The organism is Rhodococcus sp. MS13 (assembly GCF_013277835.1).
Lineage (GTDB): Bacteria > Actinomycetota > Actinomycetes > Mycobacteriales > Mycobacteriaceae > Rhodococcus_F > Rhodococcus_F erythropolis.
The window spans coordinates 112,895-170,411 of sequence record NZ_VBTL01000010.1 but is presented as its reverse complement, the minus strand read 5'-3'; the positions used below and the strand labels follow the sequence as shown (position 1 = coordinate 170,411).

Sequence of the window (57,517 nt, the reverse complement as noted above, 5' to 3'; positions counted from 1 at the left end):
CGGTACAACTCCTGCTCGAACTGCATGTGGAAGCAACGGGATCCGCACTCGGAACCCGACTGCTCGAGAACTGGGAAGTCGAACAGCACTCGTTCGTCTACGCCATGCCCAAGGCATTGATGCTTTACCAGGACAGCGATGCAATCCTGGCTGCGAAGTCGCACAAAGAGCTTCTCGAAGAATTGGCGTCCGCCATCGCAGCACGTCAGGTCCGCACGTTCAAACTCGCAGTGCGCGATGGGCGCCCCGCACTGAACGGAGCAGTCCCCGCCTATGGCGAGACCGATACCGCGACAATGTATGCGCTGCTCAGTGCGTACACCGTGCTTCACTTCGCACAACAACTCGCCGCCGCCCGCACGCCGGGTGCGTCCGGACCCGACGATCCAGCAGTGCAGAAGGCGGCCCGAAACCTGGTGCTGACCGAGGACTTCGCCCTCGTCCAGCACTTGGTCAAGTACTCGAAAGAGATTCTGGCCGGCTACGACGACGAACAGTTGGCTGCGTTGATTGCAGCCAAGCGCGTCGACGACTACAAACAGGCGCTGAGCCTGCGCAACGTGTTAGCCATGGACAGCCCGGCGACGTACGGCTGGATTCTGTTTCAAGACAACAAGAATCGGGACAAGCTCGGATCACTGCCGAACTTCGACGAACTGTTCGCTTCGCGCACGATCCCCGACCTGGTGTCCTGACCTCCTCCCCCGAACGTAGGTGAGCTTCAAAATGGAAATCCCGTACATCCCCGAATACGCACCGTTCAACGGCGACCAACGCGCGTGGCTTTCCGGATTCCTGGCCGGTCTACACTCACGAACTGTCATGCCCGGTCAAACCGGTGCTGCAACAGCGACAGTGGAGAGAACTGCCGGCGCAGCAGTGCACATCCTCTACGGAAGCCAGACCGGCAACGCGGAGTCCGTGGCCGAAGACGCGGCCGCAGCTGCTCGTGCCCACGGTCTCGAACCACTTGTCGCGGGTCTGGACACCGTGGATATCAATGCACTTTCCGCCATGCGCCGGGTGCTCGTCATCACCTCCACCTACGGCGAGGGCGAGATGCCTGACAACGCGCAGCTGTTCTGGGATGCAGTCGAATCCGAGAGTGCGCCCAGGCTGGAGGGTCTCTACTTCGGAGTACTCGCACTCGGTGACACCAGCTACGACGGGTACTGCCAGTCGGGAAAGAACATCGACGCCCGATTCGAAGCACTCGGCGGGTCCCGGGTTGTCGACCGCACCGATTGCGACGTCGACTACGAGGATCCGGCGGCCGAGTGGATCGTTCGGGCGGTCGCTGCGGTAGCCGGTGTCGACGGTGATGCGGGGGCCGCTGCCTCGCCGGTTGCGTCCACTCCGACGAAGACCAAGTCCCAGTGGACTCGCAAGAACCCTTATCCTGCAACCGTCCTCGCCAACCGACTGTTGTCCGGCGAGGACTCCGCCAAGGAAGTCCGCCACTTCACCTTTGCGCTCGGCGAGGACGGTCTGGACTACGAGGCCGGAGATGGATTGGGCATCCGCCCGATCAACGACCCCGCTCTCGTCGAGGCGATCATCCTTCAGCTCGGTGCGAGCAGTGACTACGTCGTCACCGCGAAGGACGGCTCGTCCGCACCGTTGGACCAGGTGTTGACCAGCGACTACGAGATCTCGATTCCCTCGCGCGATTTGATCGAAGACATCGCCCGACGCAGCGGCGACGCCGAACTGCAGCACATTCTCGACACGGAAGATCGGGAAGCGCTCGATGCGTGGCTGTGGGGCAAGGACGTTCTCGATCTCCTGCAGTTGGACAACAGCATTCGATTGAATCCCGAAGATCTGCTTGCACTTCTGCGCCCGCTGCAACATCGGGTCTATTCGATCTCCTCCAGCCCGCTGGCCCACGACGGCACCGTGCATCTGACGGTAGCGAGTGTGCGCTACCGCTCGGGCGAGCGGGACCGCGGCGGCGTCTGCTCGACGTACCTGGCGGACCGCGTCGGCGAGGGAGATCGGGTCGGAGTTTTTGTCTCCAAGAACAATTCGTTCCGCCTACCTGCCGATGACACTGCTCCCGTCGTGATGATCGGACCCGGCACCGGTATCGCACCCTTCCGCGCTTTCCTGCACGAGCGTCGCGCACGCAACGCGTCGGGGCAGAATTGGCTTTTCTTCGGCGATCAGCATCAGTCGAGTGACTTCATCTACGAGGACGAGTTGAACGGTCTGACCCGTGACGGTGTCCTGACGCGTCTCGATCTCGCATTCTCGCGTGATCAGTCCGAGAAGATCTACGTCCAGACTCGTATGCGTGAACAGGGCCGAGACTTGTTCGACTGGCTCGAAAACGGTGCGCACGTGTACGTCTGCGGCGACGCGACCCGGATGGCAAAGGACGTCGACGACGCGTTGCACGAGGCGGTCGCCGAGCACGGTGGGTTGGATGCGGACGCCGCCGAGGATTACGTCAACAACCTCAAACGATCGAAGCGGTATCTACGGGATGTCTACTGAGATGTGCCCGCACCGTGGCGAATGCCGTTGCGCGGCTTTGGGGCGCATGTCGGACCTGGATGCACTGCTTGCGCGTCCGGGTTTCCGCGGCGGACTGATCGACACCGCACCTGAGGTAGTCGGCAAAATGTTGCCGCTCTTGGACGACGCCGTAGCAATCACCGTTGCAGGTCCGGTGGCTGTCAACGACTCGGGCAAGTACGCCGTTCCAACAGTTCCCGGCGATCCGTTGGTCTGCACGCCCGGACTCGTCTCTCTACGTTTGAACCCTTCTACCCTCGGTTCGGTGGTGACCACTGACGCAGAACTGCACCTGCCCCCGACGCTTCGGATGTTCGATACCCACGGATCGAGTTCACACACGACGTATTTGACCCCGACCTCGGATCGTCTCGCCTTCGAAGCGATGCGAACTGCGCCCAACACTGCGAGGGAATCAAGCACTCCCGTCCAGACATCGAATACTCCCGCCTTTTGGGCCGAGGCCGATCAGCTGAGCTCGACTTCATCCTCGCGGACAGCGGCACCGAACGTCGTAGCGGCTTGGTCGCTCTGGGTGCCCTCGGCTACCGGAGAATCGATCCTCACCTCATGGCTGCCGGGATGGAGCACCTGTCCTACCATCAACTGCCCGTCACGACAGTCGTCGCCGGCAACGGCTGCCTGCAGATCCACCGCGGTGATCTCGACGCCGCAGCCATGTTCGGCGGGACATTGACTCTAGCCTCGGACACCTGCCGAACGATGATCGATCTGAACGGCGTCTCGGAGTGTTGGCTGACCCGCACCCACGGAGTGCACGGTTTGACGACGTCTGTCGAGGTGTACGACTTCCGCCGCAAGTGCGTAGCCGTGTTCACTCAGACTGGCCCAACCGAATCCGCGGTCATGAGCGTATGGGAAGACGTCATGAGTTCCATTTCGGCCGCATCCTGAAGACCGAAGTACGACCCATTCGGGTGTAAGAAATCGGCGCATCGCGATAACTGGACGTGACGACCGAAGCCTAGCCTTGGGTTTCGGTCATTTGTCGTGTCTGCACTCGGACGCTGATTCAAGGAGTTATCCATGCCCCGCCCTCTCGTCGAACCGTCGCTGGTCCCGGCTTTGCGCCCGGCGCTGCCTGCATTGGCCGCCGGGGTGCTCGCGGCGGCAGCGTCGGGGGTCGCGATGCTCGGTGCGCTCTGGAGCGTCGTGCAACTCATCGGTGAACCGTCGATGACTTGGGCCGGGTGGGCATGTGGGCTGTGGCTCACCGGGGTAACGCTCGCGGCCACGTCTTCGTGGCTCTCGCATCACGCCGAGTCGCTCTTCGAGGCCAGGCTTCGACGCCAGCTCGCAGCTCATCTCGTTCGACTGCCCGCAAGCACGCTGTCCCGCTACAGCGGAGACGCACTGAGGAGGCTCGTTTCGGATGACATCTCGGCGCTGCACCATATGACTGCGCACCTACCGGCCGAGTTCGCGACACTGATCGTGGTCCCGGCGGTCACGATCGCGGTACTGGTTGCCTCAGCCGGCCCCGTAGCGCTTCTCGCTCTCGCTCCCGGCATCGTGGCAGCACTGTTCTACTTGTTCGTAATCCCCAGAATGGCCGCTCGGCACAGCGCCGAAAGTGCGGATGTCATGGGCGACATCGTGACCGCCGTGGACGACTATGCCCGCGGTATCCACGTCTGCCGGATCTACGGCGCGCAGACCGGCGCTGCCGCCGACTATGCAGAATCGACAGCACGGTTCACCCGGGGAATGCAGGAGCGCGTTCGACTCGTGGCTACCCCCGCGGCCGTCGCGGTTGCCCTCATGCAGGCGACGGCGACGTTCGCGATCGCCTATGCCGTCGGATATCGCTGGGATGCAACGACATTGGCCGCCACTATTCTCTTCAGCCTCGCAATCGTGACACCGGCCCTGCGGCTCGGGCACGGCCTCGACTACGTCGCGGCTGGACGCGCTGCTGCAGTCCGGCTCGCCGCTGCCCTGGACGAACCCACCCTCCCTGCCGGTGAAGCACTCACCCTTCCGGCGTCGAGTCCCTCCGACCGCCTGGAGATCGTCGACCTGACTGTCATGATCGCGGACCGCAGAGTCGTCGACGGCGTCACGCATGCATTCCGCCCAGCCGCGATCACTGCGATCACGGGACCGAGTGGAGCGGGCAAGTCGACGCTCCTGAAAGCACTGGCCGGCTTCGAGATCCCGGAACTCGGTACCGTCCGCTACGCGGGCCAGAGCGTCGTCACGATCGACGAGAACCTGCGGCCACAGTCCATTCTGCTCTCCCCCCAGGGCGCAGACGTGTTGCCGGCCACGGTGCGCGAGAACATCGCACTGGCCGCCCCCGATGCAACGGACGCGGAATACACCGCCGCACTACGCCGGGCACAGATCGACATCAGCCTCGACACCGACGCCACTTCACTCTCCGGAGGGGAACGTCAGCGAGTCGGGCTCGCTCGGGTATTCCTCTCGCCCGCAGCAGTACTGCTGCTCGACGAGCCGACCAGTGCGCTCGACGATCGGACAGCGGCCGAACTGCTGAAGGAACTGCGCCACTTCGCGCACGCTGAAGGGAAGACGATCGTGATCGTCACCCACGACCCTGCTCTTGCAGACGACGCCGACGATCGACTCGACCTCGACAGTCCCAACTCGCACAACGCCGCCACGCGTAATGCCGCCCTGACTGGAGCCGAATAATGAACAGCGCCAATGCAGCCCGTCGCCGCTTGATCACCATCGGATTCGGTTGGGTGTCCGTTGCTGTCCTCGAGGCGATCGCGTACACCACCCTCGCCCTCTCGATCGCTGATCACCGGTCGCCGGTTCTCGTGCTGGCCACGGCCGCAATCGCTCTCTTCGTGACCGTCCTGGTCTCGCGGGGTGGTTACTTCACCGGGGCTCGACTCGTCGGCGATCTCTACGATGCGCTCGGCGACGCCTTCGCCCGCACCAAGCTGTCGTGGTTCACCGACGACAACCGGGCGCTGCTCGCCACCGTCGCCGGGCGCGGAATCCCGTCACTGATGAGCGTTCCCGCGCACCAACTTCAGACCTTCCTCGTTACGCCGCTGATACCGCTGCCCCTACTTCCTGGAGTCGCGGTCGTCGCGGGGCCCGGCGTCATGCTGCTCGTCGGCGGACTGCTCGCCGTGTCGCTCGCGGCTCAGACGCTCGCCCAACGCGCTCTCAGCCGAGCGGACGCGCGCCGGCACGAGGCCGAACTCGCAGCAACGCAGTCGACTCTCGAGCTCACCGATCATCTCGAATTACTGCGCACGGCAGCCGGTCCCACACGTTCCGTCGAACGTATCGAGCGAAGTTGGCGGGATCAGGAAACCGCGCTTGCACGGACCAATCTCGCCGCGGCACCAGCGACATTCATCTCGGCGATCGCCACCATTGTGCCGCTGGCAGGCGCAGTGATCTTCCTCGCCGCCACCGGATTCGACGATCCCGCAGCCGCTCTCGCGCTCGTCATCCTCACCGCCCGCGCCGCTGCCCCGCTCGACGAACTCGCTCTGGCCGGAATCGGAGTCAATGAACTGCGTGCAACGGTTCGCGACTATCGCGCCGCGACTTCGGCTCCCGCACTACCCGAGCCCGCGTCCCAGGACGCCGCGCGCCCTGTTGGAACTGACATCAAGGTCGTCGCAGTGGACCACGCTCCGGTTCTGCGCGGCATCAACGCGGAGATCCCCGCCGGGGAGCGTGTTCTCGTCGCAGGGCGCTCGGGTACGGGGAAGAGCACCCTTCTCGGACTGCTCATGCGCTTCGACGACCCGGACGAAGGCAGCGTCACTCTCGGCGGAGTTTCATTGCGCGACTTGCCATACGACGACCTGGCTGCTCATATCGGCTACGTGCCACAAGATCCACTCGTGTTCTCGGGCACGCTCGGTGAGAACATCGGACTGGGAAGACCGGGTGCTACCGAAACCGAGATCGAGGAAGCCGCCAGGCGCGCTGTCCTTGGCGCCGTTCTCGACCGCTCGACGCTCGGCATTCATCAGGACATCGGTCACCAAGGATCCGCTCTCTCCGGTGGCGAACGTCAGCGGGTGGCGATCGCTCGTGCCTTCCTCAAAGACGCTCCCGTCCTGGTACTCGACGAGGCTACTTCGGCTCTCGACGAGGGCACCGAGCGCCGCATCGCCGGCGCCGTGCGGGAATTGGCGGCTACCGTCTTCGTCGTCACCCACCGCGACCCCGCCATCTGGGAGCCCACCCGCACGATAACGCTCTGACATCGCAAGCCCTAGTGCTCGCGTTGCAGTCCTTCTACTTCGGCAGGTGTACGACGGACAACCCTTGCAGGCGATCCAGCAGCAACGACGTGATCGGGAATGTCATGCAAAACCACACTTCCGGCACCGATCACGGCGTTATGACCGATCGAAACTCCTGCACCGACGGTGACGGAGGCACCGAGCCACGTGTTCTCGCCGATGACGATCGGAGCGGCTCGCTCCCATCCCTCGCGGCGCCGTCGATGATCATCGACAGGGTGCAACGCTGTCATCAGCTGGGCTCCAGGCCCGATCCTCACGTCCGCACCGATCGTGATCAGCGCATCATCCATGAAGAACCCGTTCGCGTTGACGAATGCGTTGGCTCCAAGCCGAACGTTGTGTCCGTAGCTGCATTGGAACCGCGGCACCACCAAAGCTCCGTCACCTACCTCACCAAAAAGGCTAGCGAGAGCCCGTGAGCGGACAGCGTCGTCGTCCGCCGCAGCCCCATTGAACGAGTCGAGTCGACGCCAACACTCAAGCCGCCGTTCCCGCAGCTCGTCATCATCGAGATACCACTCGCCACGAGCAAGACGATCCGCCTGTTCTCCCACCCGCGGATCGTCGCACACCGCGCCACCGCACTCCGACTGGGCACACCGCACCCCATCGAGCGCTATAACAGGGAGGCTCCAATGCAGCCCGGACGGCGAACGAGATCGCACACCTTTACCGCCGGACCGATCACCCCAGGTTGCGCGGCTTTTTTCGTTCCATCGGTGACCCCAACCCGGGACACCTGCTGTACGAACAACCCGTCGCCACACAATCATGTGGCGACGGGTGAGTGCTTTCCGTTCTCCAGTTGTCCGTCTACAGCTTCGCGCTGATGAGCGGCACGATATGTTCAGCCGCCCACGTCGTTCCGATCGGGCCACCGCTCGTGATTGCCCACAGAACATCCCCGCCGTCGGCGGTGCGAGGAGGCAGGCCAACCCAATGACCGGAGGACACAGCGCCGAGTGCTTGGAAGAGCTTCCCGCCGGTCAGCTTGTCGAAATCCTCTTCGCTGCCAGCGGCGCTGCGGCCGATCAGCAGGAAGTCCGCATCGATGTTCTCGAGAAGTTCCTCTCCGACCGTGCTCTGGGTGACGAACTCCTTCGCACGCGGATTCTCGGCGAAACCAAGCTCACCCAGGAATGTTGCCGGCGCCGAACCTGGCGCTGAAAGATACTGCAGCCCATTGCCCGTGCCGTAGAAGATCGCCCAAGTCGCAGTCAGACCCGCGAGTTGCGGGTTCTCCTCACGCACTCTGGCGAAGTACTGATCATGCTCTGCCACAACCTTTTCAGCCGCATTCGAGAGATCGAGGGTCTCGCCCAGAACACGGATCGACTCCTTCCACGGCACGAGCATCCGCGACTTCGTGTCGGGGCTCGTCACCACCGGTGCGATGGAGGACAAACGCTCGTAGTAATCGCCCATGGACAAACCACCCAGGCCGTCAGCCCAGCCGACGGCGACGATGAGGTCCGGTTCGCTCGCGGCGATCGCTTCGACGGGAAGTGTTCCACCCATCGCGAACTCGAAGGTGTCGAGATTCTCTGCGTCGTAGGGCAACAAGTACGACTGGGAAGCCGATTCCTTCACCATCGACGAGGAGAGGACGGGTTTGACGCCCAGCGCGAGGAGCATTTCCGTGTCGACGGCATTGGGCACGATCGCGGCGATCCGCTCCGGTCGCTTCTCGAGAATACTTGTACCGTATGGCGATTCCAGGGTCAGCGGGTAGGTGGTCGTTCCTTCCGCAGCGGGCAGGGCGTTCCCCTCCGAACCGGGAGAGGATGCCATTTTCGAGTCTTCGGCCGAGGCCGAGCACCCGGTTACGAGGAGCGCTGCGGCGAGCGCGGCCCCGATCAGTCCGGTGATCCGTGATCGTCTGGTGCGCAGGACTGTCATTTCTGCCTTTCGGTGTTATCGAGCACTTTCGGTGTTGCTGAGGTGAAGGGTGTTGGGTGAGCGATGGAGCCAGGTCAGGAATCTGCACGCACGGCCCCGCCGCGTTTCCAGTAGCCGGTGAAATCGATGTCAGTCTTCGCAATTCCTCGATCACGAATCAAATGACGCCGAAGCGAGCGAACCGTCGCCTGTTCGCCTGCAAGCCAAGCGAATACGCGTCCGTCAGGCCATTCGGCAGCACTGACCGCGTCGAGCAACAAAGTAGTGGCGCCGGGCTCGGCCCCCTCGCGCGGCAACCACGTGACACTCACCCCGGACAACTCGCGCACCGATTGGATGTGAGCCGAGTCCGCAATTTCGACGAACACATGCCCCCTGGCATCGGCGGGCAATTCCTCGAGCAGACGTGCGATCGCCGGCAACGCGGTCTCGTCACCGACGGCCAGCAGATACTCGTGATCTTCCGGGAGTCCCTTCGATACAGAGGGGCCCGCGATGTGCATTCGGTCGCCCGGGCTGGCGTCCCGCGCCCAGGTGGTAGCCACTCCGTCGCCGTGAACGACGAAATCGACGTCGAGTTCCCTTGTTTGCGGATCGTAGCGGCGCACGGTGTATGCGCGGGCAAGCGGACGGCGCCCCGCAGCGAAAGTCACACTGCCGTCGACCATTACCGGCAGGACCGGGTCGGTTTCGCCGGGGTAGGTGAACAGCAACCGGATGTCGTCGTCGAAGCCCGTACTCGCGAAGGCGGGTTCGGCAATTCCGTCGGCGTTGGTGAAGGTGTCGAGTTGGGCTCCGGTGAGCGTCACTCTCCGCATGCCCGGCGTCACCTCTGTCACCCGATGTACCTCGAGTTCACGCAAGGTAACGGGGTACGCCGTTGTCGGACGGGTGTTTCGGGGCACGGAAAGTCTCCTCGGAAGCGCACAGACGGGGGTCCGGCCCACGTTCGCACGACGGGAGGGCCAATAAATAAAGCTAGCCTGCCCTAATCAGTTAGGGTTATCCGTGCGTGCCGACTTCTTACACTCATCGGTCGGCTGGAAGAGAATGCATCGACGTCGGGAGGGCATCGTGGGACCACGGCTGGTGTTCCCCGCAGGCGAAGTCCCCGAGATCCCCGCTGCTCGGCTCGCCTCGACCGCGAATGAACGCGAGCCACTGCTGTTCTGGGTACATACCGGGCGCGCAGAATTGCAGATCAGCGGCCGTACCCGCAGTGTGACTGCGGGGGCGGCAATCTGGGTACCGGCGGGAATCGCGTACAGCATCCGGGTCGATCCGGGCGCGGTCGCATTTCCCATCCCACTGCCCGCGGCCGACCTGCCGCCCGCGTTGAACCGGGTCATCGACTTCGAGATCCCAGCAGACTGGCAGGACTGGCTCGTCCACCAATTCGCGCACAACTTGGGATTTCTTCGGGGTGAGACGGCAGCGGGAGCCGGACTGATCGAGCTTGTCGCGGGTGTTCACTCCGACGGGGACGACAACTCCCCGTCATACTCGCCACCGCGCTTGCCACGCTCGGCCGAAACCCTCGAGATCGCACGCACGCTGCTGCGGACGCCATCCGACGACACCGAACTTTCCCGGTTCGCCCAGCAACTCAAGATCGGTGTCCGCACCCTGCAGCGCCGATTCACCGAGGAAACGGGATTGTCATTCGTGCGCTGGCGTACTTCGGCCCGGATCGCGGCAGCGACCTCATATCTGGCCGCCGGCCGCGAAATCGGCTGGACGGGTAGCCAGGTCGGCTTCGCGACACCCGCGGGCTTCACCCGCGCCTTCCGAGAACACACCGGCATGACACCCACCGACTACGCACGCGCCAACCGGCGCCCGACGCCGCCCCGTGAAGACGAGACCCTGGCACAGGGCGTTGCATTGCTGTCCGAAGAAGGCGCCCGGTCAGGATCGGCACCAGCACCCCCGACGATCCCCGCAAGTGGAACGTGGGCACGGGTCAACGACTTTCACGTCGTTGTCTGGATCTACCGAGGCTCCGCCCGGGTCACTTTCGGCGACCGAACCTGGAATCTGAGACGGGGTGACGCGATGTGGCTTCCCGCTGGAGTGCGCAACAGCGTCGAGATCGCCGAAGGCTCTTTGTTACTTCCCCTCGGATCCCAGCCGGGTGCCTCTCCCGTCACCGCACCGCCCCCACGTGTGCTGCACTTCGCGCGCGAAGCGCAGGCGTATCTGCTGCACACGGTGGTCGCGAATTACACCCACCTGCGCCCCGAGATCCACGACCCCGCCCGGATCGCGAGGCTGATTCGAAGTGCCGCGGCAGCACCCCTACCCAGCGGCGATCAGGCCGATCCAGTCGAAACGATCCTTGCCGCACTCCGGGAGAACCCCGCCGATTCGCGCACGCTGCCGGATTGGAGCGCTCGGCTCGGCGTCGACGAGGACATGCTCCTCAAAGACTTCGTAGCGGCCACCGGCCAGAGCTTCCCGCGCTGGCGCGGTCAGTTGCGGATGACCCTCGCCCGCGCTTATCTCGAGGAGGGCCTCGCGGCCGGAGAGACTGCCCGTCGACTCGGATACGCGCACGCGTCCGGATTCACCAAGGTCTTCATCGCGGCTCACGGCATGTCGCCCCGGGACTACCAGCGCCGCGGATGGCGAGGAACGGTCGAAGGACTCATCGACTCGTGACCTTCCGTCGGATAATTCCTTCAGTTCCCACTACACGAACAGTGCGGCAGCCATTCCGGCAAAAACCAGCGAGATGGCAAACAAGTAGAGACGCAGAATACTGCGGTACCTCTTGCGAGCATGCTCCACTTCATACGAGCTACTCAGCGTTCGGAAGAGAACTATGAGCATCAGAGCGACGGCTGTGAACAGTGTGACCACGATGACCCAGTCCGTCGTGGTTTCCACTGGCGCTTTGCCGTCGTCGCGAATTGCCCACTGAGCCAAAAAGTTCAATAAGAACCCCAAGATGATGCCAAGCGAAGTCACCATCGGCTGGCGGGTATCCCGAATGTCATCGTTCATGATCACTACTTTCTTGACTAAATTTTCAGTCAGGAGCTAGTCTCTGTGCAAGCAAGTGAGCGCCAGACGCACCTGGTGTGATCGAACAGTAGCTGGATGTTGCCCCACTCGCGCGCGATGAACAGATTTCTCGAAGACCACACGAGCCCGCGAGAAGCAGAAGGAGTCACCGCAATGCACAGACGTCGGTTCATACAGGCAGGCGCAGCCGCGCTCAGTGGCCTCTTCCTGGCAGGTTGCGGCGATTCCGACTCAGCCTCGGGCGGGAGCAATGGCAGCGACGATCTTCGCGAGTGGGTGATGCCGGAAGAGGGCGATCCGCACAAGCGCACCTGGATGGCGTTCGGCGCCAGTGAAGCGATCTGGGGAGCCGCCCTCCTGCCCGAGGTCCAGCGCAACCTCGCGACGATCGCGCAGACTATCGCGCAGTTCGAGCCCGTCTCGATGCTTGTCCGTTCCGAGGAACTGGACTTGGCACGAACCCTCGTCGGCCCATCGGTCGAACTGATCGCCGCCCCTCTCGACGACCTCTGGATGCGCGACACCGGCCCCGTATTCGTGAAAGGCAACGGGACCAAAGCGGGTATCGATTTCAACTTCAACGGTTGGGGCGAGAAGCAGGATTTTGATCAGGACGGCCAAGTCGCAGCGTTTGTCGCCGCCCGCGCGGGAGTCGAATCATTGCCTACCGACCTGATCCTCGAAGGCGGCGGCATCGAGGTCGACGGCGAAGGAACAGCCATCATCACCGAAAGCTGCGTCCTCAACAACAACCGCAACCCGGGATGGTCGAAGTCGGACGTCGAAGCCGAACTCGGTCCCCTGCTCGGCCTCGACAAGATCATCTGGCTACCGGGAATCGCAGGCAAGGACATCACGGACGGCCACACGGACTTCTACGCCCGCTTCGCGCGACCAGGCGTCGTGGTCGCAGGCCTCGACACGGATCCGGAGTCCTTCGACCACGACGTGACCGCACGCCACCTCGAGATTCTCGAGAACGCGACCGACGCCCAGGGGCGGAAGCTGGAAGTGGTTGTTCTCGAGGCACCTGTTTCGATCAGGCCGCAGTTCGAATCAGATGATTTCGCAGCCGGATACATCAACTTTTACGTGTGCAACGGAGCAGTCATCGCCCCTGAATTCGGTGATCCCGAGGCCGACCAGGCTGCCAGAAGTGAATTGGAGCGCCTCTTCCCCGACCGTCGCGTCGTGCAGATCAACATCGACGCCATTGCCGCCGGTGGTGGCGGCATTCACTGCACCACCCAGCAGGAACCTGCGGACTAGAAGCCCGTCCCGACCACCCTCGTAGAATTCGGACTCGTGTCGAACCGTCAAACGGAAATCTTGGAAGCGGCAGTCCGCGTCATCGCCCAGCACGGCGTGCGCGGGCTGAGAGTGGAAACGCTCGCCGCCGAGGCGGGGGTGTCGACCGCGCTGATCTACTACCACTTCCAGAACCGCGCCGGTGTGCTGCGCCGGGCCCTCGATCACATCAACGATCGCGCCGCGCTGTACACCGAGGATGCCTTCACGGAAACAGACCCGCGCGCGCAGCTCGACCAGATGCTCCTGCTGGAGTTTCAGAACTCGCCGAAGATTCGCGAAAACAGCATTGCATGGGGCGAACTTCGGGCAAGCGCCGTCTTCGCAGACGAGCTACGCGAATCACTACGTACCACAACGCAGAAATGGGCAGACGACGTCGAATCCTTGATCCGGCAAGCTCAGGACGTCGGCCTCGCTGATCCGAAGGCAAGCCCGGCCGACGCCGCCGAACGACTCACTGCACTGGTCGAAGGCCTGAGTGAACGCTGGCTGAGCGGCTCGATTTCCATCGAACGAGCAAGAGAACTCCTCATCGGTGCGATCAGCGTGGAGATCGATCCGAGCTAGCCCCTACCGCTCGTCGCCGCCCTTGGATTCCGGCGACAGGGCCGGGAACCAGATGTCGGTCAGAACCTCGGCCGCCTGCATCCGAGTCACGTCGATCGTCCCCTGCACGGCCCAGCGTGTGAAGAATCGCTCCAGCTGGCTCACGAGCAATTCGACGCGCAACCTCGCCTCGTCATGCTGTTCCACCGGCCACCGACCCAGATACTTGGGCATGGCATTCGGCAGTTCGGTCATACCGTCTCGCGCTGTCTCGCGGAACTCCGGTTCGAGTGCCACGGCCTCGTCCCACGCCGGCAGCAGGCGCTTGTTCTCGTCGAACCAGTCGAAGGCACGCTCCAGCCATGCGGTGAACTCCACGCGAGAGTTCGTGTCGAGGACCCGATCGAGATCGATGTAGAAAGCGAACGCACTCGCCGCCATCCCGGCCGCGCCGATCGTCTTGAGCATCTCCACCTTGCTGGCGAAATGCACGTAGAACGTGGCTCTACTGCATCCGACGACCGAGGAGATGTCGTCGACCGTGACAGCCGCGTATCCCCGTTCCTCGAACAGAGTGCGTGCGGCGTCCACGAGTTTGGCCCGCGTCGCGCGTTTCTGCTCGTCGCGAAGGGTTCCCCGCCTGTTCTTCGGGCCATCGGTAGTCGTGCTCACGTCGCCCACCTTGCTCGCATTTCGACTTCCTGGCAAATCACCGACTCACCGTCATCAAAAAACATTGCGTCATTCATTGACACATCGTCAGCGAATGGCGCACTATGACTCAAGTCACTTCTCGGGCTTCGATTCTTCTTCGCGCACGCCCGAGACAGAACAGAAAGCGATGGCGAATGAGCCCCTCCCCCTTGCCGAGCGTCTGCATCATCGGCGCCGGGCCTACCGGAATCACGACGGCCAAGCGAATGAAGGAATTCGGAATACCCTTCGACTGCTACGAAGCGTCCGACGAGGTCGGCGGAAACTGGTACTACAAGAACCCCAACGGAATGTCGGCCTGCTACCAGAGCCTGCATATCGACACGTCGAAGTGGCGCTTGGCATTCGAGGACTTCCCGGTCTCTGCCGACCTTCCCGATTTCCCCCACCATTCCGAACTCTTCCAGTACTTCAAGGACTACGTCGAGCATTTCGGCCTGCGTGAGTCGATCATCTTCAACACCAGTGTTGTTGCCGCAGAGCGTGATGCAAACGGACTGTGGACCGTCACGCGCTCGGACGGCGAAGTCCGTACCTACGACGTCCTGATGGTCTGCAATGGTCACCACTGGGATCCCAACATCCCGGATTACCCAGGCGAGTTCGACGGCGTCCTCATGCACAGCCACAGCTACAACGACCCGTTCGATCCGATCGACATGCGCGGCAAGAAAGTAGTCGTGGTCGGAATGGGGAACTCCGGCTTGGACATTGCTTCCGAACTGGGGCAGAGATACCTCGCCGACAAACTCATCGTCTCGGCGCGCCGCGGCGTGTGGGTGTTGCCGAAATACCTGGGCGGCGTGCCGGGAGACAAACTGATCACCCCGCCCTGGATGCCTCGGGGGCTGCGCCTGTTCCTGAGTCGTCGATTCCTCGGCAAGAACCTGGGAACCATGGAGGGCTACGGACTACCCAAGCCAGATCACCGCCCCTTCGAGGCACATCCGTCAGCCAGTGGCGAGTTCTTGGGACGCGCCGGGTCCGGCGACATCACCTTCAAGCCGGCGATCACCAAACTCGACGGAAAGCAGGTTCATTTCGCCGACGGCACCGCCGAGGACGTCGACGTGGTCGTCTGCGCCACCGGCTACAACATCAGCTTCCCCTTCTTCGACGACCCGAACCTGCTGCCGGACAAAGACAACCGATTCCCACTCTTCAAACGCATGATGAAGCCCGGAATCGACAACCTCTTCTTCATGGGACTCGCTCAGCCCATGCCGACGCTCGTAAACTTCGCCGAGCAGCAGAGCAAGCTCGTCGCGGCCTACCTCACCGGTAAATACCAGCTGCCGTCCGCGAACGAGATGCAGGAGATCACCAAGGCCGACGAGGCGTACTTCCTCGCCCCCTATTACAAGTCACCGCGCCACACCATTCAGCTCGAGTTCGACCCGTACGTCCGCAACATGAACAAGGAAATTGCCAAGGGCACCAAGCGTGCCGCGGCCTCGGGGAACAAACTACCTGTTGCGGCGCGTGCAGCAGCACACGAACTCGAGAAGGCGGATCGCGCATGAGCACGGTGAACGGTCACTGCAACAACGAGTTCGAAGCCGTCCGCACCGCCTTCGAGGCGCAACTCGAATCCGGTGAGGAGTTGGGTGGCTCCATCGCCATCACCGTCGACGGAGAAGCCGTAGTAGACATCTGGGGCGGATACGCCGACGAATCCCGTACCACTCCTTGGGGCCCGGACACCATCGTCAACACCTTCTCCATCACCAAGACCATGGCGGCTCTGTGTGCGCTCCTGCTGGTCGAACGCGGCCAATTGGACGTGTACCAGAAGGTTGCTCACTACTGGCCCGAATTTGCGGTAAACGGCAAGGAAGACATCGAAGTTCGCCACCTTCTGTCGCATACGTCTGGCGTCTCCGGTTGGGAGCGCCCGATCGAGCTGAAGGACATCTACGACCTCGAGACGTCCACCGCTCGCCTCGCTACCCAGAAGCCTTGGTGGGCCCCAGGTACGGCGTCGGGCTATCACGCGATCAACTACGGCCATCTCGTCGGTGAAGTCATTCGTCGCATCGACGGTCGGACCCTCGGCAGGTTCTTTGCCGAAGAGCTAGCCGGTCCACTGGGAGCCGACTTCCACATCGGCACGTCCGCAGAGCATTTCGGTCGAATAGCCACCATGGTTCCGCCGCCCGCGTTGGAGTTCGACCTGTCCACGCTCGACCAGGACAGCATCTTCATCAAGACCCTGACCTGCCCACTGCTCGACTACCCCGAGGTCAACACCGCGCCCTGGCGGGAGGCCGAGATCGGCGCAGTCAACGGCCACGGCAACGCACGTTCTATCGCTCGGATCCAATCCGTGATCTCGAACGGTGGTGTGCTCGACGGCCAGAAGCTGCTCTCGCAGAGCACCATCGACCTGATCTTCGAGATCCAAGCCGACGGTATCGACCTCGGGATCATGACTCCGCTCAAGTTCGGCATCGGATACGGACTGCCGCACCCGGATACCGCACCCCTGGTTCCCGACGGACGCGCCTGCTGGTGGGCCGGTGTCGGCGGCTCGATGCTGGTCAACGATCTGGACCGCCGGATGACTTTCGCCTACGTCATGAACAAGATGGCACCCGGTCTGATCGGGTCCGACCGCAGCAACGCCTATCTGAGCGCTGCGTACAACTCCGAGATCAGCGAGGTCAGTTCATGAAGGCAGCTCAGCTCATGGGGCCTGGTCTCCTCGAGATCAACGACGTGCCGATCCCCGAGATCAGTCCATCGGAACTGCTGATTCGGGTGGGCGCAGCGGGAATCTGCCACTCCGATCTGCACCTCCTGCACTTTCCGTACAAGATGCGCGAAGAACCGCTGACCATCGGCCACGAGATCGCCGGCACCATCGAAGCCGTCGGGGCCGGCGTGGACGGTCGGTCCGTCGGGGAACGCGGTGTCGTCTACCTCTGTTGGTCGTGTGGACAGTGCCGAGAATGCATGAGCGGCAACGAGAACATGTGCCTCGCCGCTGGACGCACCGCGATGCCGCCCTGCCCCGGGCTCGGTCCCGAAGGCGGGATGGCCGAGTACGTCAAGATCCCGGCTCGCTCCTTCGTACCCATCGGAGACCTCGACTTCCTGCAGGCCGCACCACTCGCCGATGCAGCACTGACGAGCTACCACGCCATTCGCGGCGCACGCGAACATCTCCAGCCCGGTGCCACCGCCGTCGTGATCGGCGTCGGCGGACTCGGTCACGTTGCAGTACAGATACTTCGGGCAATCAGTGCCGTGCGCATCATCGCCGTCGACGTCGGACAGGATCAACTCGATCTCGCCAAACGTTGCGGCGCCGACATCACGCTCGAATCGGGACCGGACACCGCGCAGCACATCCTCGACCTCACGTCGGCCAGAGGCGCAGAAGTCATCTTCGACTTCGTCGGTATCGACGCAACTGCACAGATGTCCGTTCAAGCGGTTGCGCCGAGCGGCGCGTATCGCATGGTGGGTCTCGGAGGCGGAAACCCGGGAATCACAGCCGAAGCTGCCGGCGGACCGGGCTGGCCGTGGGGCGCATCGATCCGGAAGTCCTATGGCGGCACCAGAAACGACCTCGTCGATTCCATCGCCCTGGCACAGGCCGGTCTGGTAACGGTAGAAGTAGCCCGCTTCGACCTCGCTGATGCCCGCGACGCACTCGACCGTCTCGAACACGGCAAGGTCACCGGACGCGCAGTGCTCGTACCCTAATCTTCGAAAGGCACTTCACGTGACTACTTCCGCTGATACACAAGCATTCATCGCGTCCGTCATGGCTGGGCTGACCGGCCCCGGTGGTCCTTTCGAGATGCAAGTCGAGGATGTACTCGGCAGCTCGATGCCCGTCATGAAGAACCGTGACAAGGCACTCGGCGACGTGCTCGCCGCATCCTTCGATTACGGATCACGCGACTACCTGGTGACCAAGGACCGACGCTTCAGCTACCTCGAGCACGGCGAGGCCGTAGCAGCATTGGCCACTGCGCTGCGCGAGCGTTACGGCGTTCGCAAGGGCGATCGGGTGGGCATCCTCGCCGCCAATACGCCGGAATGGGTGATGACCTTCTGGGCGGCTCAGTCGCTTGGCGCCATCGCCGTCGGGTTCAACTCGTGGTGGGTGGCCCGTGAAGTGCAATACGGCATCGATCACACCACTCCCACCGTGGTGATCGCCGACGCCAAACGCGCACAAGTTCTTTCCGAAGTGAACACCGATGTTCCCGTGCTCACGATGGAAGAAGATCTACCGGCCTTGATGGAGAAGTATTCGGGTTCGGCACTGCCCCGCACGTCCGTCGACGAGGACGATCCGGCCGTCATTCTTTACACGAGCGGAACCAGCGGCCGCCCCAAGGGCGCTGTTCATACTCATCGAAACGTGTTGGCCGTCATCGACTACCACCGCTACAGCGATCGCCTCGCTGCGGCGTTCACCGGCCGACCCAGTGACGGCCGACCCAGTGACTTGCGGTATCTGCTGACCGCGCCGCTGTTTCACATTGCAAGCCTGCATAACCTGGCGATCCCACGACTCGCAACGGGCGGAGCGGTGGTCATCCACCAGGGCGCCTTCGACGTCGACGAAGTCCTTTCCCTTGTCGAACGCGAGAAGGTCACCAACTGGGCGGTGGTCCCCACCATGGCAACCCGTCTCCTCGAACATGGCAGTCTCGAGAAGTACGACCTGACCTCACTGAGCGCCTTTGCACTCGCGTCTGCGCCGTCATCTCCGGCCTTGCAGGACCGCCTGCGCGCACGACTGCCTTTTGCACAGCACACCTTGGTCGACAGCTACGGGCTCACCGAATCCTCCACCGGCATTTCGGTTGCCACGCCACCAGAACTCGCCGCGTTCCCCGGAACTCTCGGACGACCTATCATCGGTGTGAGTGTGGAGGTCCGTGATCCATTCGGTGTTGCGGTTCCCGACGGCGAGGAGGGCGAAATCTGCGCTCGCAGTCCATATGTGATGTCGGGATACTGGAACGACGAGACTGCGACTGCTGCCGCCATCGGTCCCGACCGATGGCTCCGAACCGGCGACTTCGGAGTTCTCGAAGACGGCCGACTCCGCCTGACGGGCCGCCGGTCCGATCTGATCCTGCGCGGCGGCGAGAACGTCTACCCTCTCGAAATCGAGCAGTGCATCGACGAGCATCCCGCGGTACTCGAATGCGCTGTGATCGGCATTGATTCGGCAGACCTCGGTCAAGAAGTGGCGGCCGTTGTCGTTCTTCGCAGCGAGCGAGCGGCGACCGAAGAAGAACTACGCGACTATGTCGCCGAACGACTGGCCTACTTCAAGGTGCCGGTGAAGTGGAAACTGAGCACAACTCCTCTGCCTCGCAATGCAACCGGGAAGACGATACGCGCAAAGGTGGCTATCTCATGACCTACGACGCCGTGATCAACAACGGTCTGTGGTTCGACGGCACCGGGGCGAAACCAGCTGTCCGCAATCTGGGTATCAGCGGTGGGCTGGTCACTGCCATCTCCCTCGATCCACTCGACGAAACCGACTGTCCCCGTGTCATCGACGCGCGGCGCAAGTGGGTGATCCCGGGCATCGTGGACATCCACACTCACTACGACGTCGAGATCCTCGAAGGCCCGGCGCTGAGCGAATCTCTCAGACACGGGGTCACGTCGATCTTTGTCGGATCGTGTTCCCTGTCCACCATTCACGCCAGCCCGTCGGACGCCGGCGACCTTTTCGGCCGCGTCGAAGCTATCCCACGCAAGCACGTCGTCGAAGCACTCACGCGGGCCAAGACCTGGAACTCCGCGAGAGAGTATGTTGCTGCACTCGAGGCGCTTCCGCTAGGTCCCAACATTGCAGCCTTCATCGGACACTCCGACATGCGAGCCGCCGAGATGGGACTGGATCGTGCTACCAGGAAGGACGTGCACCCCACCGACACCGAACTCGCGTCGATGGAAGCACAGTTGACCGAAGCTCTCGACGCAGGATTCGTCGGGATGTCCAGTCAGCAATTGTTGTTCGACAAACTCGACGGTGAGACCTGCCGCTCACGCACGCTGCCGTCGACGTATGCAACCACGAAAGAACGACGCCGACTCAATGCGATCCTGCGCCGCCGAGGACGGGTATTTCAGGCCGGACCTGACCTCTCGAACCCGATGAGTACCGGAGCTATGGCGTTCTCCAGCGCGGGTATCTGGCGTAAGCGACTCAAGACGAGCATGCTTTCGGCGGCCGACATCAAGTCCAACAAGTTGGCCGTGGTGATCCTCGGCCCACTGGCACACTTGGTCAATCGACTCGGCGGCGACCTGCGCTGGCAGCACCTGCCAGTTCCCTTCGAGGTATATGCCGACGGCATCGACCTGGTTGTCTTCGAGGAGTTCGGATCCGGCGCTGCAGCACTGCATCTGACCGACGAGATGGAACGCAACGTCCTGATGCAGAGTGAGAAGTACCGTCGACAGTTCCGCAAGGACTACGATCAAAAATTCGGCGTCAAAGTCTGGCACCGCGACTTCTTCGACGCCGAAATCGTTTCCTGCCCCGATGAATCCCTTGTCGGCAAGAGCTTCGGGCAGGTCGGCGTCGAACGAGGCGGCCTCCACCCTGTCGATGCATTCCTGGATCTGGTCCTCGAACACGGCACGAAAGTGCGTTGGCGCACAACCATCTCGAACCACCGGCCGGAGATTCTGGACAAGTTCGCCCAGGACAACGGCGTCCAACTCGGGTTCTCCGACGCCGGAGCGCATTTGCGCAACATGGCGTTCTACAACTTCGGCTTACGACTACTACGACGTGTCTACGATGCCCAAAAGGTCGGCCGTCCCTTCATGACCGTCGAGGCAGCGGTGCATCGCCTCACCGGCGAACTCGCCGAGTGGTACGACGTCGATGCCGGGCACCTTCGATTAGGTGACCGCGCCGACCTGGTTGTGATCGATCCCGCCCATCTCGACGATTCACTCGAGGCGTACGCCGAAAGTCCGGTCGCGGAGTACGACAACCTCTCCCGCATGGTCAATCGCAACGATCAGACCGTCACCGCAGTGTTCGTCGGCGGCGAGTACGTCTTCGGCGACGGAGAAGCAGCACCCGTTCTCGGCAACCGCCGAACCGGAATGTTCTTGAAAGCAGGTGCCCATTAACACGTCCAGATTTGCCGGCAAAACCGCGGTTGTCACCGGCGCAGCATCAGGTATCGGTGCAGCCATCGCACTACGACTTATCGGCGAAGGCGCACAGGTAGCCGGAATAGACATCGATGCAGAGGGTTTGAAGGAGATAGCCTCCCAGCACAGCGCGTCTTTCCTCGCCGTTCCCGCTGACGTCACCAAGGAATCCGATGTTGCCGAGGCTATTGCCGCTGCGGCAGCGGAATTCGGCGGTATCGATCTGGCTTTCAACGTTGCCGGGGCGTCGCGGGTTGGGCAGATCGTCGACCTCGACGAGGCCGACTGGGACTTCACCATCGACCTGGTGCAGAAGGGCGTCTTCCTCTGCACCAAACATGAAGCGCGGCATATCCGAGAGCATGGTCGCGGTGGTGCGATAGTCAACGTGTCCTCATTGAACGCGCACGTGCCGAGCCCCTACGGGAGCGCGTACGCGACAGGCAAAGCCGGGGTCGAGATGTTCAGCAAGAATGCCGCGATCGAACTCGCTGCGTCGGGGATCCGGGTCAATGCCGTTCTACCCGGCCTGGTCGACACGCCACTGGTCGCGCCGGTCATGAACTACGAACCCGCCCGCGACATGTTTCTCAGCCGAATCCCCATGACCCGAGCGGCAACTCCCGACGAGATCGCGGGCCCCTGCCTCTATCTCGCCAGCGACGACGCCTCGTACATCACCGGAACCAGCCTGGTCGTCGACGGCGGCTGGGAGGTCTCGAACTACCCGGATCTGACGACGCTGGGCAACTAGGTTCAGTTGCCGGGCAACACACATTGAGTGTCGAGGCCGAGGACGTGGTTGAGCCGGCCGAAGGCCAACCACGATCCGAGGCACATGCTCAACTCGACGATTTCTCGCTGGGAGTAGTGAGCTGTCATACGTTCCCAGAACTCGTCGTCGAGCCCGTGGTGGTCGAGGGCGTATCTCTCGGCGTATTCGGCAGCGAGGCGCGTCCTGTCGTCGAAGGCATCTGTGGTGCGCCAGTCGGTGACAGCCTGATCGAACGTCGACTCCACAGTCTCGCCGTCACGCTCGGTGCGCCAGTCCTGACAGAAGATGCACCCGTTGATCTGAGCGATCCGAAGCCTGGCCGCCTCGAACTCGCGGAGTCCGAGAGTGCCGTCCGTGTAGACCTTTTGGGAGAACCCGGCGGCCGCGGGCCCGATGCCGGGAACCATCTCTCCCCACACGTAGCCGATCGGGTTCTTGCCTTCGGGTATGTCGATATTCATGTGAGTACCTCCGAGTTTCGGGCACCGAGCTTGCCGACGCCGGGTGTGAGCGGAACGTCCAGCGCGTCGTAGAGGCCGGGTTCAGCCTGACGTAGCCACGGAATTGCGTTGACGAGACGTCCTACGGCCGTGGCATTTCCACCGGCCGCGCGGTTTCCACCTTCATCGGTGGCTTCGACGTTGATCTCGATTCGTGGTCGTCCTTCGACGATCACCTTGTGCGCGCCGTCGCCTCCGTCTGGCGGGAGCGGCCAGTCGCGGGCACAGGACGGATGAATACGCGTGACGTGTTCGATCACGATCAGGGGTTCCCCGCCGACGATTCCCTGAACCTCGAATCGCAGTGCGCCTTGGGTGCCGGCCGCGAACTCCCCCATATGTTCGGTCGACACGGTTTCCTCGAGCCGGCGGCGCAGCAAGGTCTCGCGGATCTCGTCGAGTTCCACCCCGAGCGCTCGGGCGATGAGCCGAATCTGCCCGCCCCAGACCATGGTGGGAACACTGGGCGCGACCATCGGAGGTTCGTAGTCCATCGGCTGACCCATCCCGATCAGGTAGCGGACAGAATCCGGCTGTTCGTAGGTCGTGTAGTCGAAGATTTCCTGACACCGGATCTGGTCGATTGTCCCCGCGAGCCCGCTGACGAGAATCGGCAGGATGTCGTTGCCCCAGCCTGGGTCGATACCGGAGACGAACAGAGCGCCGCCGCCCGCCTTGGCGGCAGCTTCGACGGGATCACGAAGTTCGGGAGGCGCAGATTTCGGGTCGTACAGCGCATATACCGACGGCGTGACCACTACAGCTCCGGCGGCCAGCGCCCGCGTGATGTCGGCAACCGCGTCATCGGGCCGAATGTCGCCGGACGCCGCGTAGACCACCGCGCCGGGAGACGCTGCGAGCACGGCATCGGCGTCGTCGGTAGCCGCGACGCCCAGGTGCACTCCCAGATCGGCGAGGTCACCGGCGTCTCGCCCGACCTTTGCGGGGTTGGCAACGATGACGCCGACAAGTTCGAGGGCAGGATTGGCTGTCACAGCGCGAATCGATGCACGCCCGACGTTGCCGGTACCCCACACGACAGTCGGAATCTTGGACTCGGCTTCATTCGAAACTGCACCCATCAATCGGACATTACCCAGCTCAGCGCGTCAGGTCAGCAGAACTGCAAGAATTCGTTTCACTTCATCCGGTCAAAAATGCCATTGCCTGCGCAGCCAGTGCGCCGTCACCCCGCCTCCGGTACGTCTCGGCGGGTCGGCCGTTACCTGGTCTGCTCATCTCGCCGGTACTTTCGAGCGCGTCGAACACCTGTCGGCGGAAGCTGTCCTTCTGGAACGGACGATCGAAGATCACCTCGTACAGTCCCCGAAGTTCGGCGACGGTGAACGTCCCGCCCGACAATCCGTCCGGATCCACGTACGACGCATACCTCGCGCGTAGGTCCGTGACCGCGAGTCGCACCATGTCGGCGTGATCGAACGCGAGTCCGCTCACTGCCTCGTCGTCGTACACATCGACGAGAAGCGCCGAATCGGGCAGTGCCGATTCCGGTAGGCAAGCCGTGTGTGCGACCGACAAAACCCATCCACGGTCGTCGCGGTCCGGTCGGTCGAAGATCGCCAACTGGTGAAAGCTCGTCTGGGCCAACTCGGCCTTGACCGACAGGGCACGATCGGCTGCGGCCGTGAGCAATTCGCGTTCGTGCAGAAAAGTTCCCGGTAGCGCCAGCGCACCGAGACGGTGCCGAACCACCAGAACTTTCAGAGATCCACCGCTGTACGTCAGCACCGCGACGTCCACTGCCACGGACGGACGCGGATAGTCCGTCAATCCCTTGCTACTCGTGTCTGTCCATTTATTCACCCTTGCATGTTATCTCAAACATGATCTATGGTTAGCGCAAAGTTGATCAAATGATCGTCGCGAACCGAAGAGGTGGCTATGAAACTCACCGCACAGCAGTCCGATCGAGCGGCCGGCGTTCTGCTCGGCACCGCAGCAGGAGACGCACTCGGCGCCGGCTACGAATTCACCTACCCGAAGGCCGAGGTCACGATCGACATGATCGGTGGCGGCCCGTTCGACTGGGCGCCGGGAGAATGGACCGACGACACCTCGATGGCAGTTGCGATCGCCGAGGTGGCCGCCACCGGAATCGACATCGGAAGCTCTGACGGCCTCGATGCCATTGCAGCACAGTTCATCCGGTGGTACGACTCGAAGCCCGCGGACATCGGCAACCAGACGCGAGCAGTGTTGTCCGTCCGCTCCGAAAGCGCAGCGGCGATGGCGGATCGTGCGCGGGCGATCAGCGGCCGCAAGGCCGGCAACGGCTCGCTCATGCGGACTGCTCCCGTCGCCCTCTCCTACTTGGACGATGCAGAAGGTGCCATGGCGGCCGCGCACCGGATCAGTTCACTCACGCACGACGACCCGCGTGCCGGACAGGCGTGTGAGTTGTGGACCCATGCCATCCGCCATGCCGTTGTCGCCGGCAACTTCGACGGCGTTCGAGGCTTCCTCTCCGTTGCCGATCAGGAGGTAGCCGAATACTGGGGCCCGCTGCTCGATCAGGCCGAAACCGGGAACCCGCAGGACTTCTCCAAGAACGGTTGGGTGGTGCATGCACTTCAGACTGCTTGGTGGGCCATCACTTCCACGGACAATACCGACGCTCGCCACCTCCAGTACGCATTGGAAGCAGCCGTACGAGCCGGCGGGGACACCGACACGACTGCGGCCATCGCGGGTGGCCTTCTCGGCGCCCGTTGGGGAGCGTCGGCTGTTCCCGCCCGCTGGCGCCGAATCATGCACGGCTGGCCGGGATACCGTTCCTCCGATCTGGTTCGCCTGGCGATCAAGACTGCTCGCGGCGGTACCGACGACAAGAACGGATGGCCGTCGACCGCAGAACTCGATTACTCGAAATTCCGCGGAACCCACCACCTGACCACACATCCGCACGACGACGGCGTCATGCTCGGCGGCGTCGATGCGGTGTCCACTGCAGACTACGACGCCGTGGTCAGCCTGTGCCGCATGGGAACACGGCGGGTCAGCTCCGATCACGTCGAGTTCTGGTTGGTCGATGACGGTCACGATTCCAACGCCAACCTCGAGTTCGTTCTCGACGACGCAGCGCGTACCGTCCAGGCGTTGCGGGCCGAGGGAAAGCGCGTACTCCTTCATTGCGTTCAGGCGCACAGTCGCACACCGTCGGTTGCGGCGCGATACTCGATGTTGATCGGACGTGATCCCTACGACGTACGCTCGGCTATGCCGTGGGCTCGCCCGAAGCGTGAACTCTGGAACACGGCAGTCGGAAACACAGCCGTCGGAAACACAGGAGGATCCATGCCCGCTATTACCGTCGTCGAAGGTGACATCACGACGCTGACCGTCGACGCCATCGTCAATGCGGCCAACTCCAGGCTCCTCGGCGGTGGCGGTGTCGACGGCGCGATCCACCGAGCCGGAGGACCGGAGATCCTGAAGGCCTGCGAGGTATTGCGCAACACCAGCCTTCCCGACGGCCTCCCGGTGGGTGCGGCCGTGGCCACCACCGCGGGAAAGCTCCACGCCAAGGCCGTGATTCACACCGTCGGCCCGAGGTATTCGCGCTCCGAGGACCGATCCGGATTGCTTCGGTCGGCGTACACCCGCAGTCTCGCCGTTGCCGACTCGATCGGCGCACGTACCGTCGCCTTTCCGTTGATCTCGGCAGGGGTTTACGGCTGGCCGAAGGAAGATGCGGTCCGACAGGCCGTTTCAGCGATTCGCGCGGCGAAGACCGAGGTCGAGACGGTCACACTGGTCGCATTCAACAAGGAGACGGCAGAACTGATGCGCCGCGCGATCGCCTGACCGTTTACCGGGCGCACTTCACGCCACGTTAAAGCAGTGCAGAGCGGTCAGAGAAGTGGAGAAATTTCGCCGGTTGGACGTTTGTCCAACAATTTGTCCGAATCGCATATTTCGCGGCTCGCTCTGTGTTCTACTCCTCTCCAGGGTTTGAGCTGGTGGTGAGCAAACGACGAAGACGTATTCGCTTCTCTGTCAGCTCGAGGCCGGTTCCCGGACCCGGCTTCAAGCCGAGAGCTCGATCTTTTCGAGCGCTACTCAAGGAGAATGTGAATGGTGTCGACGTTGATGCGCCGAGGAGTAGGGGTGGCCGCATCCTTGACCGGATGCGTTGCCCTGGTCGTCGGCGGAGCGGGAATTTCATCCGCCGCTGATGTGAACCTTCCGTTCACGGCATCGTGTCACGGGTGGCAGTTCCCCGGTCCGATCACACACAACGAGACGCGTGATTCCGGCGTCACGATCAGTGCCCCGACCGTGGTTCCGCCGAACTCGACCTTCACCTACCGACTCGCCCCCAAGCCGATGACGGTCCCCAATGACGGCTACGACCTCAGGTCCGTCGTGAACTGGACGCGTCTCAAGTTCGATTTCGACATCCCTGCAGGCACCTCCTACGTGGGGGCGCAGATCGTGGCCGGCACCAGCTCGAATCTGGGTGGGGTCGCCCCGACGATCACGCGGGTGAACGATGCCGGTTCACCCGATCCGAATGGGACGCATCTTCGTATCTCCGGCAACAACATCACGGCGGGCAACGGACCCAACACCGACGACAACGGCGGCGGCGGAATCGAGGTCGGTGGAGGAAAGACGTTCCAGCTCCCGGCAGTCGACGTCACCGTCACGTCAGGGGCTGTGGGAACCCAGATCAAGCCCATGCTCCGCGTTTCCGACACCAACTCCGGTTCCTACGACAGTGCCGCCAACTACCTGACCTTCCTGCAACAGGAGACACTGCTCGGTGGCGTCAAATACTGGCTGACCACCAATTGCTCACCACGCGACAATCGTTCGGCCGGATTGAACGCAGGCGGCCAGCCGCTCGCCGTGATCAATGTCGACTCCAGCCTCGCTCAGACACAGACGCGAATCGACGCACCCGGTAAAGCTGTCGTCGGTGACTCCGTGGAGCTGACGGCAACGGTCACTCCTTGGCCGTCGGGAGGAACAGTGCAGTTCCGTGACGGAGGGGTCGACCTCGGCGCTCCGGTGGCCGTCGTCAACGGTGTCGCAAAGGCCAACCGCACGATGACAACAGCTGGCGACCACAACATCACGGCGTACTACACGGGATCTGCCGGCTTCATGGAGTCGATATCGGGCGCCGTGACGATCAACGTGGTCGAACCGTCCGAGCCCGAGCCTGGCACCGGCAGCCTTGGTACCCCCGGATTCGGGTCGTGAAAACTGTGAGCAGAAACCAGGATTCGTCGATGAACTCGAAACTGTTACGCGGCTCTGCGATTGCAACCGTCTCGGTACTGGCCGGCGGCTTGTTCTCCATCGTCGGCGGCGGAATCGCCTCTGCTGCCCCCGAGACCAAGAGCGTGGCCTTCACAACTGCATGCCATGTGCGCGAGATGGACGGTGCGGCAAGCCCGATCACGTTCAACGAGACACTCGGCTCGGGGGTGACCATCACCGCGCCGACCACCGCGGCACCAGGTGAGACCATCACCTACCGGGTGCAGCCGAACGAGATGAAGGCAAACGGCGGCGGCCATGCCAGCCGTGGAGTCGTGCATTGGGCCCGGATCAAGTACGACTTCGACATCCCGTCGGGCGTCGAATTCGTGAGTTCCCAGCTTGTGGCGGACAGTGCGTACGGCCTCGGATCCGACAGTGCCACTCCAACAGTCACACAGATCGACGACGGCGGTAATCCATCGGCATCCGGTACGCACCTGCGTATCTCCGGATCGAATCGGACCATCGGAAACGGTCCGTCCTCCGCGGTTCGATCGAGTGACGGCATCATCGTCGGTGCCAACACCAAGTTCCGACTCCCCGCAGTCGACGTCACAGTCAAAGCCGGTGCGGCTGGTAGCGAGATCAAGCCTTCGCTGCGAGTTTCCGATCCCGGCTCCGCCAACTACGACGACGACCGAAATGCGCTCACATTCGTCCAGCGCGAGAAGGATGTCTTCACAGTCAACTACTGGGAGCGCTACAACTGCTCCCCGCGGGACAACAGGAACTCCGGCCTCAACGCCGGTGGGCAGGCCCTGACCACCATCTACGTCAGCCAACCGACAACCACCACAATCCAGATGCCCGACTCGATCCAAGCCAGCACACCGACAGAGCTTGTCGCAAAGGTGGATCCGGCTCCGGTCAACGGAAACGTGCAGTTCAGGGTGGACGGCGCTGACGTCGGTACACCTGTCACGCCCGGTGCCGACGGCACTGCCCGGCTACCGCATACCTTCTTCACCGCCGGAACCGCGCGGGTCTCCGCAACGTTCCAGGGAGTCAACGGATTCCAGAGTTCCAACTCGACAGAGACGATGGTCACGGTGACTGCCGCACCTGTCGTCAAGCAGACCGACACTGCCGTGAACGTTCCTACCGATGCAAAGACGGGCGTATCGGTGTCGCTGAGGGCGCAGGTCACGCCGACCCCCACTGGTGGCACTCTCCAGTTCAAGGATGGCGCTGCAAATATCGGTGCCCCGATCCCGGTGGGCGCTGACGGAAAAGCCACTCTGGAACACGCATTCACCTCGGCTGGATCTCACGCAGTGTCGGCCTACTACTCCGGCGCAACAGGATTCATGCCGTCGATGGCATCGGCCCAAACGGTCACCGTGTCTGATCCCGCGCCGTCCGATGTCACCACCTCGACCTCACTGGCAGCTCCCGCGACGGCCAAGCAGAATGTCGCGGCAGAACTTTCCGCAACGGTCAGTCCTAATCCGGGCGGGGGTTCGGTTCAGTTCTTCGACGGTGACCAACCCATCGGACAACCCGTTGTCGTCGGAGTCGATGGTGTGGCGCGACTGACGCACACTTTCGCATCGACGGGCGATCATCCGATCAAGGCGGCATACGCCGGGCGAAGCGGATTCACGCAGTCTGCGTCGGACGAATCCGTCGTAAAGGTTTCTGCTGCGCCTGATGATGGCGGAAACGGCGGCTCGGGCAGCCTCGGTTCGCTGGGCGGTCTCTTCGGTTCCTGATCGCATTTCTCTCGACACTGTTGCCGCTGCACCGATTCGGAGCAGCGGCAACAGCATGTCGCGGCCGTAGTCATAGCACTGATTGATTGATCGATGGAGCACAAGTGTCCAGGAATTCCTTTTCTCGACGGTCGTTTCTCGCCGCCGGGGTCGGCGCGACTGCAGTCGCCGCCGCTTCCCTTCTGCCGCCGTCGCTTCAACGTGCACTGGCGACACCCGCAAACTCCGGCGGGCTCGATTCGATCGAGCATGTTGTCCTCGTCATGCAGGAGAACAGATCTTTCGACCACTACTACGGCGCTCTGAGGGGTGTTCGCGGCTTCGGGGATCCGAATGCGTTGCGTCTACGCAGCGGCCAAAGCGTCTTCGAACAACCCGGACCTACCGGTCCTGTGCTCCCCTTTCCCATCCGCGATTCCGCTGCAGCACAACGCATGGACACCCAGAACGTCACCGGGCTGGATCACAGCTGGGCGGGCGGACATGCCGCACTCGCCGACGGCTGGCACGACGGTTGGATTGCGGCAAAAACCGGTACGACGATGGCGTACTACGACCGGCAAGACATTCCCTTTCATTACGAACTGGCGGACTCGTTCACAATCTGCGACGCCTACCACTGCTCCGTTCCGACGTCGACGAGCCCCAACCGGAACTATTGGGTCTCTGGATACACCGGATACGAGCCACTTTCGCCGAATCCGACCGAGTCGGTCCTGCCTTCGGATCCGCCCGGTCCCGAGGGAAGAGCTGTAACCAATGCGGCCTACAACCCCTGGCACGCCGGCTACGGATGGACGACGGTTCCCGAGCGGTTGCAGTCCGCCGGCATTTCCTGGAAGACCTACCAAGAGTGGGACAACTTCGGAGACAACAACCTCGAATACTTCACTGCCTTCAAGAAAGTGGCGGCAGGGCTGCTTGGTCGGCCAAGCCTGCTCCCTTACGAACTGCAGACCTTGGCCGGCTTCTATCTCGCCCTGCCGTCGATGCCGGCGCCGGTCCAGGACGCAGCGGTACTGGCCCTCGAGAATGCTGCAGACCAACTGTCGCCTGCTGATCGCCAACTCTACGATCGCGCACTGTACCGATCCCGGCCCGGCACACTGGCCGCCGAGTTCAGGAAGGACGTCGAGTCGGGCCGACTGCCGCAAGTCAGTTATCTCGTTCCGTCCGAAGTGGATTCGGAGCACCCATCGGGATCGTCACCTGCGGCGAGCGCAACACTGCTCTATCAAGTGCTCGACGCCGTCGCCTCCGATCCCGATCTGTGGGCGAAGACGGCCGTGATCGTCAACTTCGACGAGAACGACGGGTACTTCGACCATGTACCGCCACCTCGACCGCCGCGCTCGGTCGAAACCGAATGGGTCGGCAATCAGCCGCTCGGCCTCGGCCCGAGGGTGCCGATGACGATCATCTCGCCGTGGACTGTTGGCGGTTTCGTTTGTTCACAAGTGTTCGACCACACGTCCGTCACGCAATTCCTGGAGAAGCGGTTCGGAATCACGCAGCCGGAAATCGACCCGTGGCGACGCACGGTGAGTGGCGACCTGACGTCGGCGTTCGACTTCGCCAACCCGCGTAGCCGACCGACTTTGGCGCGCCCGCAGCCCACTCCACCTCTGGAACCGCGGTGGACACCGACCCCACCCACCGAGCAGAGAATGCCCCTGCAGGAAAGCGGCACTCGACCAGCACGGGCCCTTCCCTATCAGCCCGACGCCTACACGACGGTGAACCCGGAAACCGGCTCGTTGACGGTCCATCTGGTCAATGCCGGTGCCGCATCGACTCACCTGGCCTTGTACCCGTACGCAGGTGAGTTCGACGAGCCACGGCATTACGACCTCCTGGGCGAGGTCGATGACACCGTTGCGCTCAGTGATCGCGTCTACAGCCTGACCCTGTTGGGTCCCAATGGTTTCAGGCGCGAGTTCAGTGGAGCTACAGACAGTGCGGCAGCTTCGCTCGACGTCTCGACAACCATCGACGCAGGGTCGCGCGCGCTTGTACTGACCGCGAACAATTCCGGAAGTCGTGCACTCTCCGTCGACGTCGACGGAGACCGACGGAAGCTCGCTGCCGGCGCACGCGGCCGGTGGGCGGTGGCGTCGGTGGACGGCTGGTATCAGGCCACTGTGACGGTCGACGAAGATCCTGAATTTAAGCGGGTGCTCGTCGGACACATCGAAAACGGGCGTACCAGCGTAAGCCAACCGACGTGAATCGACACCGAGTGATCAAGACCAGGTCTGAATCCCCAGTCGGACAAGTCAATCCATCCACACATCCAGGAGGAGTTTCCGTGCGCCGTATCCCGCTCTCAGCACTGATAGTCGCGGGCTCACTGATACTGGGCGGCGGAATCGCCGCTGCCGAAGGTAGCCTGCCCACGTCGGGGAGCGCCGGTGGCACTTCGATGTCGCCGTCGTACCTGACCGATGACGCCGGCCGCTCCTTGATCCTGCGAGGGTTCAACACGGCGTCGAGCGCAAAAAGCGCACCCGACGGCATGCCGAAGTTCACCGAAGCCGACCTCGAGCGCGAACATGCAGACATGGGAACAAATTTCGTGCGGTTCCTGATCTCCTGGCGTTCGGTCGAACCGGAACCAGGACAGTACGACCAGGAGTATCTCGACCGCGTCGAGGACCGGGTCAGCTGGTATGCCGAGCGCGGCTACAAGGTCATGCTCGACATGCATCAAGACGTCTATTCCGGCGCGATCACACCAGAGGGCAACAGCGGCAACGGCGCCGGCAACATCGGCAACGGCGCACCGGCCTGGGCGACATACATGGACGGCCTTCCGGTCAGCCCTCAAGACCGCTGGGAGTTGTACTACATCCAACCCGGCGTGATGCGCGCATTCGACAACTTCTGGAACACCACCGGCCAACACCCCGAACTGGTCGAGCACTACGCGAACGCATGGCAGGCGGTGGCCGAACGTTTCGCAGGCAATGACACCGTCGTGGCCTACGACCTGATGAACGAGCCGTGGGGCGGTTCCCTCCAAGGCCCCGCATTCGAAGGCGGGCCCCTCGCTGCCCTGTATCAGCGAACCACCAACGCCATCAGGGAAGTCGATCAGGACAGCTGGGTGTGCGTGGCCCCGCAGGCCGTCGGCGTCAACCAAGGTGTCCCCAGCGGACTGACGAAGATCAACGACCCACGAGCCGGCGAACAGCGAATCGCCTACTGCCCACACCTGTACCCACTGCCCCTCGACCTCGGTGACGGATACTCCGGCCTCTCACGCACACTCACCGACGCGACCATCGACACCTGGCGCGACAGCGTCGAACACATAGCCGGAAACGTACTCGGCGGCGTCCCGGTCATTCTCGGCGAATTCGGGCTCGACACAACACTGCCCGGCGCAACCGACTACATCGACCGCGTCTACACGACCGCCCGAGAACTCGGCGCGGGCGTCTCGTACTGGTCCAGTGATCCCGGGCCTTGGGGCCCGTACCTGCCGGACGGAACACAGACACTCCTCGTCGACACCCTGAACAAGCCGTATCCGCGCGCCGTCGCTGGCACACCCACCGAATGGTCCTCGACCGTCGACCGCCTTCAGCTGACGTTCACCCCGAACCCCGCGGTGACGGCACCGACCGAGATCTACTTACCCGAGAGCGGCTTTCCCGGCGGCGTCGACGTCGCAGGCGCCGACATCGTGAACTGGAACCCCCAAAGCCGGCTTCTCACAGTGGAAACCGCGGACGACGCGGGCCCCGTCACAGTCACGGTGACGCCGGCAAGCTGATCGCGAGCGTCGAAGTTCCTGGATATTTGTCCAGTTCTTTCGTAACGTACAAGCGACGGGTGATCAGCCGACGGAAGGCGAGTATGTCCACGGAGAAGATGTCTGTCCAAGATCGTGTTGCGCGGGCGGTGCTCGATGTCGTTGGCGCCTTACCGACCGGCGCGCAGCGCATTCTCGGTGGCAAGCCGAAGGAGATCGACGGACAGACTCTGCACCCCGAGATCCAGCTTGCACTGCGATTGCTCTCGGCAGTGGAAGTTACGAGCTTCGAGCATCTTCCGGTCGAAGAGGGACGAGCTCAGATCGACGCCGAATCGCGACTGTTCGGCGGTACGCCCATCGAGATCGAAACGGTTCGCGACCTCGAGATCCCGGCCGGGGACCACGCGATTTCCGCTCGGCTGTATCGCCCCGCCGGGGTCTCCACGCCCGCTCCACTTTTGGTGTACTTCCACGGCGGCGGGTTCGTCCTCGGCAGCCTCGAGAGCGGCGACAGTGTGTGCCGCTTCCTGGCCCGCTACGGCGAAGTCAGTGTGCTGTCGGTGGACTACCGGCTGGCACCGGAGTTCCCCTTTCCCGCCGGGGTCGACGACGCCGTCGCCGCATTCCGGTACTGCGTCGAACATGCCGCAGAACTGGGCGCCGATCCGAAATCCATTGCGGTGGGCGGAGACAGCGCCGGCGGGAACCTGGCTGCCGTCGTCGCGCAGTCCACGACCGAAGACGACGTCAAGCCAGTATTCCAACTGCTCTTCTTCCCCTGGGTGGACCTTTCGTCGAAGCGCCCGTCGCACAAGATGTTCGGCACCGACTTCTTTCTCACCGACGCCCAACTCGACTGGTATGCAGCCCATTACCTGTCGGGCGGCGCTTCGGCTCTCGACCCGCGAGTCTCACCGCTGCTCACTCCGGACCTGGCCGGCCTACCGCCCGCGTACGTTGCGGTCGCCGGTTTCGACCCACTACGCGACGAGGGCGAGGCGTATGCGAACCGGCTGCGAGAGGCCGGAGTCCCGGTCGCACTGAGGCGCCACAGCGGTTTGATCCATGCCTTCGTCAACACCACCGGCGTCGGCCACACCGGACAAGACGCGATGTTCGAGGCCTGTGGCGCTCTGCGAGTTGGACTTTCGGGCCCGCGCTGAGGGCACGTCAGGAAACGGGGAGTGCCAGATCCGCCCACTCGACCATCGCTTCGAGCACGGAGCGCAGTTCCATCCCCGTCGCGGTGAGTTCGTACTCCACTCGCGGCGGCACCTCGGCGTAAGCAGTCCGGGTCACCAGATCGAACTCCTCGAAACGTTTGAGCCTGGCCGACAGTGTCCTTGGACTGATGCCGGGCAAAGCGCGTCGTAGTTCCGTGAAGCGCATGGGGCCGTGCGTGAGCTCACGAACGATCAGCGTTGCCCACGGTCCGTCCAGGACCAGCAGGAAGCGCGCGACGCCGCACTCCGGAAGAACGTGACCTGATTCACTCATCGATTCTCCATTAGTTCACTTGAAGTAACTGGTTCCCAATCTGAACTATAGGCGTCATGACTTACACAGTGCATGGCGCCACCGGCGCACAGGGCTCTCCCGTTCTCGCAGGATTGGTCGCGGCTCTCGCCGGATCGGCAGGGGCCGAAGTCCGAGCAATCACCCGTAACCCTGACCAGACGTTCGAGGGTGCGAACACCGTCGTCGCGGACAATGCGTCAGTCGACTCTCTCGCCGACGCTTATCGCGGGGCGGACGGGGTGTTCTTTCACCTGCCACTCGCCGGCGACACCGAGACGCTAGCTGGTTATGCCCACAACGTTCTGGCTGCAGCGAGAGCGGCGCGCCCTTCGCGGTTCGTGATCTCTACCAGCGGCACGGTGATCGGCGACGCTACTTCGCCGCTTGCCGGTCCCAACACACCCGTTCTCTCCGAGCTCGTCGACGGACTTCGCGCCGAAGGCATCGCGGTGACCGTTCTGACCCCACGTTTGTTCCTCGAGAATCTTCTTCTGCCCACTGTGCTGTCGGGAGTGAAAGACGAAGGCGTCCTGCGTTACCCACTGCGTGCCGATCTCGCGGTCGCATGGAGTTCACATCTCGACGTCGCTGATGCAGCCGTCGCGGCCCTGACTCTCGACGTAGCACCGGACGCGGTCGACATCGGACAGATTCCGGCGATCACCGGTATCGAATTGGCCGAGGCATTCGCCGAACACTTCTCGCGCGCGGTAACTTTCGAAGCCGTGACACCCGATGCCTTCGGTGCATCGATTGCGCCGATCATCGGAGCGGGTGCAGCAGCCGGGGTTTCCCAGCTCTACACGGGACTCGAATCTGCCGACAGCGTCGCGTTCAACTCCGCGACGGGTTCTACTGCTGCCTTGGGTATCACTGCCCGCAGCACGCGGGCCTGGCTGACAGATCTCGGGGTGAACTGACCGGACAACGCAAAAGGCCGGCTCCGCGAAGTGTCGCGTGGAGCCGGCCGATTTCCGGGGTTACCGGTGCGTGCGGGTCTTCAACTGGCGGTTCAGCTGCCGACTCCCGAAGTCCAGACCGGCACCGTCACTGGTGGCCAGCACGGTGAGTCCAGCGGCGACCAGCAACGAAATAAGCACAACGCTCATGGTGAGTCACCTTTCTTCCTGTCGTGAAACGGTTTTGCGCCTCCGGGAAATGCCGACATACCCGGCACCCCACTTCAGCTGACCTCAAAGTATCTGTAACTATGGGTTACGCGCAATGTGTGGTCCCTCACCTGAAAGCGCAGGGTGATGCGCAGATCACGCTGCATTCGATGGCGGACTTACCCGGCCAGAACCATGCTCACGAACTCGTCGGCGAGCGCGTGAGCGTCCGCACCGCTGCCAGGAACCACATCTGGCGCACTGTGCACCAATTGCATCTGCCCCAGGTACATCGAATAGGCAAGTACGCCACGATGTTCCGCTTTCTGCCTGTCCATCCCCAGATCGACCAACAACGTCACGATGTAGGCGACTCGACGCTCGGTGACACGTCGAACCGCCGCCGAAACCACAGGATGGTCGATCCCGGCAAGCAGTTCCAACTCCGCACGGCGACCGGCCAGTCCAGTTGTGACCGCGTCGACCAGGCGACGCAACCTCACCTCTGCCGGTTCGCCGGAGGCCTCGACGGAAGAGATCAGTCGCTCGGTTGCCAGAACTTCCCATCGATCGAGCGCAGCCTGCAGCAATTCGTCACGGTTCGCAAAATGCCAATAGAAGGAACCCTTGGTCGACCCCAGCGTGCGTGCCACCTTCTCCACAGCGACGGAACCTGGCCCGTGGCTGGTCAGAGCCTCGAAAGCAGCATCGATCCACTGATCGCGGGAGAGTCGGGCGCGGGCATTCGTCACCTCCGTACGGTACCGTATGGGTAAGTTCCATACGGCACCGTACGGAGGATGAAATGACACTCGTATTCAAGGCAATGCCTGCACCGGACTGGGCTGAAGCCACCACGATCACCATCCCGTCTGTTCCGACCCATACATCCGAGGAGTGGGCGCAGGCAGTCTTCGACGTCAGGAATGTCCCCGCACCAGTCCTCGCGATGTTCTGGCTCAGGGAGCGGGTAGTCGGACTGCTCGGCATCGCCAAGGGACGCCCGGACACCTTTGCCGTCGACAAGATCGCCGACGGCGAGGCCCTCATCGAGGCGGACGAGAAACACCTACGATTCGTCGCCTCGGTTCAGGCCGACAACGACGCCGGTCTCCTGCACGTCGTCACTGCCGTGGAGCTGAAGAACCGCGCGGGCCGAATCTACTTCGCACCAGTTCAGGTACTGCACGGCGTGATCACGCGGGCAATGATGACGTCTGCTCGAAAGAGACTGTGCACGTGATCAACCGTCCGGACCGCCCTTGAGTTCGAGGCTGATCTGATCGGCGTCCAGCGCGGCCAGTGCCGATCCGAGCATCCGTGCGTCGAACAGGCCGTCATCCCGAGCGTCGAGTAGCGCTTCGCTGCGCGTCGATCACCTCGAGCCGGGTCCGCACTCAACAAGACCAATCTCGGCCGCACGAGACGAAGGTCTGCAGCGTCGCGCATGTCGTTCCCCGGGTCTATGACGTTCGCTCCGAATGCTGGGAGTCGCATGCATTTGGTGATGTCCGATCGGTGACGGTGCCGCCAAATCCGGGCGGTGGCCTCGACGGGTTGAGTTTCGGTTCGTGACAGGGCATTGAAAGGCCCCGGCATGCGGATTGCATACCGGGGCATGCGCTTTCAACGGATCGTTGCTGTTGGAAGAGTTAGGATCCGAATGGGCTACTGAGGCTTCCGGTTCCGTTACCGGGTTCCACGGCCGGCGCGCCAACCGTGAAGGAAGTCCGAGCTAGCGTGTAGACAACTTTCCCGTCCCAGTCCTGGCATAGGGCCCCCGCCACGTATTCGCCGTCCCTGAGGAACGGAATCGTCAGAGTTTTCGTCTCGCCTGGCTGAAGGTAGGCGTACGACTCGAACGACGGGTTGTCCGCTGCGGTCGGGGATGCAGGATTGCCGACTAGCCAATTCCGTGGATTGTTCGCCAGGTCGAGCAGCGGACTTGCGTCCATCAGTTTGGCGTCTTGGGCTGTGTGCACCCACGGCCCCTGGCAATTGCCGTTCTGGGTGAGACTGTCCGGCGCGTGAATGATCACGACGGCCGAGTTGGTCCCGGGCTCAACGGAAATGCTGGCGGGCGTCGGCGCTGCGGAAGCGAGCGCAGGAACCGCAGTGGCTACTGCGGCTGCGAGGACGGAGAGGGTCGCGAAGCGTTTGATTTTGCTGGTCATGGGTCTTCTTTCGCTCGAAGTCCGCAGATCGTACCAATCAGTCTGAAATGGGGGTAGGTCGCAGGTCCGGGGAACTGGCCCGTACAAGGTCTTTAGTGAACCAGTCGGTCGGATTTGGCATGATGGCGCGATGGGATTCTCTGAGCGGTATGGGTATGTACACGTTCGTAGCGTCGTTCAGATCGAGGAGCTGGATGAAGAGTCGCGGCGTTCGATCTGGAACCTGGTGTACCTGGCAATGTTCAACGGGAAGCAATACCAGCAGCAGCAGCTGTTCAATCAGACATTCCTGCCGGTCTGGCTCCATGTGTTCCAAAGGACCGCCGATACCTACCCGGGCCCTTACTACACGGAGGAGCACGTGAAGACCTTGGTGATGGAGGCGGATTGGAATCGCGTCTACGACCTGGTCGAGGCAATGGCAGGGAAAGTGCCGATGTTCACGGCAGCGGTCAACAAGGTTCTCGAGAATGTGAACGCCGGCTATCGCGTACTCGACGGCCAAGCCGTGCCGATTTCAGATACGGCTGAGGTGTCGGAGATCGAAATCGCGATCGGTACCGAGCATGAGGGGACCCGGCACCACCTGAAGCAAGCTCTCGATCTGCTGTCCGACAGGGACAACCCGGACTACCCAAATTCGATCAAAGAGTCGATCAGCGCTGTTGAGTCGAAGACTGGTCAACTGACGGGCAAGCACACGTTGGGCAAGGCCCTCGACGAGATGAAAAAGTCTGGTCCGTACGTGCATCCGTCTCTGGTCGAGGGATGGAAGAAGATTTACGGCTGGGCAAGCGACGAGGACGGGCTGAGGCATGGCGGCGATTCGGCGCCGACTCCAGACCAGGATCTCGCGCGATACATGTTGGTGACATGCTCGGCGTTCGTGAACCTGCTGACCGCGGCCGAAGCGAAGCAAAGCAAGTGACGCATACGAATTTCTCGGAGTTGAATGAGAAAGCCCCGGCGCGCGAATATGCACCGGGGCTTTGACTTTCAGTAATGTCGCCGAGCCTGCTGGATGACGATGATGTCATCTTTGACGACGTAGACGAGGCGATGCTCGCGGTCGATGCGACGAGACCAGGCGTTCAAGTCGCTGTATCGCAGAGGTTCAGGTTTACCGATCCCGGTGAAGGGATCTCGCTTGATGTCCTTGATGAGATCGTTGATCTTTTTGAGCACCTTGCGGTCCGCGACCGACCAGTGGGTGTAGTCATCCCATGCGTCGTCCGTAAAGGCGATATTCACTCGAGAAGCTCTCTTTCGGTGTATTCGCCACGTCGGGTTGCCTCCAGACTACGGATCAGGCGCATCGCGTTTGCAGGCGATGACAGCAGGTGCGCGGTCTCGACGATGGAGTCGTAGTCGTCCTTCGAGAGGAGAACCGCGTTCCCCTTCTTCGAAACGATTTCGATCGTCGTGTGGTCGTCGTTGACCTGCTCGATGAGCGGGAACAGTGACTTCCTGGCGTCCGTGGCGGTGATGGCATTGGACATTTGGCCTCCTGAACAGCAGCTCGCGTCTTCGATGATATTTTGACTTTTTGGTTACCATGCCGCCGTTGCCGCCTAGTGTACCAAACCAGTACGTAATTAGGTACCACTATGGTGCGCAGGACCTAGAACTGCCAGTTCAGGCGAGGTTTTTGGGCCGCAAAGGCGCCATCCGAGTCCAGACAACGAACGCACTCCAACACCCCGCAACCAATCCACATAGACCACTGCCGATTCCGGCGAGCCTGCCCGCCGCGATCAACGACAACCTCCACCCACACCTGAAAGTCGTTGTCCACAGCTATCGACTCGATCAACGCCAGATTGTCCTCGTCCAACAGCGATCCATCCGTGATCCGAATGATCCGAACCCTTCGGATCCAACGCCATCGCCACAGACACCCGCAAACGCGGCTTGTGTACCTCGCGCTTTCTACACCTGTGCCGGCGCCGGGGGCGAGACCCGCCACGCGACGGCGATCAGAAGAACCGTGAATGCCGAAGCAGGCCACAGAGCGTGAAGGCCGATCCACCGATGAACCAGCGCACCGACTACCGCGCCCGCGATCAACCCTGCACACATCCCGAAGTGCTGCAGCCACGCCCACTTCGGGCCGCCCAGAAAGGCTCCGGTGAGACGCTGGCCCATCTTGACCAGCGCACCGGTCATGTATGTGACACCGATCGTCACCTCACCGTCGCGCTGGAACACCGAGTTGACGGCTCCCATCGCCAGGGCCATCGCCGAGATCGCGCCTGGGGTGACGTCGAGGCTGCTCATCACCGAACCGATGGCCAGCAGTCCAGCCACAACCGCAAGCACCGTGACCTTGCGCGTCCGGACGGAGTACCGCTCCGTGAAGTGGGTGACGACGGTTCCCAGCGCGATTCCCAGGAGGAAGAGCACGATGATGCCGCCTGCCACCCTCGCGGTCGACCACACCCCGTCGGCAAATGCGACGCTCGCCTGCGTCATGTTGCCGCTCATGAACGAAACGAAAGGCCCACCGAGCGTGATGAATCCGAGCGCGTCGACGTAACCGGCCAACCCGGCGAGCGCTGTCGCCAGGCCGATCAGCGACCTGCTGTATCCCGTCACCCGACGAGCTCGGTTCAGCTCAGCTTGCTGGTGCGCAGCTCGTGGCCCTTGGACGTCTTGCAGCGGCCGGTCTCGAGATCCCACTGCCAGCCGTGCAGATCACAGGTGAGGTTGGTGCCGTCGACGACACCGAACTTCGACAGGTCAGCCTTGAGGTGGGGGCAACGACGCTGAATCTCGTAGCCACCCAACTCGATAGACGCGCTGTCGTCGTGCGCCTCGGCGAACCAGCCGTCGGCGTATGCGATGCGTTCGTCGGTGAGGCACTTGAAGAACGTGTAGAGGAACTCGTTGTACCCACCGATGCGCCACGCCGTGAAGCGTGTCGACAGGAAAATGGTGTTGACCCAGTCTGGCTCGTCGTCACGCAGAACGGTGCGAACCAGTTCGGGAGCAATGCGGAAGCCGTAGCGGTACTTACCTTCTCCGTCGATGGGCTCGCGAACGATCCGCTTCGGGAAGTCGAGGACGACCGTCTCCTCTCCCATCACGAGTCCGACGGGGTAGCCGATTCCGTCGCAGATCAGATCGGACTGCGCCATGATCGGCTCGAACTTGGCCTTCAGACCGTCGAGCAGCGGCTCGCCTTCGGCCGGAGCCCACGTAGCCTTCTGCGCGGCGATGACCGGTGCCATCTTCTGCGCCATCTTCTCGATGTACTCGGCCTTGTTCGAGAAGATCTTGTCGACGTCCGCTTCCGGGATGGGATGCGTCAGGGCGACCTTCTCGCTTCCCCGAAGTTCGACGGCCGAGCCGGGGATCATCAGCAGCCCACGATCGTTGCCGTTGATGCGCATCTGCTCGAGGAACGTGATCTGGTCGGGGAAGATGTTTCCCTCGTCGCCGTGATCGTCGTTGAGGTAACGCAGGTCGTCGTCGAGGAAGACCGGCGGGCCGGCCGACGGGACAACCCAGGCAGCGTCGACCTGGGAGATGTAGTTGCGGCAGCGGTCCATGCCGCGCTGACGCTTCTGCTTGCCGAAGTTGCGCTTGGTGCCCTTCGGGATGTCGTAGACCATCGGGTACCAGATCGCGCCCGAGTACTGCAGCAGATGGATGTCGACCTTCCCGAAGGCGTCGGTCAGCGGGTCGAGGTCGACTGGCCTGGCGTCGTTCATGTTGAAACAGGTGGTCTCCCCGTCCGAGACGACCAGGCCTGAGTCACCGATCGGACCGTCCGCGGGAGCGCGCAAAGCGATGATCATGATGTCGAGATCGCCCTTGGGACCGCTGACGGTGTGCTTGACGGAGTCTTCCGTCTCGAAGAACTTGTGGAAGCCGAGCTTCTCGAGCTCACGCTTGAGGTCCGGCACCGGGTAATCGGGGAGCAGGACGGTGGCGTCCTTGTTGACGTGCGCGATCAGGTTCTTCGGATCGAAGTGGTCCTTGTGCAGGTGCGAGACGTAGAGGTAGTCGCAATTGCCCAGCGCGTCCCAGTCCAGCTCGGTGTTGTCGGGGAACGGCACCCAGGACGCGAAATACGTCGGGGTCACCCATGGATCACACAGGATGGATCCGGCCTCGGTCTGGATGTGAAATCCTGCGTGGCCGACGCTGGTGATCTGCATTGCAACCTCCGAAATCGTACTGCTGGTGCACCCAGCATAGTCGGCGCCATCAGGGCCAAATCGCGATCGAGGAGGCGGCCGGTTGTGACGTCATGCACGTCAAAGGTCGAAAGTGGGTTGTGATTCAGGCGGGCCGGTGACGCCGACAACACTCTGCGCGCTGGCGTGTTCGCCGTATTTCTTGGCGCTCATGGGAGCTGTTTCGCCATTCCCGAAGGCAGCCCCTAAGGCTAACCTAACAAATATGACTCGACTTCTTTCTCCCTCCACGACCGATCGCGACTACTGGGCGATCGTGGACAACCTGACGCGGCGCGGTTTCTTCGGCGTCGGCGCGGGCGTCGCTGCGGCCGCGTTTCTCGCCGCCTGCAGCAGCACGGAAAGTTCGACGCCCGATAACGCGGAGACCTTCGAGTTCACACGCGGCGACGAGAAGCTGATCATTCCGACGGACCCCCAGAACGTCGTTGCCCTCGATCCACGCGACGGCCTCGAATTGTCGATCCTTGCGGGGTACCCGGTGACCGCCTACCCGACCGGCGCAGCCGAACACCTGCGCCGCGAGGTCCCGGATGCCACCGGTGTCGAGATTTTCGCCGAAGGTGCTTCGGATCCCAACTTCGAATACATCTCGACCCTCGGCGCAGACCTTCTCGTCCTCAGCGCCGGCTGGTGGGACACCGGGTCGTACGGCAACGACCGGATGCAGCAGATTGCACCGGTCCTGCCCGTCGGCAAGGACTTCACCCCGGAGTGGCGCAAAGTCATGTCGGACTTCCTCACCGGTATCGGGCGCAGCGATCGCGCCGAAGAAGTACTCGCCGAGTACGACGCCCATGTGGCTCAGGTCCGCCCGACCGTCGAACCGCTGATGGCCGGCAAGAAGGTTGCCTTCGTTGCCGCCGCAGAGGATCAGATCGCGTGGTTCCAGAACGATTTCCGCACCGCCGTCGCCGAGGACCTCGGGTTCGAGGTGCTCCGTGAAGGCCCCGACCTTCGCGTGATGCTCGGGTCGGAGCAGTTCAACCGTCTCGAAGAAGCCGACGTCATCTTCGCCTTGGATCGCAGCGCCTCCGGCAGCGTGTACACCTCGCCGACGTGGCAGCGCCTGCCCGCCGCACAGGCCGGTCGCGTAATTCCGTTCGACTACTACAAGGCCGCGGGATACGCCTTGACCGCCAAGGTCCTGGTCGACGACTTGGCGGCCGGGGTCAAGCGCTAGAACTACCTTTTCAGCAGAGTGCGGATCGCCTCGACCACTTCGGCAGGCGCATCTTCTGCCATGAAGTGACCTGCGGACAGCGTGCGGTGCTCGAGATCGGGCGCCCACGCTTTCCACCGGGCCTCGGCGTCGTAACCGAGCATCGAACCCCAGTCCTGCTGAATGACCGTGACCGGCATGTGCAGTTGGTTGCCCGCCTCCCGATCGACCTGATCGTGTTCGATGTCGATGCCTGCCGACGCCCGGTAATCGGCAACGATCGACGGCACCGCCTCCCGCGAGGCGCGCAGGTATTCCGCCCGCACGTCTACCGGAATCGCTTCGCGGTTCTGCGTCCACACGTCGAGAAAGTACTCGAAGAACGCGTCGGCGCTGGCGCTGATCATCTGCTCGGGAAGACCAGGTGGCTGAGCCATGAGATAGAGATGGAACGCCACAGCAGCATTCGATCCGTGCAGGATGTCCCACATATCCAAGGTCGGGAGCACGTCCAGCGAACCGAGCTGTGTGATCACATCCGGGTGGTCCAGCCCAGCTCTGACGGCAACCAGCGCACCACGATCGTGGCCGACGAGGGCGAACTTCTCGTGTCCCAGCTTCTTCGCCACCTCGACAATGTCGGCAGCCATTGTTCTTTTGGAGTAGGTGTCCGGGTTTTCCTCGACCGGTTTGTCGCTGGCTCCGTATCCGCGGAGATCCGGGCAGATGACGGTGTGATCCGACGCCAACGCAGTGGCGACGTGACGCCACATGAGGTGCGTCTGGGGGAAACCGTGAAGAAGGACGAGTGGTGTTCCGTTTCCGCCGACCGCGACGTTGAGCCGCACCCCGTCTGTTGTGGAAATCTGCTGATAGTCGAAGCCTGGAATGGTGATCGTCATCGGTCGCTCTCGTTCGTCGGGGTGATGGCAATAGTTGGGGTGATGCCAATCAGCCTCGCCGTAGTCGATGAGCATTCGATGAGCGCGATAACGTGGGGAAATGCGAGACCACACATTTTTCGGAGTGCTCGGACCCGTGGTCGCGTGGAACGAGTCTTCACACCAGATCGATCTGAAAGGTCCACGACACCGAGCGGTCCTCGCTCGTCTGATCATTGCCCGAGGACGTGTTGTTCCGGTGGACGTGATTGTCGACGACTTCTGGGTCGATCCTCCGGCCGGGGCTACCAGTGCAATACGTACGTTCGTTTCCGCACTGAGGCGCGCACTCGAACCGGATCGTGCCCCGCGAACGAAGCCGAAAGTCATTGTCACCGAAGGGCCTGGCTACGCCTTTCGCGCTGCACCCGACGCGGTCGACGCTTGGGAATTCGAAAGACTGGTACGTGAAGCCGCCGATTCGACGCCGGCGCAATCACTCGAACTGCTCCGAACCGCGCTCCAACTGTGGAGAGGGCCTGCCTACGCGGAGTTCGCCGAAGAACCGTGGGCTCGATCGGAGCGGTCACGCCTCGAGGAACTGCGTCTGACTGCCGTCGAACGCTTCGCATCCGCGCAACTCGATCTCGGGCGAACTGCCGAAGCGATTCCCGATCTGGACGCCCACGTCACGGAACACCCTTGGCGCGAGGACGGTTGGCGACTACTCGCTCTCGCGCTGTACCGGTCCAACCGTCAAGGCGATGCTCTGGCAGTCCTACGTCGCGCACGCGAGCTACTCGCCGAAGAGTTGGGCATCGACCCCGGGCCACGACTGACCGACCTCGAGTCCGACATTCTCCGCCGCGAAAACCACCTGGATCCTGTAGCGGCAGAACAGATCTTCACTCAGGTTTCGGCAGCGTACGACCGGACCGTAGCGGCAGGATCGAAATCGAGATTGGAGTCAACCGTCGGCCTCCTCCGAAGTTTGGCAGTTACGGGCGGAAGCGGACTCGAGACTGCCCGAAACCAACGACTGACAATCATCGGTGCCGCTGAACAATTGGACGATGTCGAACTCACCGCACGGATCATCGGCAACTACGACGTGCCCGGAATCTGGACACGATCCGACGACCCTCGGCAGGCTGCGCAGATCGTCGCGGCCGCTCAGCGCACCCTCGATCGACTTCCGGTCGGCAACGAACCCGCTCGGGCCAGACTGTTGGCGACAATTGCACTCGAATCGCGCGGACTGTCCGGTCATCGTGGGCTCGAATGTGCCCGCGCTGCAGTGCAGATCAGTCGCGCTCTCGACGATCCAGGTCTCCTGGCTTTCACTCTGAACGGATTGTTCATGCAGACGTTCTGGACTACCGGTCTGGCCTCCGAGCGCGACGGCATCGGCCGTGAACTGGTCGACCTCTCCGCTCGACACGGGCTGTCCACCTTCGAGATTCTCGGCCACCTGATCCGTATGCAAACCCTCAGTGCCCTGGGGCAATTCGACGCAGCCGAGCTACACGCCGAGACAGTTGATCGATTGGCCGGACGTCACGAACGGCCGTTGGCAGCGGTGTTCACCACCTGGTTTCGCGCTATGCGAACGGCCACCACCGGCGCAGAAGCGGCGCACTGCGAGAAGCTGTACGAAGCTGCGGCGGTGAACCTTTCCGGTTCCGGCATGCCGGGTCTCGAGGACGGCATACTCCCTCTCGCAATTCTCGCCCTCCGCGTGTGGCGGGGACTGCCGGCAATTTTCGACCCGGCTACGCAGTGGGGCCCGTACGAACCCTGGGCCCGGCCACACCTGCTCATCGCACAGGGGCAGGCGAACGAAGCAGCGAAGGCCGTCGAGGCATTGCCGGACCCGCCCAAAGACCTACTCTCCGAGGCACTGTGGTGCCTGACTGCCGCGGCGGCCACTGCAGTCGGCGACAGTCGAGTCAAGGAGCGTGCTCGAGCGGCGCTCTTACCTGCCGCCGCCGAAATTGCCGGCGCCGGAAGCGGAATGCTCACTGCGGGACCCGTCTCGCACTATCTCGCCACACTGCACTAGACCGAAACCATCAGGTGAACGCAATCACCGTGTCGCCCCACGCCTCCCGGATTTCGCAATCCAGATCAGCGACGACGGCATCGTGCTTGTCGATCAACAGTGTCGAGCGTGTGTCGGTGTCGTAAGTTGGCCATCCCGGGTCCGCACCCAGTTCACGATCGGCCCCGGTGCCGTAATCACCTGCAGCTCTGGCGAAATCCAGCCACCTCGCCTGCATGCGCTCTGACACGTGACGCGCCGCGCTCAGCCCACCCAATTTGTAGGTGATGTCCCGCGCTCCGTGATTGATGTTGCCGAAGACGTAGGCAAGTTCGGTCCCGTGGGTCGCACCAATTTTCAGCGCCTTGAGCATCGGCGGCGCGTAGTCGAAGCGGTACAACCACGTCGGTGCAATCTTGCTGTGCGCCTCGGCAATCCACAGCGTGGGCAAACGAAATCCGAAGTCACGGGTCAGCCCGAGACCGGCGCCCAGCTTGGACAGCCCCGAATACGCACCTTCGATCTGAGAATGATCGGGTAGCTCGAGCCCAGGGTGCTCGTCGGCGATCTCCGCGAACATCGACGTGATCACGACGGGATCGATCGGCATCAACGGCGATTTCATCATCCGGAAGAGCGAAGATTCGTCTTTGTTGGTTCCGATGATCAGCGGAATCGGGTGTGCGTTGCCGTGACGGAACGCGCGCACCGGGTAATCAGGGAGCAGATCACCGTCGACGATCGGCGCGAACGCCAAAGTGCCGGGCGTCTCCTGAGGGACGCGAGCAAACAGTTCGTCTGACGGCCCGATCAAGTCTTCGGCAGACGTGGACCGCAATAGACCCAGATCGCCCCCGCCGCTGAAGATCTCGAGGAAGAGCTTCGCGACGATCTCGCCACGTTCACTCCCGTACACCGAAGTGGCGGGGGAACTCTCGGCGATAGCGCGATGAAACAGGCCACGGGCGGACGGCACGGTCATCAGCGTCGTCACAGCGCCGCCACCTGCCGACTCGCCGAACAACGTCACCCGATTCGGATCACCACCGAAGGCCGCGATGTTGCCTTGAACCCATTGCAGCGCTGCAATCATGTCGCGGAGAGCGACATTGGGCTCGAAGGTGTGTTCTTCCGAGTTGAAGGACGAGAAATCGACGAAGCCGAACACACCGATGCGGTAGTTGATCGAGACGACGACAACGTCACCGTTCTCAGCCAATGTGGTTGCGTCGAAAAGTGGTTGGCTGGATGCTCCGCGAAAGTACGCACCGCCGTGAATCCAGACCATGACCGGTTTACCCGGCGCATCAGAGCCGACGGGGCCCGGCGCCCATACGTTGAGAAACAGGCAGTCTTCATCCATCGGAACGTTCTCACCGAGCGGGATCATCGCAAGTCGACTTTGCGGTTCACACGGACCGAATTCTGTTGCGTCTTGAATCTCGGTCCACGGCTGTGGCGGAACGGGTGCGCGGAAACGCAACGACCCGACCGGAGGTGCCGCGTAGCGGATCCCCTTCCAACTCGATACCGCACCTTCCGTGGATCCACGAACCGGCCCGTACGTTGTCTCGACTACCGGCGCTTCGCTGGGTGTGATCGTCATTCGATTGCTCCTCGAGGATCCGTACCGGCCCTCAATGCTGCCAGCATCCGGTGCAAATCGGACATGTTTGCCGGATTCACTCTGCTGGCAGTCATGCAAGGCTATCGCCAGGTCATGCGCCGGATTTCGTGAACTTAGCCAACTCTCGCAATCGGACCAGATCCCAGGCATGCCTGGGCCTACGGACGCCCGGACGGTCTCGGGGGACTCTGACTCTCAGTGCCTGCGGGCTGACCGTGCACCTGACGGGAGTCGGCATCACCAGAGCCTCACCGTCGACGCCGACCGGAATCTCGTCGGTGTCGGCGTCGATGATCACCTCGAATCCGGTGCCCTGAGCCAGGCCTCGTTGATGCGCCCGATGGAGTAACCCGACGGCCTGACGGGCGCTGCCGACGGAGATCGCCACGATCCCGAGAGTGCCCCGGTCCAATCGCGGGCGATGACCGAGCCCCGCCAGGTCGTTCATCTCGTACGGTCCGTTGCTGACCAGAACCGCCTGTGGACCCACCGCGGACACGCTCGGGGAGCGCGCGGTCAGCACCGCTCCGGCGCGTCCGGCGAGCAGATCCGGGAGTTTCTGCAGGAAGGTGCTGGTCTTGGCGTCGCGGTACTCCGGACTCTGGACAACTTCGGCGTATGCCCCGAACGATGCGTTGTTGACGAAGGTTCGACCGCCGACATTACCCAGATCCACCGTCACCTCGACGCCGTCGACAAGCGCGTCGAGGCACCGTGACGGATCGTCGAGGTCGAGACCCAGATCCGCGGCGAAGTGATTGCGCGTCCCGGCGCTGACGACCAGGAAGGGCAGGTCGTGTTCGGCCGCGACAGCGGCAACCAACGCCTGAGTTCCGTCGCCACCGGCAACACCGAGTAGGTCGGCGCCGTCCGCGACCGCCTGCCTGGCCAAGGCTGTCACGTCGATCTTCTCCGGCCCCTCGAGCAGTACGACCGTGGCCCCTCGTTCCTCGGCCTTGCGTTTCAAGTCGAACTTCTCGACCTTGCCACCGCCGGAGTTCGGATTCATCACGAAGAACGGTTTGGCGGGCGGCGGCGCCGGTCGCTCGACCACCGGCAGTTCCTTCTCCTCCCCCTCCAAAGCGGCGCGGGCGCAGATACCGGCTATGACGAACAATCCGATCGAGAGCAGCACCACCCACAAGAGGCGTTCTCGGATCAGGAAGGCGAGCACCACGATCGGCGTCAGAACCGCCACAGCCAACGAGATCCAGCGGAGAAATCCGCGGGTGGTCAGAAACCAGTACACCGCTACGACGCACACGACCACCCCACCGATCCCCAGGATCAGCATGGTCAAGGTTTTCAGTCCGGCGAAAATCAGGAGCACCACGACGGCAAGAACCAGCGCAGCAAATGCCGCGCGCGCCAACCAACTCTGTTTCGACGAGGGCCGATCCGTGCGGACAGGGGTCGTCATCGAGCCACCTCCCGCAGTTCGCCTCGTCGGATATTCAACTGTTGATATTGCCGTGTCTGTCTCCTCAGGACTAGCCAATTACCTACCCTCGGAAACCCACTTTTCCAGCGCTGATACTTTATGACGACACCTCGTCATAAAAAGGAGAAGGCCCGTGACAACACCGACGTCCGCAGCATGGGGATCTTCGGAGGAGCCTCTGACCGTGGTGCGGAAAGCCGGTCTTCACGGACTGCGGTGGACGGCCTGGCTGGCCGGCGCGACAGGCCTCGCACAATTGGTGTCGATCGGGCTGAACCTAACCGACACCGTCCGCGGAATCGTCCCGACCACGTACCCGCCTGTAGACGTGGCCTGCAGCGTTGTCGCGCTCGTTCTCCTGGTCAGCCTGCTTGTCGGCCGACCCAACGGCCCCGCGATGTTGTCGGGTCTCGCCCTCCTCATGGCCATGCTGATGGCGCCGACCCTCCACAAACATGCACCCGAGTCGCTCTGGCTGGCGGCGGCACACGCCGTTTCGGTCGTCGCCGTCATCATGCTGTCCGTGATGACTTCGAGGTTCTCCAGTGCCGAGTTGGATCGGCCGTGACACCGGATTCACCCCTCTCGCTTGCGGCCGAAGAATGGATCACCGATCTGACTGCCGCGGAGATGGAGCGATTGCGCAAACGCACGACGCTCACCGCCGCCGAAGCGCAGGAAGTCTGCCGATCCGTACGCTCGATCGCGCAGCAGATGATGCTTGTACCCGTCTCGATGTGGCAGGGTGATCCACGCCTTGTTGCGGATCTGTTCGACCTCCCCGTGACCATGAATCAGACACAGGAGGATCGACCATGCCGAAGCTGACCGGTGGCGCGACAACCGCAGAACACAAGATCGCGACCCGAGAAGCCATGTTGGACGCGTTCATTCGCGAACTTCACGAGCAGGGCTGGCAAAACGTGAAGCTGCAGACTGTGGCCCAGGCAGCCGGTGTCTCACGGACAGCGGTGTACAACTACTTCCCCGACAAATCTGCGTTACTGCTTGCCTGGTCCACCCGCGAGATGGACAGATTCCTACTCCTGGCCGAGCGTGAACTCGCGGATCGCGAGAATCCTGTCGACCGAATCGAAATCCTCGTCAAACTGACGCTCGTCGAGTTCTCACTGCAGCGATTCACGGGAATCGCGTTGGTCGAATTGCTGTCCGCGCCGGATCGCGAAAGCTTTCTCGAACATATTGTCCCGCTGTCGGTTCTGGTAGAACAGCTCGTCCAGGAAGGCGTCGACGCCGGCGTCTTTGTCGATTCCGATGCTGCCGCGTCGGCGCAGCTCATCCTCGCCTGCGTGGAAAGCCGTCGCCCGATGCTCATGGCCGGCGACCGAGTGGACACTGTCGTGGCGACCACCGTCCCGTTCATCATGCGCGCGTTGGGCGTCTCGTGGCCGACTTCCCTCACCGCCGATCCCACCGATCGGCCTGCTCACGATCGGTAGGATCGCAGGTATGCACTTCGACCTCCCGCCCATCGATCAGCAGGCCGAGCGATTGATCGAACTCGGGGTACACGAGATGGCCGGGCTTTCTGCCGGCGACGTCAGGGCAGCCGCCGCAGCCGGTCAAGGTGAGGTGGGACTGCTTACCGTGCACGAAAAACTCGCTCCAGCTTCCATTTTGACTCCCCTGCTCGAGCACAAGAACAAGAGGGGCTTCGTTGTCGTCGACATGGCCGACGTCGATCTGTTCGCTCCTACCGAGCCGGCCGCGTTGCCTGATACCGCGATGTATCTGCTCGGTGAAGTCGACCGCGGGGATCACCTGGCCAATTGGAGTCCGGACGAAGCACTTCCCGCGATCGTTGATGCCGACCGTACGCCGCTGACCCTCACCGAAGGCATTCACTGGCTGTTGCAGCGCCCCGACGTCCTCGAACGCGGAAAGTGCTTCATGACCATCGGCTCCCGATTGCGTAAGCCTGACGGAACTTTCGACACCAGAACCCCGGCTGTGTGGATCAGCAACGGAACCGGCCGGGACGGCAAAGACAACCGCAACGCCCCGAAAGTCGGGTGGTGTTGGTGGGGTAACCGCCACACGTGGTTGGGGTTTGCATCGGCCGGCGGGCGGACGTCGCTCCCGGGTTAGAGCACGGTTGCGCGGTCGAATCGGTATCGATCCTTCCACGGCATCGCGTTCTCCAGCATTGCAGCGGCAGAGAGCAATTCTGCGTCGCAACCCCATTTCGCCGAGATCATCACGCCGAGTGGAACACCGTCTTCCGTCCAACCGAGTGGCAAGCTGATCGACGGGAATCCAGTTGCGTTGGCGACGATGGTGTTTCCCGTGAAAGCGACCATGTCGATCAGTTCGGTCGCGGGGTCTTCGTCATTACGTAGCTCACCGACTGCCAACGGCGGTGTTGTCACCGTCGGGGTGACAACAAGATCGGCGTCGGCGTAATCCAGGCTCCACCGCCGCGCCCATGCCTGAACAACTCCGATTGCCGCGGCCAGATCGCCCGACGGCACTTCGTTTGCTCGAACACGTAAGTGCTGCACTATCGGACGGAGAAAGTGTTCGTACTCTTCTGGAATGGGCTTGGTGCCGGCCAAGGACGAGAACATCGTGGTGAAGGCATCGACGAAGGCGTCGTCTCGGGCCTGAGGACGTTCGAACACGTTGTGTCCCAGACTCTCGAGAACAACGCCCACCCTCGATACCGCCTCGGAGACTCGTGGGTCCACCGTGCCGCCGGATACCGAGCCCTGAGCGAGGGCGACCGTCAGGGGGCGAGAATGCGACCCTTCTGCCTGGACAACAAACTCTTCGAACGACTTCGGCCGGGGCGGGTGAATCGTCCCGGCGCCAGGTCGCGTCGCCAGAACATCCAGCAGTGCAGCGGTATCGCGAACCGTTCGGGCGATCGGCCCCTTGCTCGCAAAACCGAAGTTGTCGTGACCTGCCACCCCCATCGTGATCAGACCGCGACTCGGCTTGAGGCCCACGACTCCGCACGTACTTGCCGGTGAACGCAACGACCCGGCGGTGTCACTTCCCTGAGCAAACGGCACCAGACCAGCGCCAACGGCGGCCGCGGCGCCACCACTGCTACCGGCAGCACTTCGTGTGCGATCGAACGGACTGCGCGCGGGCGGAGCAACTTCCGGCTCGGTGTAACACGCTGCCCCGAACTCGGGCACCGTCGTCTTGCCGATATCGATCAGACCACCTTCTCGGATCGCCTCGACGATCTCGTCATCGGCGTCCGGCACGAAGTCCCGAAAGAGCGCCGATCCGAAGGTCGTGCGGATGCCGCGAGTTGCGTCGAGGTCCTTGATAGCCGTCGGGACGCCGAACAGGCGCGGAAGCGGTCCGGCGTCCCGCTCGTCCAACCTGCACTGGGCCTGCTCGGCGAGTTCGATCGCATGTTCCCCGGCGATCGTCGTGAATGCACCCACGTCATCGGAAGTGGTCGCACGATCGACGAAGTACCGGGCCACCTCGGGGATCGAGACCTGCTTCGCGGCGATCACACCGGCGAGTTCGACAGCGGACAATTGATGGAGATCAGTCATCGGGCAGCACTCCTTGTAGGTCAATCGACCCTTGTAATTTCGATACGCGTATCGCTATTGTTGTCAGCATGGTATCCGAATCCGTCGGCTCTGCAAGGGCCGGTCGACCAAAAGCATTGAGTCACAGACAGATACTCGATGCTGCGGCCGAGATCGCCGATACGGACGGCCTGGACGCGGTCTCATTTCGAGTGCTCGCCGAGCGACTGGGCATATCGCCGATGTCCGTCCACCGCACTACCGGCGGCATCGACGCGCTGAGGCGAGACCTGATTTCCACCCTCGTGGGAGAAGCCGTCTCGTCGATCGACTGGCCGACCGACTGGCGCGGGGTTGCCCACACGTTCGCCTACGGTCTACATGACCTTCTGATGAGGCATCCCCTCGTTCTGGAAGCCCATCGGCAGGCATCGCTGGAAGCACCCGGTGCCGACGATACCGCCCACCGAGTCGTGCGAGCGCTTTCGCAGGCCGGCCTCGATGACGAACAGGCCACTTACGCATACGGCGCCGTGCATGATTTCGTGACCGGACACGTCGCAATTCAATTGGGACGCGGAGCTTTCGACAATGCACCCGCCGATCGACGCGAGGCATCGGTGTTCGCGCTTCATCACGATCCCGCCCGAAGGTTCGAATTCGGAGTCACGCTCATTCTGGATGGCGTGGCGTCGATCGCGCAGCGAGGAAGCACAAAATGACAAGTAGCGTGGCGACAACCGAAATTCGTGGCACCTCGGGGCGCCGTATCGCGTTCTGCGAGTACGGCGATCCGACTGGCCGGCCGGTAGTCGTGGTTCATGGATCACCTGGCAGCCGATACGAGGGGCTCTCACTCGACAACGCGGCTGCGACGGCGGGTCTACGGCTGATCGTCCCCGATCGTCCCGGTTTCGGGCGCACAGATCCACACACGGACAAGGGATTTCATTCCTGGGACGACGACTACGTCACTCTGATCGATCATCTCGAGTTGGACTCGGCCGCACTGATGGGCTTCTCCGGAGGCGGCGGTTACGCGCTCGCAGTCGCTGCGGCCGTACCCGAACGAGTCTCGAAATTGGTGCTGGCGTGCGCCATGATTCCCGGAGCCCCACGAGATACTTTGCGGCGCAGGATAAAACTGGTATCCGCGCTGTACTTTGCCGCCAACTGGGCTCCCCGCATGGCTGGCGCAATGCTTGCGGGAACCGGAGTGTTCTCCAAGTTGCGCAGCGACTCCGTCTCGATCTGGCCGGCCGCCGATCAGGCCGTCATGACCGACGAGTCGCATCGCCCTGCTCTCCAATTGGATTCATCCGAAGGGATCGCACAGGGCGGATCCGCAGGGGTTGTCGACTTGGCTCGGTATCGCCACGAGATGCCAGGGTTGCTTCAATCCATCTCGGTACCAACGGTTTTCCTGCACGGAACCAATGACAGGAACGTACCCATCGAAGTTGCCCGCTGGGCCCACTCGATGATCCCCCACTCTCGCTTCGAAGAGGTCAGCGGGGGCGGCCATTTGTTCGTAGTCGCGGACCCCACTCCACTCATTCGCGCCCTCACATAACCTCTTGACTCGAACTGATGTTCGAGTATTGTTGGGGGTGGGGATCGGGGGATTCAATGAGTGTTCTGTTGTCGGATGTGGTGTCGGGTTCTGCGGTGGGGTTGCGCGCACGCCTGTGGCGGTTGCCTGCTTCTGAGTTGCGTGCTGCTGCGGTGTCGGCGAGCGCGGAGATTCTTCGTCTCGAGGCTGTTCGGGTGGCGGTGGTCGACGAACTCTCAATGCGCCCGGATGATCAGGTGATTGCCAGCCGCGGAGTGGGGTCCTGGTTGGCGGCGAACACGATGCTGCAGATCCGGGACGGGAAGAAGATCGCCGCCCTCGGTGCGGCGCTACGGCCGTTTCCCGCGGTGGCTGCTCGGTTCGATGTCGGGGACTGCTCGTTCGAGCATGCCGTGTTGATCGTGGCGTTCTGCGAATCACCACCGAAGGGGATGCCGGAGGAAGCGCTACCGAAGTGCATCGATTTGTTGTTGGCTGCTGCTTCGGGCGTGGAGTCGACGACCACGAAAGTCCGGAGTGTTATCGCGACGTTGGAGCGAATCTTCGAATCCGATGAGATTCCACCCGCCGAAGACATCGACCGCAACGAGTTGCGGATCGCATCGACACTGAACGGTCGGGTGGTGGTGCGCGGTGATTTCGATGCTCTCACCGGTGAAATGCTGCTATCGGCCCTGTCGAATCTGACGATGCCCACCCCGGCACCCGATGGAACCCCGGATTCCCGGTCGGCGGCGAAGCGGACCGCGGACGGGTTCACGGAACTGATCCGCCGCTATCTGGACTGCGCGAAGACCGGTACGGATGGTGGTCAGCGTCCGCACGTGAACGTGCACATCAACGCGCGTGATTTGGCGGAGCATCGGGACTGCGCCGCCGCACCCTCGCCCGATGGTGGTGGAGTGGCTGTGTCGGATCTCGATGTCGGGCACATGCCCTGGCTGGGGCCGCTGTCGGTATCCCAGACCAGACTCCTCGGTTGTGATTGTTTCCTGTCGACTGTTCTGCTCGATGATCACGGCGCGCCGCTCGATGCGAAACCCGGGAAACGGTTGGTCACCGCGGAGCAGCGAGTGGCGTTGATCGCCCGAGACAAGGGCTGCGCCTTCCCGGGCTGCACATGTGTGCCGGCGTGGACGGATGCGCACCATATTCGGCACTGGGCGAACGGCGGCCCGACGGTGATGAACAACCTTGTCCTGCTGTGCCGTTCGCATCACCGGTTGATGCACCGAAAATCCGGGTTCGTCGGGAAATGGGTGATCCGCATCGGGGTCGACAACAAACCCTGGTTCATCCCACCGCCCTCGATCGACCCCGGGCAGCATCCGCGGCCGGCGAACACCACCTTCAAAACCTGAGGTAGTACTCCTCGGGCACAACAGAACACGGCCCAGCACCGCATCGAAAGAGTCCTCGATGCGGTGCCGAAAGCCGTGCTCGGGCCTAGCCGGTGATCGTTCAGCCCAAGTCGGCGACGATCCGCTCGGCGAGCGGCTTCGACGAAGCCGGATTCTGGCCGGTGTACAGCTTCCGGTCCACCACGACATAAGGCGACCAGGCGTCAGCCTTCGAGAATTTGCCGCCCAACTCGCGTAGCCGAGTTTCGAGCAGCCACGGAGCCTTGTCCGCCAGACCAGCCTGCGTCTCCTCTTCATTGGTGAACGCCGTCAGCTGATAGCCGTCGAACAGCCAGCTTCCATCGGATCTCTGGGCAGGCAGAAGTGCCGCCGGTGCGTGACAGACCGCCGAAACCACCTTGTCGGCGTCCAAGAACTTCACCAGAAGCTCGCCGAAGGATGCCGACACTGCAAGATCTTCCATCGGTCCATGTCCACCTGGCACAAAGACCACGTCGTAGTCGGCAGCATCGGCGTTCTCCAGAATCTCCGGCGAATCCAGCACCGGCTGCAGATCGGCGATGTACTTGCGCATACGATCAGCGCCTTCTTGCCCGCCGTTGACCTCGGGCGCCAGGCTTCCCTCATCCACAACGGGGGCTTTACCGCCAGGCGTCGCGATCACGATGTCGTAGCCGGCCTCGACGAAAACGCGATGCGCCTCGACCAGTTCTTCCGCCCAGTATCCGGTTGGGTGGGCTGTCCCGTCGTTCAGCGTCCAGTGATCTGCAGAAGTGACTGCAAACAACAGCTTTGTCATCGCGCAACCTTTCGTCGTAGCCAGGAACCGTCGTAGTCAGGAACCGTCGTAGCCAGGAACCCCGAGACACGGAACCCCGGCGAACGCTCCCTTGGATGAAACGCACTCAACCGGAGGGAATTCCGCATCGGCCGTTCCAGTGCGACTTCTCACCAACGGGGCATACAACCCGTCATACCCACATTCCAGCTCGGATATTTGGGGCGAACAGTGCGATCAGGTCAGTACGAAGGCCACGGCAAAAAGTGTCCAGGCGGCAGCAAGAACCGTCGACGCCGCAGTAACTGCCCCGGTCACGGCAGGTCGAGTGCTGCAGTTGCGCGCCGCGATGATCCCGACCGTCATCAAGGTCAGCGCCATCAGGAATGACAGAACCACGATCTTCACCAGCAACCCCTTCGACGTCGGCCAACAGAACCGAAGGCCATTTAGATAGTACACAAATAGATCGTGCATTAATCAAATGGAATCCGTCAGGTACCTCTTGACAACATTCGATTGAAACTGTCAGGCTAAACCTGACGAATGGAGAACTTCTTATGCAAGATCTGATCGAGACCGCCCTGACCGCAAAGATCGAGACCGCCGCAACTTCGACGGTCAACGCCGGAATCGCCGAGGCCGGC

At 62.5% G+C, this 57,517-nt stretch carries 55 protein-coding genes and 1 pseudogene (2 of these 56 cut by a window edge); 33 read left to right on the top strand and 23 right to left on the bottom strand.

Going from position 1 to position 57,517, the window contains the following annotated elements; genetic code table 11:
* The 5 genes from FEZ59_RS21545 to FEZ59_RS21525 all read left to right on the top strand — a co-directional run.
* A protein-coding gene (locus tag FEZ59_RS21545) for a glutamate synthase-related protein (protein WP_172933183.1) crosses the window boundary here: on the top strand, window positions 1-695 show its 3' end. 4,774 nt of this gene lie to the left of the window's left edge; only the last 695 of its 5,469 coding nucleotides appear in the window; its start codon lies off the left edge, out of view; it ends in the stop codon at window positions 693-695.
* Between the two features lie 31 nt (window positions 696-726).
* The gene (locus FEZ59_RS21540) at window positions 727-2,499 is read left to right on the top strand and encodes a sulfite reductase subunit alpha (RefSeq protein ID WP_172933182.1); all 1,773 of its coding nucleotides are present in this window, start codon (window positions 727-729) and stop codon (window positions 2,497-2,499) included.
* Between the two features lie 474 nt (window positions 2,500-2,973).
* The gene (locus tag FEZ59_RS30110) at window positions 2,974-3,435 is read left to right on the top strand and encodes a hypothetical protein (protein WP_242459893.1); all 462 of its coding nucleotides are present in this window, start codon (window positions 2,974-2,976) and stop codon (window positions 3,433-3,435) included.
* Between the two features lie 132 nt (window positions 3,436-3,567).
* Window positions 3,568-5,199 carry an ABC transporter ATP-binding protein gene (locus FEZ59_RS21530; protein WP_172933181.1) on the top strand — a complete coding sequence of 544 codons (1,632 nt, stop codon included), beginning with the start codon at window positions 3,568-3,570 and terminating at the stop codon, window positions 5,197-5,199.
* Entirely contained in the window at window positions 5,199-6,746 is a 1,548-nt protein-coding gene (locus FEZ59_RS21525; protein WP_172933180.1) for an ABC transporter ATP-binding protein, read from the top strand. Before FEZ59_RS21530 ends, FEZ59_RS21525 begins: the two co-directional genes overlap by 1 nt.
* A gap of 11 nt (window positions 6,747-6,757) precedes the next feature.
* On the opposite strand, the gene FEZ59_RS21520 is transcribed toward FEZ59_RS21525, so the two are convergent.
* The 4 genes and pseudogenes from FEZ59_RS21520 to FEZ59_RS21510 form a co-directional block, all read right to left on the bottom strand.
* Window positions 6,758-7,159 carry a DapH/DapD/GlmU-related protein gene (locus tag FEZ59_RS21520; RefSeq protein ID WP_346343243.1) on the bottom strand — a complete coding sequence of 134 codons (402 nt, stop codon included), beginning with the start codon at window positions 7,157-7,159 and terminating at the stop codon, window positions 6,758-6,760.
* A gap of 27 nt (window positions 7,160-7,186) precedes the next feature.
* Window positions 7,187-7,564, bottom strand: a pseudogene (locus FEZ59_RS30455) (maltose acetyltransferase domain-containing protein); the annotation flags it as partial.
* Window positions 7,565-7,604: 40 nt separating this feature from the next.
* Window positions 7,605-8,690, bottom strand: coding sequence for an ABC transporter substrate-binding protein (locus tag FEZ59_RS21515; RefSeq protein ID WP_172933178.1), 1,086 nt, complete (start codon window positions 8,688-8,690; stop codon window positions 7,605-7,607).
* A gap of 74 nt (window positions 8,691-8,764) precedes the next feature.
* On the bottom strand, window positions 8,765-9,595 hold the full coding sequence (locus FEZ59_RS21510) for an SIP domain-containing protein (RefSeq protein ID WP_172933177.1): 831 nt from the start codon (window positions 9,593-9,595) through the stop codon (window positions 8,765-8,767).
* Between the two features lie 169 nt (window positions 9,596-9,764).
* Here FEZ59_RS21510 and FEZ59_RS21505 point away from each other — a divergent pair, with 169 nt between their 5' ends.
* Window positions 9,765-11,351 (top strand): helix-turn-helix domain-containing protein, encoded by a 1,587-nt coding sequence (locus FEZ59_RS21505; protein WP_060937778.1) that lies wholly within the window; start codon window positions 9,765-9,767, stop codon window positions 11,349-11,351.
* 30 nt (window positions 11,352-11,381) lie between these two features.
* Here FEZ59_RS21505 and FEZ59_RS21500 read toward each other — a convergent pair whose 3' ends face one another.
* The gene (locus tag FEZ59_RS21500; protein WP_042953267.1) at window positions 11,382-11,696 is read right to left on the bottom strand and encodes a hypothetical protein; all 315 of its coding nucleotides are present in this window, start codon (window positions 11,694-11,696) and stop codon (window positions 11,382-11,384) included.
* A gap of 174 nt (window positions 11,697-11,870) precedes the next feature.
* On the opposite strand from FEZ59_RS21500, the gene FEZ59_RS21495 reads away from it, so the two are divergent.
* Window positions 11,871-12,986, top strand: a complete 1,116-nt coding sequence (locus FEZ59_RS21495; protein ID WP_042953257.1) for an agmatine deiminase family protein — start codon at window positions 11,871-11,873, stop codon at window positions 12,984-12,986.
* Window positions 12,987-13,022: 36 nt separating this feature from the next.
* Window positions 13,023-13,595 carry a TetR/AcrR family transcriptional regulator gene (locus FEZ59_RS21490; protein ID WP_046379538.1) on the top strand — a complete coding sequence of 191 codons (573 nt, stop codon included), beginning with the start codon at window positions 13,023-13,025 and terminating at the stop codon, window positions 13,593-13,595.
* Between the two features lie 3 nt (window positions 13,596-13,598).
* On the opposite strand, the gene FEZ59_RS21485 is transcribed toward FEZ59_RS21490, so the two are convergent.
* Window positions 13,599-14,255, bottom strand: coding sequence for a TetR/AcrR family transcriptional regulator (locus FEZ59_RS21485; RefSeq protein WP_021333340.1), 657 nt, complete (start codon window positions 14,253-14,255; stop codon window positions 13,599-13,601).
* Between the two features lie 167 nt (window positions 14,256-14,422).
* On the opposite strand from FEZ59_RS21485, the gene FEZ59_RS21480 reads away from it, so the two are divergent.
* Genes FEZ59_RS21480 through FEZ59_RS21455 form a run of 6 tightly spaced genes read left to right on the top strand, consistent with a single transcriptional unit; the run spans window position 14,423 to window position 22,200 of the window.
* On the top strand, window positions 14,423-15,811 hold the full coding sequence (locus FEZ59_RS21480) for an NAD(P)-binding domain-containing protein (protein WP_020971222.1): 1,389 nt from the start codon (window positions 14,423-14,425) through the stop codon (window positions 15,809-15,811).
* Window positions 15,808-16,962 (top strand): serine hydrolase domain-containing protein, encoded by a 1,155-nt coding sequence (locus FEZ59_RS21475; RefSeq protein WP_172933176.1) that lies wholly within the window; start codon window positions 15,808-15,810, stop codon window positions 16,960-16,962. Before FEZ59_RS21480 ends, FEZ59_RS21475 begins: the two co-directional genes overlap by 4 nt.
* Window positions 16,959-17,999, top strand: a complete 1,041-nt coding sequence (locus FEZ59_RS21470) for an NAD(P)-dependent alcohol dehydrogenase (protein WP_172933175.1) — start codon at window positions 16,959-16,961, stop codon at window positions 17,997-17,999. The genes FEZ59_RS21475 and FEZ59_RS21470 overlap by 4 nt, the downstream gene beginning before the upstream one ends.
* A 19-nt stretch (window positions 18,000-18,018) precedes the next feature.
* Window positions 18,019-19,680: a class I adenylate-forming enzyme family protein gene (locus FEZ59_RS21465; protein ID WP_069145357.1), complete on the top strand. Its 1,662-nt coding sequence runs from the start codon at window positions 18,019-18,021 to the stop codon at window positions 19,678-19,680.
* Complete coding sequence (locus FEZ59_RS21460) at window positions 19,677-21,422, top strand: amidohydrolase family protein (RefSeq protein ID WP_172933174.1); 1,746 nt, start codon at window positions 19,677-19,679, stop codon at window positions 21,420-21,422. The genes FEZ59_RS21465 and FEZ59_RS21460 overlap by 4 nt, the downstream gene beginning before the upstream one ends.
* Complete coding sequence (locus tag FEZ59_RS21455) at window positions 21,412-22,200, top strand: glucose 1-dehydrogenase (RefSeq protein WP_172933173.1); 789 nt, start codon at window positions 21,412-21,414, stop codon at window positions 22,198-22,200. The genes FEZ59_RS21460 and FEZ59_RS21455 overlap by 11 nt, the downstream gene beginning before the upstream one ends.
* Window positions 22,201-22,202: 2 nt before the next feature.
* On the opposite strand, the gene FEZ59_RS21450 is transcribed toward FEZ59_RS21455, so the two are convergent.
* The 3 genes from FEZ59_RS21450 to FEZ59_RS21440 all read right to left on the bottom strand — a co-directional run bounded on the left by FEZ59_RS21450 (window position 22,203) and on the right by FEZ59_RS21440 (window position 24,545).
* Entirely contained in the window at window positions 22,203-22,682 is a 480-nt protein-coding gene (locus FEZ59_RS21450) for a carboxymuconolactone decarboxylase family protein (RefSeq protein WP_019745891.1), read from the bottom strand.
* Window positions 22,679-23,803, bottom strand: a complete 1,125-nt coding sequence (locus FEZ59_RS21445) for a dihydrodipicolinate reductase (protein WP_141488186.1) — start codon at window positions 23,801-23,803, stop codon at window positions 22,679-22,681. Before FEZ59_RS21445 ends, FEZ59_RS21450 begins: the two co-directional genes overlap by 4 nt.
* Before the next feature lie 61 nt (window positions 23,804-23,864).
* Window positions 23,865-24,545: an NUDIX hydrolase gene (locus FEZ59_RS21440; protein ID WP_172933172.1), complete on the bottom strand. Its 681-nt coding sequence runs from the start codon at window positions 24,543-24,545 to the stop codon at window positions 23,865-23,867.
* Window positions 24,546-24,623: 78 nt separating this feature from the next.
* On the opposite strand from FEZ59_RS21440, the gene FEZ59_RS21435 reads away from it, so the two are divergent.
* The 6 genes from FEZ59_RS21435 (at window position 24,624) to FEZ59_RS21410 (ending at window position 34,648) form a co-directional block, all read left to right on the top strand.
* A complete protein-coding gene (locus FEZ59_RS21435) occupies window positions 24,624-26,546 on the top strand; it encodes an O-acetyl-ADP-ribose deacetylase (protein WP_172933171.1) in 1,923 nt (640 codons plus the stop codon).
* Window positions 26,547-26,849: 303 nt separating this feature from the next.
* Entirely contained in the window at window positions 26,850-27,950 is a 1,101-nt protein-coding gene (locus FEZ59_RS21430; RefSeq protein WP_346343242.1) for an Ig-like domain-containing protein, read from the top strand.
* Between the two features lie 29 nt (window positions 27,951-27,979).
* Entirely contained in the window at window positions 27,980-29,725 is a 1,746-nt protein-coding gene (locus FEZ59_RS21425; RefSeq protein ID WP_202023053.1) for an Ig-like domain-containing protein, read from the top strand.
* 104 nt (window positions 29,726-29,829) lie between these two features.
* Window positions 29,830-31,953, top strand: coding sequence for a phospholipase C, phosphocholine-specific (locus FEZ59_RS21420; RefSeq protein ID WP_172933168.1), 2,124 nt, complete (start codon window positions 29,830-29,832; stop codon window positions 31,951-31,953).
* 80 nt (window positions 31,954-32,033) lie between these two features.
* Window positions 32,034-33,503: a cellulase family glycosylhydrolase gene (locus FEZ59_RS21415; protein ID WP_172933167.1), complete on the top strand. Its 1,470-nt coding sequence runs from the start codon at window positions 32,034-32,036 to the stop codon at window positions 33,501-33,503.
* A gap of 83 nt (window positions 33,504-33,586) precedes the next feature.
* Complete coding sequence (locus tag FEZ59_RS21410; protein WP_172933166.1) at window positions 33,587-34,648, top strand: alpha/beta hydrolase; 1,062 nt, start codon at window positions 33,587-33,589, stop codon at window positions 34,646-34,648.
* Window positions 34,649-34,655: 7 nt separating this feature from the next.
* Here the strand turns inward: FEZ59_RS21410 and FEZ59_RS21405 are convergent, their stop codons facing one another.
* On the bottom strand, window positions 34,656-34,982 hold the full coding sequence (locus tag FEZ59_RS21405) for a helix-turn-helix domain-containing protein (protein WP_019745900.1): 327 nt from the start codon (window positions 34,980-34,982) through the stop codon (window positions 34,656-34,658).
* 56 nt (window positions 34,983-35,038) lie between these two features.
* Between FEZ59_RS21405 and FEZ59_RS21400 the strand changes: the two genes are divergently transcribed.
* A complete protein-coding gene (locus tag FEZ59_RS21400) occupies window positions 35,039-35,923 on the top strand; it encodes an NAD(P)H-binding protein (RefSeq protein WP_020909596.1) in 885 nt (294 codons plus the stop codon).
* A 60-nt stretch (window positions 35,924-35,983) separates the two neighbouring features.
* On the opposite strand, the gene FEZ59_RS30295 is transcribed toward FEZ59_RS21400, so the two are convergent.
* The gene (locus FEZ59_RS30295; RefSeq protein ID WP_003943237.1) at window positions 35,984-36,112 is read right to left on the bottom strand and encodes a hypothetical protein; all 129 of its coding nucleotides are present in this window, start codon (window positions 36,110-36,112) and stop codon (window positions 35,984-35,986) included.
* Window positions 36,113-36,291: 179 nt separating this feature from the next.
* Window positions 36,292-36,864, bottom strand: a complete 573-nt coding sequence (locus FEZ59_RS21395) for a TetR/AcrR family transcriptional regulator (RefSeq protein WP_020971236.1) — start codon at window positions 36,862-36,864, stop codon at window positions 36,292-36,294.
* 53 nt (window positions 36,865-36,917) lie between these two features.
* Here FEZ59_RS21395 and FEZ59_RS21390 point away from each other — a divergent pair, with 53 nt between their 5' ends.
* The gene (locus FEZ59_RS21390) at window positions 36,918-37,355 is read left to right on the top strand and encodes a DUF2867 domain-containing protein (protein ID WP_172933165.1); all 438 of its coding nucleotides are present in this window, start codon (window positions 36,918-36,920) and stop codon (window positions 37,353-37,355) included.
* A 409-nt stretch (window positions 37,356-37,764) separates the two neighbouring features.
* Here the strand turns inward: FEZ59_RS21390 and FEZ59_RS21385 are convergent, their stop codons facing one another.
* Window positions 37,765-38,286 carry a hypothetical protein gene (locus FEZ59_RS21385; RefSeq protein WP_021333323.1) on the bottom strand — a complete coding sequence of 174 codons (522 nt, stop codon included), beginning with the start codon at window positions 38,284-38,286 and terminating at the stop codon, window positions 37,765-37,767.
* A 130-nt stretch (window positions 38,287-38,416) separates the two neighbouring features.
* Here FEZ59_RS21385 and FEZ59_RS21380 point away from each other — a divergent pair, with 130 nt between their 5' ends.
* A complete protein-coding gene (locus FEZ59_RS21380) occupies window positions 38,417-39,214 on the top strand; it encodes a hypothetical protein (protein WP_021333322.1) in 798 nt (265 codons plus the stop codon).
* A 68-nt stretch (window positions 39,215-39,282) separates the two neighbouring features.
* Here FEZ59_RS21380 and FEZ59_RS21375 read toward each other — a convergent pair whose 3' ends face one another.
* From FEZ59_RS21375 to FEZ59_RS21360, 4 genes are all read right to left on the bottom strand, one after another.
* Window positions 39,283-39,537 carry a Txe/YoeB family addiction module toxin gene (locus tag FEZ59_RS21375; protein ID WP_021333321.1) on the bottom strand — a complete coding sequence of 85 codons (255 nt, stop codon included), beginning with the start codon at window positions 39,535-39,537 and terminating at the stop codon, window positions 39,283-39,285.
* Window positions 39,534-39,785: a type II toxin-antitoxin system prevent-host-death family antitoxin gene (locus FEZ59_RS21370; protein WP_021333320.1), complete on the bottom strand. Its 252-nt coding sequence runs from the start codon at window positions 39,783-39,785 to the stop codon at window positions 39,534-39,536. Before FEZ59_RS21370 ends, FEZ59_RS21375 begins: the two co-directional genes overlap by 4 nt.
* A 430-nt stretch (window positions 39,786-40,215) precedes the next feature.
* Window positions 40,216-40,881: a YoaK family protein gene (locus FEZ59_RS21365; RefSeq protein WP_019745905.1), complete on the bottom strand. Its 666-nt coding sequence runs from the start codon at window positions 40,879-40,881 to the stop codon at window positions 40,216-40,218.
* A gap of 14 nt (window positions 40,882-40,895) precedes the next feature.
* Entirely contained in the window at window positions 40,896-42,449 is a 1,554-nt protein-coding gene (locus FEZ59_RS21360) for an MBL fold metallo-hydrolase (RefSeq protein ID WP_172933164.1), read from the bottom strand.
* Between the two features lie 244 nt (window positions 42,450-42,693).
* Here FEZ59_RS21360 and FEZ59_RS21355 point away from each other — a divergent pair, with 244 nt between their 5' ends.
* Window positions 42,694-43,671, top strand: a complete 978-nt coding sequence (locus FEZ59_RS21355; protein ID WP_060937769.1) for an ABC transporter substrate-binding protein — start codon at window positions 42,694-42,696, stop codon at window positions 43,669-43,671.
* 2 nt (window positions 43,672-43,673) lie between these two features.
* Here the strand turns inward: FEZ59_RS21355 and FEZ59_RS21350 are convergent, their stop codons facing one another.
* Window positions 43,674-44,552 carry an alpha/beta hydrolase gene (locus tag FEZ59_RS21350; protein ID WP_172933163.1) on the bottom strand — a complete coding sequence of 293 codons (879 nt, stop codon included), beginning with the start codon at window positions 44,550-44,552 and terminating at the stop codon, window positions 43,674-43,676.
* A 100-nt stretch (window positions 44,553-44,652) separates the two neighbouring features.
* Between FEZ59_RS21350 and FEZ59_RS21345 the strand changes: the two genes are divergently transcribed.
* Complete coding sequence (locus FEZ59_RS21345) at window positions 44,653-46,593, top strand: BTAD domain-containing putative transcriptional regulator (RefSeq protein ID WP_172933162.1); 1,941 nt, start codon at window positions 44,653-44,655, stop codon at window positions 46,591-46,593.
* A gap of 10 nt (window positions 46,594-46,603) precedes the next feature.
* Here the strand turns inward: FEZ59_RS21345 and FEZ59_RS21340 are convergent, their stop codons facing one another.
* Together FEZ59_RS21340 and FEZ59_RS21335 are read right to left on the bottom strand one after the other, a co-directional pair.
* The gene (locus FEZ59_RS21340) at window positions 46,604-48,178 is read right to left on the bottom strand and encodes a carboxylesterase/lipase family protein (RefSeq protein WP_113682775.1); all 1,575 of its coding nucleotides are present in this window, start codon (window positions 48,176-48,178) and stop codon (window positions 46,604-46,606) included.
* Window positions 48,179-48,290: 112 nt separating this feature from the next.
* Window positions 48,291-49,619, bottom strand: a complete 1,329-nt coding sequence (locus FEZ59_RS21335) for a diacylglycerol kinase family protein (RefSeq protein WP_020909604.1) — start codon at window positions 49,617-49,619, stop codon at window positions 48,291-48,293.
* Between the two features lie 154 nt (window positions 49,620-49,773).
* Here FEZ59_RS21335 and FEZ59_RS21330 point away from each other — a divergent pair, with 154 nt between their 5' ends.
* From FEZ59_RS21330 to FEZ59_RS21315, 4 genes are read left to right on the top strand one after another with little or no spacing between them, the layout of a single operon-like run.
* Window positions 49,774-50,208 carry a hypothetical protein gene (locus FEZ59_RS21330; protein WP_172933161.1) on the top strand — a complete coding sequence of 145 codons (435 nt, stop codon included), beginning with the start codon at window positions 49,774-49,776 and terminating at the stop codon, window positions 50,206-50,208.
* Complete coding sequence (locus FEZ59_RS21325) at window positions 50,205-50,468, top strand: hypothetical protein (RefSeq protein ID WP_019745914.1); 264 nt, start codon at window positions 50,205-50,207, stop codon at window positions 50,466-50,468. Before FEZ59_RS21330 ends, FEZ59_RS21325 begins: the two co-directional genes overlap by 4 nt.
* Window positions 50,456-51,100, top strand: a complete 645-nt coding sequence (locus tag FEZ59_RS21320; protein WP_172933160.1) for a TetR/AcrR family transcriptional regulator — start codon at window positions 50,456-50,458, stop codon at window positions 51,098-51,100. Before FEZ59_RS21325 ends, FEZ59_RS21320 begins: the two co-directional genes overlap by 13 nt.
* A 10-nt stretch (window positions 51,101-51,110) precedes the next feature.
* Window positions 51,111-51,749, top strand: a complete 639-nt coding sequence (locus FEZ59_RS21315; protein ID WP_172933159.1) for a DUF5701 family protein — start codon at window positions 51,111-51,113, stop codon at window positions 51,747-51,749.
* Here FEZ59_RS21315 and FEZ59_RS21310 read toward each other — a convergent pair.
* Window positions 51,746-53,179, bottom strand: a complete 1,434-nt coding sequence (locus tag FEZ59_RS21310; protein ID WP_172933158.1) for an amidase — start codon at window positions 53,177-53,179, stop codon at window positions 51,746-51,748. The two genes, FEZ59_RS21315 and FEZ59_RS21310, sit on opposite strands and share 4 nt — an antisense overlap.
* 68 nt (window positions 53,180-53,247) lie before the next feature.
* On the opposite strand from FEZ59_RS21310, the gene FEZ59_RS21305 reads away from it, so the two are divergent.
* The 3 genes from FEZ59_RS21305 to FEZ59_RS21295 are packed head-to-tail and all read left to right on the top strand — an operon-like array spanning window position 53,248 to window position 56,092.
* A complete protein-coding gene (locus tag FEZ59_RS21305; protein WP_202023051.1) occupies window positions 53,248-53,880 on the top strand; it encodes a TetR/AcrR family transcriptional regulator C-terminal domain-containing protein in 633 nt (210 codons plus the stop codon).
* Window positions 53,877-54,731 carry an alpha/beta hydrolase gene (locus FEZ59_RS21300; protein ID WP_069145349.1) on the top strand — a complete coding sequence of 285 codons (855 nt, stop codon included), beginning with the start codon at window positions 53,877-53,879 and terminating at the stop codon, window positions 54,729-54,731. Before FEZ59_RS21305 ends, FEZ59_RS21300 begins: the two co-directional genes overlap by 4 nt.
* Window positions 54,732-54,787: 56 nt before the next feature.
* On the top strand, window positions 54,788-56,092 hold the full coding sequence (locus FEZ59_RS21295) for an HNH endonuclease signature motif containing protein (protein ID WP_172933157.1): 1,305 nt from the start codon (window positions 54,788-54,790) through the stop codon (window positions 56,090-56,092).
* A gap of 100 nt (window positions 56,093-56,192) precedes the next feature.
* Here FEZ59_RS21295 and FEZ59_RS21290 read toward each other — a convergent pair whose 3' ends face one another.
* Both FEZ59_RS21290 and FEZ59_RS21285 read right to left on the bottom strand, forming a co-directional pair.
* On the bottom strand, window positions 56,193-56,891 hold the full coding sequence (locus FEZ59_RS21290; RefSeq protein ID WP_021345989.1) for a type 1 glutamine amidotransferase domain-containing protein: 699 nt from the start codon (window positions 56,889-56,891) through the stop codon (window positions 56,193-56,195).
* A gap of 216 nt (window positions 56,892-57,107) precedes the next feature.
* Window positions 57,108-57,278 (bottom strand): hypothetical protein, encoded by a 171-nt coding sequence (locus tag FEZ59_RS21285; protein WP_021333309.1) that lies wholly within the window; start codon window positions 57,276-57,278, stop codon window positions 57,108-57,110.
* A 152-nt stretch (window positions 57,279-57,430) separates the two neighbouring features.
* Here FEZ59_RS21285 and FEZ59_RS21280 point away from each other — a divergent pair, with 152 nt between their 5' ends.
* Window positions 57,431-57,517, top strand: the beginning of a protein-coding gene (locus FEZ59_RS21280; protein WP_172933156.1) for a hypothetical protein. Its footprint extends 327 nt past the window's final position; the window shows 87 of its 414 coding nt (coding positions 1-87); the start codon lies at window positions 57,431-57,433; the stop codon falls past the right edge of the window.

Coding starts and splice junctions, on each gene's coding strand:
- FEZ59_RS21540 (WP_172933182.1), top strand. CDS start 727: ATGGAAATCCCGTACATCCCCGAATACGCACCGTTCAACGGCGACCAA.
- FEZ59_RS21530 (WP_172933181.1), top strand. CDS start 3,568: ATGCCCCGCCCTCTCGTCGAACCGTCGCTGGTCCCGGCTTTGCGCCCG.
- FEZ59_RS21525 (WP_172933180.1), top strand. CDS start 5,199: ATGAACAGCGCCAATGCAGCCCGTCGCCGCTTGATCACCATCGGATTC.
- FEZ59_RS21515 (WP_172933178.1), bottom strand. CDS start 8,690: ATGACAGTCCTGCGCACCAGACGATCACGGATCACCGGACTGATCGGG.
- FEZ59_RS21500 (WP_042953267.1), bottom strand. CDS start 11,696: ATGAACGATGACATTCGGGATACCCGCCAGCCGATGGTGACTTCGCTT.
- FEZ59_RS21495 (WP_042953257.1), top strand. CDS start 11,871: ATGCACAGACGTCGGTTCATACAGGCAGGCGCAGCCGCGCTCAGTGGC.
- FEZ59_RS21480 (WP_020971222.1), top strand. CDS start 14,423: ATGAGCCCCTCCCCCTTGCCGAGCGTCTGCATCATCGGCGCCGGGCCT.
- FEZ59_RS21475 (WP_172933176.1), top strand. CDS start 15,808: ATGAGCACGGTGAACGGTCACTGCAACAACGAGTTCGAAGCCGTCCGC.
- FEZ59_RS21470 (WP_172933175.1), top strand. CDS start 16,959: ATGAAGGCAGCTCAGCTCATGGGGCCTGGTCTCCTCGAGATCAACGAC.
- FEZ59_RS21460 (WP_172933174.1), top strand. CDS start 19,677: ATGACCTACGACGCCGTGATCAACAACGGTCTGTGGTTCGACGGCACC.
- FEZ59_RS21450 (WP_019745891.1), bottom strand. CDS start 22,682: ATGAATATCGACATACCCGAAGGCAAGAACCCGATCGGCTACGTGTGG.
- FEZ59_RS21445 (WP_141488186.1), bottom strand. CDS start 23,803: ATGGGTGCAGTTTCGAATGAAGCCGAGTCCAAGATTCCGACTGTCGTG.
- FEZ59_RS21435 (WP_172933171.1), top strand. CDS start 24,624: ATGAAACTCACCGCACAGCAGTCCGATCGAGCGGCCGGCGTTCTGCTC.
- FEZ59_RS21425 (WP_202023053.1), top strand. CDS start 27,980: ATGAACTCGAAACTGTTACGCGGCTCTGCGATTGCAACCGTCTCGGTA.
- FEZ59_RS21410 (WP_172933166.1), top strand. CDS start 33,587: ATGTCCACGGAGAAGATGTCTGTCCAAGATCGTGTTGCGCGGGCGGTG.
- FEZ59_RS21405 (WP_019745900.1), bottom strand. CDS start 34,982: ATGAGTGAATCAGGTCACGTTCTTCCGGAGTGCGGCGTCGCGCGCTTC.
- FEZ59_RS21400 (WP_020909596.1), top strand. CDS start 35,039: ATGACTTACACAGTGCATGGCGCCACCGGCGCACAGGGCTCTCCCGTT.
- FEZ59_RS30295 (WP_003943237.1), bottom strand. CDS start 36,112: ATGAGCGTTGTGCTTATTTCGTTGCTGGTCGCCGCTGGACTCACCGTG.
- FEZ59_RS21390 (WP_172933165.1), top strand. CDS start 36,918: ATGACACTCGTATTCAAGGCAATGCCTGCACCGGACTGGGCTGAAGCC.
- FEZ59_RS21385 (WP_021333323.1), bottom strand. CDS start 38,286: ATGACCAGCAAAATCAAACGCTTCGCGACCCTCTCCGTCCTCGCAGCC.
- FEZ59_RS21380 (WP_021333322.1), top strand. CDS start 38,417: ATGGGATTCTCTGAGCGGTATGGGTATGTACACGTTCGTAGCGTCGTT.
- FEZ59_RS21370 (WP_021333320.1), bottom strand. CDS start 39,785: ATGTCCAATGCCATCACCGCCACGGACGCCAGGAAGTCACTGTTCCCG.
- FEZ59_RS21360 (WP_172933164.1), bottom strand. CDS start 42,449: ATGCAGATCACCAGCGTCGGCCACGCAGGATTTCACATCCAGACCGAG.
- FEZ59_RS21355 (WP_060937769.1), top strand. CDS start 42,694: ATGACTCGACTTCTTTCTCCCTCCACGACCGATCGCGACTACTGGGCG.
- FEZ59_RS21350 (WP_172933163.1), bottom strand. CDS start 44,552: ATGACGATCACCATTCCAGGCTTCGACTATCAGCAGATTTCCACAACA.
- FEZ59_RS21345 (WP_172933162.1), top strand. CDS start 44,653: ATGCGAGACCACACATTTTTCGGAGTGCTCGGACCCGTGGTCGCGTGG.
- FEZ59_RS21340 (WP_113682775.1), bottom strand. CDS start 48,178: ATGACGATCACACCCAGCGAAGCGCCGGTAGTCGAGACAACGTACGGG.
- FEZ59_RS21335 (WP_020909604.1), bottom strand. CDS start 49,619: ATGACGACCCCTGTCCGCACGGATCGGCCCTCGTCGAAACAGAGTTGG.
- FEZ59_RS21320 (WP_172933160.1), top strand. CDS start 50,456: ATGCCGAAGCTGACCGGTGGCGCGACAACCGCAGAACACAAGATCGCG.
- FEZ59_RS21315 (WP_172933159.1), top strand. CDS start 51,111: ATGCACTTCGACCTCCCGCCCATCGATCAGCAGGCCGAGCGATTGATC.
- FEZ59_RS21310 (WP_172933158.1), bottom strand. CDS start 53,179: ATGACTGATCTCCATCAATTGTCCGCTGTCGAACTCGCCGGTGTGATC.
- FEZ59_RS21305 (WP_202023051.1), top strand. CDS start 53,248: ATGGTATCCGAATCCGTCGGCTCTGCAAGGGCCGGTCGACCAAAAGCA.
- FEZ59_RS21300 (WP_069145349.1), top strand. CDS start 53,877: ATGACAAGTAGCGTGGCGACAACCGAAATTCGTGGCACCTCGGGGCGC.
- FEZ59_RS21295 (WP_172933157.1), top strand. CDS start 54,788: ATGAGTGTTCTGTTGTCGGATGTGGTGTCGGGTTCTGCGGTGGGGTTG.
- FEZ59_RS21290 (WP_021345989.1), bottom strand. CDS start 56,891: ATGACAAAGCTGTTGTTTGCAGTCACTTCTGCAGATCACTGGACGCTG.